This window comes from Dialister sp., assembly GCF_047832375.1.
Lineage (GTDB): Bacteria > Bacillota > Negativicutes > Veillonellales > Dialisteraceae > Dialister.
Genome location: NZ_CP181256.1, coordinates 173,015 through 230,685 on the forward strand (window position 1 = coordinate 173,015; position 57,671 = coordinate 230,685).

The 57,671-nt window shown below is 50.6% G+C and carries 45 protein-coding genes (1 of these 45 cut by a window edge); 43 read left to right on the forward strand and 2 right to left on the reverse strand.

All coding sequences use genetic code 11. The annotated features are described in order from the left end of the window. The first annotated feature begins 62 nt into the window (after positions 1-62). From ACFWUL_RS00695 to ACFWUL_RS00710, 4 genes are all read left to right on the forward strand, one after another. Positions 63-1,355: an S-layer homology domain-containing protein gene (locus tag ACFWUL_RS00695; protein ID WP_416177499.1), complete on the forward strand. Its 1,293-nt coding sequence runs from the start codon at positions 63-65 to the stop codon at positions 1,353-1,355. A gap of 750 nt (positions 1,356-2,105) precedes the next feature. Beyond that, a complete protein-coding gene (locus ACFWUL_RS00700; RefSeq protein ID WP_416177500.1) occupies positions 2,106-3,593 on the forward strand; it encodes an aldehyde dehydrogenase family protein in 1,488 nt (495 codons plus the stop codon). Between the two features lie 437 nt (positions 3,594-4,030). After that, on the forward strand, positions 4,031-4,483 hold the full coding sequence (locus tag ACFWUL_RS00705) for a Fur family transcriptional regulator (RefSeq protein ID WP_297019245.1): 453 nt from the start codon (positions 4,031-4,033) through the stop codon (positions 4,481-4,483). A gap of 1,893 nt (positions 4,484-6,376) precedes the next feature. After that, positions 6,377-7,783, forward strand: a complete 1,407-nt coding sequence (locus ACFWUL_RS00710) for an S-layer homology domain-containing protein (RefSeq protein ID WP_416177501.1) — start codon at positions 6,377-6,379, stop codon at positions 7,781-7,783. 544 nt (positions 7,784-8,327) lie between these two features. Here ACFWUL_RS00710 and ACFWUL_RS00715 read toward each other — a convergent pair. Then, entirely contained in the window at positions 8,328-8,609 is a 282-nt protein-coding gene (locus tag ACFWUL_RS00715) for a GIY-YIG nuclease family protein (RefSeq protein WP_416177502.1), read from the reverse strand. Between the two features lie 2,757 nt (positions 8,610-11,366). On the opposite strand from ACFWUL_RS00715, the gene ACFWUL_RS00720 reads away from it, so the two are divergent. The 4 genes from ACFWUL_RS00720 to udp all read left to right on the forward strand — a co-directional run bounded on the left by ACFWUL_RS00720 (position 11,367) and on the right by udp (position 15,886). After that, the gene (locus ACFWUL_RS00720; RefSeq protein WP_416177503.1) at positions 11,367-12,635 is read left to right on the forward strand and encodes a porin; all 1,269 of its coding nucleotides are present in this window, start codon (positions 11,367-11,369) and stop codon (positions 12,633-12,635) included. Positions 12,636-12,970: 335 nt separating this feature from the next. Continuing rightward, positions 12,971-14,314 carry a hemolysin family protein gene (locus ACFWUL_RS00725; RefSeq protein ID WP_416177504.1) on the forward strand — a complete coding sequence of 448 codons (1,344 nt, stop codon included), beginning with the start codon at positions 12,971-12,973 and terminating at the stop codon, positions 14,312-14,314. A gap of 2 nt (positions 14,315-14,316) precedes the next feature. Further along, positions 14,317-14,781, forward strand: a complete 465-nt coding sequence (locus ACFWUL_RS00730; protein ID WP_297023635.1) for a hypothetical protein — start codon at positions 14,317-14,319, stop codon at positions 14,779-14,781. A gap of 301 nt (positions 14,782-15,082) precedes the next feature. Then, positions 15,083-15,886 carry a uridine phosphorylase gene (udp, locus tag ACFWUL_RS00735; protein WP_416177505.1) on the forward strand — a complete coding sequence of 268 codons (804 nt, stop codon included), beginning with the start codon at positions 15,083-15,085 and terminating at the stop codon, positions 15,884-15,886. A 1,540-nt stretch (positions 15,887-17,426) separates the two neighbouring features. Here udp and ACFWUL_RS00740 read toward each other — a convergent pair. Then, positions 17,427-18,311, reverse strand: coding sequence for an AraC family transcriptional regulator (locus ACFWUL_RS00740; protein WP_416177506.1), 885 nt, complete (start codon positions 18,309-18,311; stop codon positions 17,427-17,429). 167 nt (positions 18,312-18,478) lie between these two features. Here ACFWUL_RS00740 and ACFWUL_RS00745 point away from each other — a divergent pair, with 167 nt between their 5' ends. The 35 genes from ACFWUL_RS00745 to ACFWUL_RS00915 form a co-directional block, all read left to right on the forward strand. Beyond that, positions 18,479-18,907 carry a Dps family protein gene (locus ACFWUL_RS00745; protein ID WP_416177507.1) on the forward strand — a complete coding sequence of 143 codons (429 nt, stop codon included), beginning with the start codon at positions 18,479-18,481 and terminating at the stop codon, positions 18,905-18,907. 1,096 nt (positions 18,908-20,003) lie between these two features. After that, positions 20,004-20,264: a hypothetical protein gene (locus tag ACFWUL_RS00750; protein WP_296096202.1), complete on the forward strand. Its 261-nt coding sequence runs from the start codon at positions 20,004-20,006 to the stop codon at positions 20,262-20,264. A gap of 88 nt (positions 20,265-20,352) precedes the next feature. Continuing rightward, positions 20,353-21,027, forward strand: a complete 675-nt coding sequence (locus tag ACFWUL_RS00755) for a Pr6Pr family membrane protein (protein ID WP_416177508.1) — start codon at positions 20,353-20,355, stop codon at positions 21,025-21,027. A gap of 85 nt (positions 21,028-21,112) precedes the next feature. Continuing rightward, complete coding sequence (locus tag ACFWUL_RS00760; protein WP_416177509.1) at positions 21,113-21,904, forward strand: hypothetical protein; 792 nt, start codon at positions 21,113-21,115, stop codon at positions 21,902-21,904. Positions 21,905-24,728: 2,824 nt separating this feature from the next. Further along, entirely contained in the window at positions 24,729-26,027 is a 1,299-nt protein-coding gene (locus ACFWUL_RS00765; RefSeq protein WP_416177510.1) for an SLC13 family permease, read from the forward strand. Positions 26,028-26,177: 150 nt separating this feature from the next. Beyond that, positions 26,178-26,312 carry an OadG family protein gene (locus tag ACFWUL_RS00770; RefSeq protein ID WP_416177511.1) on the forward strand — a complete coding sequence of 45 codons (135 nt, stop codon included), beginning with the start codon at positions 26,178-26,180 and terminating at the stop codon, positions 26,310-26,312. A gap of 28 nt (positions 26,313-26,340) precedes the next feature. After that, positions 26,341-27,465 (forward strand): sodium ion-translocating decarboxylase subunit beta, encoded by a 1,125-nt coding sequence (locus tag ACFWUL_RS00775; protein WP_416177512.1) that lies wholly within the window; start codon positions 26,341-26,343, stop codon positions 27,463-27,465. Between the two features lie 925 nt (positions 27,466-28,390). Next, positions 28,391-29,689: an SLC13 family permease gene (locus ACFWUL_RS00780; protein WP_416177513.1), complete on the forward strand. Its 1,299-nt coding sequence runs from the start codon at positions 28,391-28,393 to the stop codon at positions 29,687-29,689. A 188-nt stretch (positions 29,690-29,877) separates the two neighbouring features. Continuing rightward, positions 29,878-29,973 carry a hypothetical protein gene (locus tag ACFWUL_RS00785; protein WP_416178101.1) on the forward strand — a complete coding sequence of 32 codons (96 nt, stop codon included), beginning with the start codon at positions 29,878-29,880 and terminating at the stop codon, positions 29,971-29,973. Between the two features lie 29 nt (positions 29,974-30,002). After that, positions 30,003-31,127: a sodium ion-translocating decarboxylase subunit beta gene (locus ACFWUL_RS00790; RefSeq protein ID WP_416177514.1), complete on the forward strand. Its 1,125-nt coding sequence runs from the start codon at positions 30,003-30,005 to the stop codon at positions 31,125-31,127. 961 nt (positions 31,128-32,088) lie between these two features. Next, the gene (locus tag ACFWUL_RS00795) at positions 32,089-33,387 is read left to right on the forward strand and encodes an SLC13 family permease (protein WP_416177515.1); all 1,299 of its coding nucleotides are present in this window, start codon (positions 32,089-32,091) and stop codon (positions 33,385-33,387) included. A 186-nt stretch (positions 33,388-33,573) separates the two neighbouring features. Continuing rightward, entirely contained in the window at positions 33,574-33,669 is a 96-nt protein-coding gene (locus tag ACFWUL_RS00800) for an OadG family transporter subunit (RefSeq protein WP_296096191.1), read from the forward strand. Positions 33,670-33,703: 34 nt separating this feature from the next. Next, positions 33,704-34,828, forward strand: coding sequence for a sodium ion-translocating decarboxylase subunit beta (locus ACFWUL_RS00805; RefSeq protein WP_416177516.1), 1,125 nt, complete (start codon positions 33,704-33,706; stop codon positions 34,826-34,828). A gap of 1,077 nt (positions 34,829-35,905) precedes the next feature. Next, a complete protein-coding gene (locus tag ACFWUL_RS00810; RefSeq protein WP_416177517.1) occupies positions 35,906-37,204 on the forward strand; it encodes an SLC13 family permease in 1,299 nt (432 codons plus the stop codon). Positions 37,205-37,297: 93 nt separating this feature from the next. Beyond that, positions 37,298-37,426: an OadG family protein gene (locus ACFWUL_RS00815; RefSeq protein WP_297019490.1), complete on the forward strand. Its 129-nt coding sequence runs from the start codon at positions 37,298-37,300 to the stop codon at positions 37,424-37,426. 57 nt (positions 37,427-37,483) lie between these two features. Next, positions 37,484-38,608 carry a sodium ion-translocating decarboxylase subunit beta gene (locus ACFWUL_RS00820; RefSeq protein WP_416177518.1) on the forward strand — a complete coding sequence of 375 codons (1,125 nt, stop codon included), beginning with the start codon at positions 37,484-37,486 and terminating at the stop codon, positions 38,606-38,608. 1,099 nt (positions 38,609-39,707) lie between these two features. Then, entirely contained in the window at positions 39,708-41,006 is a 1,299-nt protein-coding gene (locus ACFWUL_RS00825; RefSeq protein WP_416177519.1) for an SLC13 family permease, read from the forward strand. A gap of 112 nt (positions 41,007-41,118) precedes the next feature. After that, positions 41,119-41,247, forward strand: a complete 129-nt coding sequence (locus tag ACFWUL_RS00830) for an OadG family protein (RefSeq protein WP_416177520.1) — start codon at positions 41,119-41,121, stop codon at positions 41,245-41,247. 31 nt (positions 41,248-41,278) lie between these two features. Continuing rightward, complete coding sequence (locus ACFWUL_RS00835; protein ID WP_416177521.1) at positions 41,279-42,403, forward strand: sodium ion-translocating decarboxylase subunit beta; 1,125 nt, start codon at positions 41,279-41,281, stop codon at positions 42,401-42,403. A 472-nt stretch (positions 42,404-42,875) separates the two neighbouring features. Continuing rightward, positions 42,876-43,043, forward strand: a complete 168-nt coding sequence (locus tag ACFWUL_RS00840) for a hypothetical protein (protein WP_273317580.1) — start codon at positions 42,876-42,878, stop codon at positions 43,041-43,043. Between the two features lie 1,057 nt (positions 43,044-44,100). Beyond that, positions 44,101-44,421: a phospho-N-acetylmuramoyl-pentapeptide-transferase gene (locus ACFWUL_RS00845; RefSeq protein WP_297041824.1), complete on the forward strand. Its 321-nt coding sequence runs from the start codon at positions 44,101-44,103 to the stop codon at positions 44,419-44,421. A 148-nt stretch (positions 44,422-44,569) separates the two neighbouring features. After that, entirely contained in the window at positions 44,570-45,721 is a 1,152-nt protein-coding gene (locus ACFWUL_RS00850; RefSeq protein ID WP_416177522.1) for a sodium ion-translocating decarboxylase subunit beta, read from the forward strand. Positions 45,722-45,733: 12 nt separating this feature from the next. Next, entirely contained in the window at positions 45,734-45,856 is a 123-nt protein-coding gene (locus tag ACFWUL_RS00855; RefSeq protein WP_416177523.1) for a hypothetical protein, read from the forward strand. Positions 45,857-45,930: 74 nt separating this feature from the next. After that, positions 45,931-47,304 (forward strand): aminopeptidase, encoded by a 1,374-nt coding sequence (locus ACFWUL_RS00860; RefSeq protein ID WP_416177524.1) that lies wholly within the window; start codon positions 45,931-45,933, stop codon positions 47,302-47,304. A 548-nt stretch (positions 47,305-47,852) separates the two neighbouring features. Continuing rightward, positions 47,853-48,296: a cupin domain-containing protein gene (locus ACFWUL_RS00865; protein ID WP_416177525.1), complete on the forward strand. Its 444-nt coding sequence runs from the start codon at positions 47,853-47,855 to the stop codon at positions 48,294-48,296. A gap of 342 nt (positions 48,297-48,638) precedes the next feature. Next, positions 48,639-49,712: an IS630 family transposase gene (locus ACFWUL_RS00870; RefSeq protein ID WP_416176725.1), complete on the forward strand. Its 1,074-nt coding sequence runs from the start codon at positions 48,639-48,641 to the stop codon at positions 49,710-49,712. A 123-nt stretch (positions 49,713-49,835) separates the two neighbouring features. Next, positions 49,836-50,834: a DUF362 domain-containing protein gene (locus ACFWUL_RS00875; protein WP_297023320.1), complete on the forward strand. Its 999-nt coding sequence runs from the start codon at positions 49,836-49,838 to the stop codon at positions 50,832-50,834. After that, positions 50,821-51,561, forward strand: coding sequence for an HAD family hydrolase (locus tag ACFWUL_RS00880; protein WP_416177526.1), 741 nt, complete (start codon positions 50,821-50,823; stop codon positions 51,559-51,561). The genes ACFWUL_RS00875 and ACFWUL_RS00880 overlap by 14 nt, the downstream gene beginning before the upstream one ends. Before the next feature lie 230 nt (positions 51,562-51,791). Continuing rightward, positions 51,792-52,358: a manganese efflux pump MntP family protein gene (locus tag ACFWUL_RS00885; RefSeq protein ID WP_416177527.1), complete on the forward strand. Its 567-nt coding sequence runs from the start codon at positions 51,792-51,794 to the stop codon at positions 52,356-52,358. 380 nt (positions 52,359-52,738) lie between these two features. Continuing rightward, positions 52,739-53,389, forward strand: a complete 651-nt coding sequence (locus tag ACFWUL_RS00890; RefSeq protein WP_416177528.1) for a histidine phosphatase family protein — start codon at positions 52,739-52,741, stop codon at positions 53,387-53,389. Between the two features lie 253 nt (positions 53,390-53,642). Next, positions 53,643-54,128 carry a YbaK/EbsC family protein gene (locus ACFWUL_RS00895; RefSeq protein ID WP_416177529.1) on the forward strand — a complete coding sequence of 162 codons (486 nt, stop codon included), beginning with the start codon at positions 53,643-53,645 and terminating at the stop codon, positions 54,126-54,128. 23 nt (positions 54,129-54,151) lie between these two features. Further along, complete coding sequence (locus ACFWUL_RS00900; RefSeq protein ID WP_416177530.1) at positions 54,152-55,306, forward strand: aminotransferase; 1,155 nt, start codon at positions 54,152-54,154, stop codon at positions 55,304-55,306. Positions 55,307-55,412: 106 nt separating this feature from the next. Then, the gene (locus ACFWUL_RS00905) at positions 55,413-55,847 is read left to right on the forward strand and encodes a hypothetical protein (RefSeq protein ID WP_297023304.1); all 435 of its coding nucleotides are present in this window, start codon (positions 55,413-55,415) and stop codon (positions 55,845-55,847) included. Between the two features lie 3 nt (positions 55,848-55,850). Then, positions 55,851-56,282, forward strand: coding sequence for an EamA family transporter (locus ACFWUL_RS00910; RefSeq protein ID WP_416177531.1), 432 nt, complete (start codon positions 55,851-55,853; stop codon positions 56,280-56,282). 330 nt (positions 56,283-56,612) lie between these two features. Further along, positions 56,613-57,671, forward strand: the beginning of a protein-coding gene (locus tag ACFWUL_RS00915; RefSeq protein WP_416177532.1) for an ATP-dependent helicase. Its footprint extends 1,092 nt past the window's final position; only the first 1,059 of its 2,151 coding nucleotides appear in the window; the start codon lies at positions 56,613-56,615; its stop codon lies beyond the right edge, outside the window.

Genomic DNA, 57,671 nt, shown 5'->3' on the forward strand with positions numbered 1-57,671 from the left:
GTTCACTCCTTCGAAAAATAGGGCAGGTTATCCAATATATTTTTCTAAAGGAGCGAAGAACTATGAAAAAAATTCTCGCACTGGCAGCTGCAGCTGCACTCACCGCTGGCGTATCCGCTTACGCAGCAAATCCATTCTCCGATGTTTCCACCGATGACTGGGCTTACCAGGCAGTATCCGACCTCTCCGACCAGGGCGTCGTAGAAGGCTATCCGGATGGTACCTTCAAAGGTGAACGGAACATGACCCGTTATGAACTGGCTCAGATCATTGCCCGCCTCATGGCTAAAGAAGACCAGCTGAATGCTGAACAGAAAGCCACCCTGGACAAACTGGCTGGCGAATACGCTGACGAACTGGCCAACCTGGGCGTTCGCGTTTCCAACCTGGAAAAGAAGGTAGGCAACATTGCCTGGTCCGGCAACGCTCGTATGCGTTTCGTACAGAGCTATGGTGATAACGGCAAATCCAAAGATAAATGGGATGGCCGTATGAAGATTACCGCCCACGCCACTGTCAATGACAGCACCTATGTAGAAGGCCGTTACCGCAGCGATTTCAACTTTAAGGATGATGGCTCTGCCAATACTTGGATGGAAGTACTGGAAGTTCACCACCAGTTCGGCGATAAAGTCGGCGTAACCCTGGGCCGCCAGGACCTGTTCCTTGGCCAGACGGGCACTGAATTCGATGACGAATTCGATGGCGCCATCGCTACCGCTGCTCTTGGCAAAGTCAATGTAGACCTCGGCTATGGCCGTCTCTATGGTGGCAGACTTGGCAAGACCGTTCTGGTTACCACTAAAGATAAGGAAACAGGTAAGGAAACCACAACAGCCTCCAACACAAAGAATGATAACGAACTGTTCTTGGGCCGTATCTATGGCGATGCAGGCCGCATTTCCTATGACGTGGAATATCTGGACGGCAAGGATTCCCTCGATGCCCGTCTCCTGGGCGCCGGCCTCACTGCCCGCCTTGGCGGTGACTTCAGCGTATTCGGTGACTACTACAAGAACACCGAACATGCAGGAGATCCTTACACCTGGACCGCAGGCCTCGGCTATGGCCACCTGGACTGGAAGAAACCGGGCACCTGGGATCTGAGCGCTCAGTACCTCCATGCTGAAAGAGGTTCCTTCATCGACGATGCTACCTACAACGTAACACCGGCAGGCCTCGTTGGCACAGATACCAACAGCGGCGTTAACACCGTTAAATACTGGCTCGCTCAGGGCGATGTCATTCTCCAGAAGAACGTTAAGCTCCACGCTGAATATGCATTCGACGTAAAGACTGACGACAAAGTTGACTACGATGACCTCTGGTCCGTATCCCTGAACTACATTTTCTAATCCCTTAGAAAATCAAAAAGAAGTCCCTTCGGGGGCTTCTTTTTTTTTGCCTGGCGATTAGATGGTCATTGGCAAGGGTTCGTTCAGAGTCACGAGCCTTGAGCAATAAGCGAATCAGCCTGCGGCGCGTCCAACAGAATCCCTCACCCCGGTGGGGAGCTCCCTTTGGAAAAGGGAGCCTCCTGCAGAGTCGTTTGCCCGTTTTACGAGCAGTGTCATCAGGATCCCAACTGCGGCGGAGCCGCTAATAGATAGCCTCCTTCCTCGGGAAGGAGGTGGCGCCGAAGGCGACGGAGGTTAGCTGTAGGAAGCGCCGCAGGCAAGCCATCCTTATGCCCCCGGCGCGAAGCGCCCACAACCCGGTGAACGAGCGAAGTGACGTTCACCCACCACCCTTAGCCCCATTCACCTGCATGTGGCTAAATCCGGTCAGAATAAGCCCTTGGGCAAAGCCCGTTCCCCCTCAGCCACTTCAGTCACTTCAGTCACCTCAGCCCCCTTTCCTTTTATAGCCCGCCATACTTTAAAGCTATATCGAGTCTATTGAATATCACGCTGTTCCATGGTATACTGTTGTCACAGCACTTATCCGAAAGAAAGTGACCATCGAACAGTATGAAAAGTTGTATTTCTTCCGGCCCGCTGTGAATCATCCCCGCTGAACCATCGGACAATCGTATAAATTTCAGTGGAAAATTATATAGGGGAGAGAAATCCTCATCCCATTCTTCGAAAGGAAGGTATTTTCCTATGGCAAAAGCAGACATTCAGAAAGAGTACGGCCTTTTCATTAATGGCGAATTTGTTCCCGCCGGTGACGGAGCCACCTTTGATGCCCACAACCCGGCAAATGGTGAACACCTGGCTTACTTCGCAGAAGCCACAAAAGAAGACGTGGACAAAGCAGTGAAAGCAGCCAGAGCAGCGCTGCCTGCCTGGTCCAAGACTTCTCCCATTGAAAGGCAGAATATCCTTTTAAAGATTGCAGACATCATTGATGCCAATGCAGACCACCTGGCACTGGTGGAAACACTGGACAACGGCAAGCCTATCCGTGAAACCAAGGCTGCCGACATTCCTCTTGGCAGCGACCATTTCCGCTACTTCGCAGGATGCCTGCGCGCATGGGAAGGCTCTGCCACCATGCTGGACGACAACACCCTGTCCCTCATCCTCCATGAACCGGTAGGTGTGGTTGGCCAGGTCATTCCCTGGAACTTCCCCTTCACCATGGCATGCTGGAAACTGGCTCCGGCCCTGGCAGCAGGAAATACGGTAGTCATTAAACCGTCTTCCCATACATCCCTGTCCCTTATGGAACTGGTCCGTCTCATCCAGGACGTACTTCCGAAGGGCGTACTGAACGTGATCACCGGCAAGGGCTCCAAGTCCGGCCAGTGGCTCCTGGACCATCCGGACCTGGATAAGCTCGCCTTCACCGGTTCCACCGAAGTAGGCCATGGCGTATACCAGGCTGCCTGCGATAAGCTGATTCCTGTCACCCTGGAACTGGGCGGCAAATCCGCCAACATCGTATTCGACGATGCGGACCTTGCCCAGGCCGTCGACGGTGCCTGCAAGGGCATCCTGTTCAACCAGGGTCAGGTATGCTGCGCCGGCTCCCGGCTCTTCGTACAGGAAGGCATTTTCGATGAATTCCTGAAACACCTGAAAGCCACCTTCGAAAGCGTGAAGATCGGTGATCCTACGGACCCATCCACCCAGCTGGGCGCCCAGATTTACAAAGCACAGCAGGATAAAGTCCTGAAATACGTACAGATCGGCATCCAGGAAGGGGCAAAACTCATCACCGGCGGCGAACGGTACACCGAAAACGGCTGTGATAAAGGGTTCTTCATGAAACCGACCATCCTTGTCACCGACAACCCGAATGACCGGGTATGCCAGGAAGAAATCTTCGGACCGGTGGTGGTTGTCCAGAAATTCAGGACCGCCGATGAAGTCATCGCCCTGGCCAACGACAGCGTCTATGGCTTAGGCGGCGCCGTATTCACAAAGAACATCAATACCGCCCTGAAAGTAGCCCGTGGCGTACGGACCGGCCGTATGTGGGTGAACACCTACAACGACCTCCCCGCAGGCGCTCCCTTTGGCGGCTACAAACAGTCCGGCATCGGCCGTGAAACCCATAAGGTCATCCTGGAACACTACAGCCAGCTGAAGAACATCTACATCAACCTGAAAGAAGGAGTCAGCGGCATGTACGATATTAAATAAGTAATGCCCTGATCAGGAAACCGTGGAAAGTGAGAAATCACTGACCACGGTTTTTTTAGTGGAGGTGTTAAGGTGGCTGGAGGGCAATGCCTTTGGCAAGGTGGCTCAGTGGAAACGGGCTTTGCCCGAGGGGAAGGAGGCGGTGCATCATATGAGAAAGCGCCGTAGAATATTGAATACCCTGACCGCCCCCTCTTTAGAGGCGGGGGACCGCGTAAGCGGTGGAGGGGTGGCTGCGAAGCGGCGGATGCCGGAGGCGGTGCACAAATTAAATAGTATATCGAAATACATATTTTCTTCCTCGAGTCCAGGCGCCAGGCCGCTGTCTTTCTCTTTACTTTCCCTTGACCAATTGGTCCAAAACCCATATAATGAAACTATATAGTATACTATGTAATTAATCCGCGGGGATGCGGAGGAAGAAACGGGTACATCATATGGGAAATTACGAAGAAATACTGGTCCGGAAGCATTTGAAAAGGACGAAAGCACGGATAATGATCATGAAAGTCCTGGACAAGAGCCTTCCCATGACGGCCGGTGAAGTGTATGAAGCAGTGCGGGGCAAGGACACCCGCCTCAGCCTGTCCACGGTATACAGGAACTGTGAAGCCCTGGCGGAAAAGGGACTGCTTCTCCGTTCTACCATGCTGGACGATGGCCTTACCCGGTACGAATACGCCCAGGGCACCACCGTGCACCATGCCATCTGCCTCTCCTGCCACAAAATCTTCCCGGTGGACGTGGAACTGGAAAAGGGATACGAACGGTACATGGACCGGGAATACGGCTTCGAAGCCGTGGAACCGAGAGTAGAAATCTACGGCTACTGCAAAGACTGCCGGGCCACAGGGAAAGACAAGGTCTATAAACAGAAAATGGGACTGTAAGTAACAGCAGCATGGGAAAGGAATCATCCTTGTCCATGCTGCTTTTTTTAAAAAGTGGCTGAGGAGACTGAAGTGGCTCAAGGGGAACGGCCTTCGGCCGAGGTGGTGGTGACTCTATCCATTGACTCTATCCCTCCTTCGTCATTTCGAGCGGTGGCAAGCGCCGTGGTGACTGTAACCGTAAGAATCGTATGTGAGAGAGTCGAGAAATCTCCCAGAGAAATGACTATGACGGTGTTACAACGCTGGAGGCGGTGTGAAAAGCGTGTACTCCTAAACACAAGAAAGATTTCTCGGCTCCTCGAAGCTGTAGCGGTTTTGGGCAGTAGAGTCATAGGACATGCTGCCACCGCTCGAAATGACGGGGAGCGGAAAACGGTATTTTTCAGGAACACCGTACTTGTGATGGCGACTCTATCCCGTCCTTCGTCATTTCGAGCGGTGGCAAGCGCCGTGGTGATTGTAACCGCAAGAATCGTATGTGCGAGAGAGTCGAGAAATCTCCCGGAGAAATGACTATGACGGTGTTACAACTCCTGAATTCGGGATGGAAACCCTGTATTTCCAAGCACAAGAGAGATTTCTCGGTTCGTCGAAGCTATAGCGGTTTTGATAGTAGAGTCATAAAGCATGCTGGCACCGCTCGAAATGACGGGGAGAGGGAAGGGTCATCTTTCCGGAACACCGTACTTGTGATGGCGACTCTATCCCGTCCTTCGTCATTTCGAGCGGTGGCAAGCGCCGTGTTGACTGTAACCGCAAGAATCGTATGTGAGAGAGAGTCGAGAAATCTCTCAGACAAATGACCGTGACGGTGTTACAACTCCTGAATTCGGAAGGGAAAAACTGTATTCCCGTACGCAAGAAAGATTTCTCGACTCCTCGAAGCTGTAGCGATTTTGGCGATAGAGCCATACAGCATGTTGCCACCGCTCGAAATGACGAGGGGCGGGAAGAGGAATTTTTCCGGAACACCGTAATCGTGACGGTGACTCCATCTCTTTCCGTCATCTCGAGCGGTGGTAAGCGCCGAAGTGAGGAGAGTCGTAAGAATCGTATGTGAGAGAGAGTCGAGAGATCTCCGAGAAAAATGCCTGTGACGGTGTTACAACGCTGACGCCGGTGTGAAAAGCGTGTATTCCCGAACACAAGAAAGATTTCGGGGCTCCTCGAAACTGTAGCGGTTTTGGCAGTAGAGTCATAAGACATGCTGGCACCGCTCGAAATGACGGGGAGTGGAGGGGGTCATTTTTTAGAAATACCGTTATCTTTATGATGACTATATCCGCTTTACGTCATTTCGAGCGGTGGTAAGCGCCGTGGTGACTGTAACCGCAAGAATCGTATGTGCGAGAGAGTCGAGAAATCTCCCGGAGAAATGACTATGACGGTGTTACAACTCCTGAATTCGGAAGGGAAACCCTGTATTCCCGAGCACAAGAGGGATTTCTCGGCTCCTCGAAGCTGTAGCGGTTTTGACAGTAGAGTCATAAAGCATGCTGTCACCGCTTGAGATAGTGGGGAGTGGAGCGTGTGTATCTGGAGGCAAAACCGCAGGATGGATTGATGGGACAAGGCGGCGCAGCCGCTGAATCTCAACTCTATCTTCTAATGATTTCAAAGAATTTATGTGATATTTTATAGTTGAAAAGAAGTCATTACTACACATAAACGTATATATTCTGTAATGAGTCGATGATAAACATTTGTTAAATTCTAATAATCATGGTATAATGATTAAGGTTCTGAAGCGGTCCCTGCTTTGGGACGGAAGTGAAGAGGAAGAAAGACGCAGAGGAAACACGGTCACTCGAGCATCACCTTTCTTCGGAATCGCTTCTAAAATAAAGGGACAGCCAATTTCTCTTATATTTTCTAGAAGGAGCGAAGAACATGAAAAAGATTCTCGCAATCGCTGCTGTAGCAGCACTCACCGCTGGCGTATCCGCATACGCTGCAAATCCTTTCTCTGATGTTACACCGGATGACTGGGCTTACCAGGCAGTATCCGACCTCTCCGACCAGGGCGTCGTAGAAGGCTATCCGGACGGCACCTTCAAAGGTGAACGTAACATGACCCGTTACGAACTGGCTCAGATCATCGCCCGCCTCATGGCTAAAGAAGACCAGCTGAACGCTGAACAGCGTGCAACCCTCGACAAACTGGCTGGCGAATACGCAGACGAACTGGCTAACCTGGGCGTTCGCGTTTCCAACCTGGAAAAGAAAGTTGGCAACATTTACTGGTCCGGCGATGCCCGCATGCAGTACCAGCACAACCTGAATGATGAAGGTAAAGCAAAGGACAACGATACATGGAATGGCCGTATGCGTATCAACGTGAAAGGCCAGGTCAATGACCAGGTCACCGTTAACGGCCGTTTCGTGACCAATATGTACTTCAAGAATGCAGATGAAGATGACGGCGACACCACCATGGACCGCATATATTCCCAGTGGACACCAAATGACAAGACCACCGTTAACATGGGCCGCTTCGGTGTAGCCCTCGACCAGACCGGCACCTTCTGGGATGAAGACGGTATTTTCGACGGCGTCAACGCAGCCTGGGACAACGGCAAAATCGGCGTAGAAGCAGGCTATGGCCGCTTCAAGAGTGGATATAAGACATTCACACTTTCGGATGAAGACGTTAAAGATACAGATGTTAAAGCAGGTGATTATGGTGTAGCATGGAAGGACCAGGCTTCCACCGAAGCATGGTATGCAAAACTCACCGGCCACATTGCCGACGGTGCTGACGTATCTGCATTCTACATGGAACCCACCCATAACTTCAATGCTGAATTATATGATGGACTGAAGAATCTTGATGTATATTCCGGAGATAAAAACGCTAAGGTTTGGGGCATTGGCACCACCGTTGACCTGGGCGGCAACTTCACTCTTGACGGCGACTATGTAAAGACCCTGTGGTCCGGCAAGATTGATCTTGGCAATTTTGGCTCCTACAAAGCTGACGACCCGGCTCTGTGGACTGCAGGCCTTACCTACGGCGCTGTGGACACCGACAAACCAGGCACCTGGCAGCTGGGCGTTCATTATGTAAAAGCCGATGCCGGCGCTATGCTCCTCGGCAACTCCGCCCTGGACCTCACCGACCAGCTGGACTACGGCTGGGATAACTGGTCCGATGTACACTTCTGGGTAGCTCGCGCAGGCGTAGCTCTCCAGAAGGGCGTTGAACTGGACGCTTACTACAACTTCGCTGCTAAAGCTTCCGGCAGCACCGAAGACCCCGATGACACTTGGGGCGTTGAACTGAACTACGCATTCTAATCGAATCCGGTTCAGACACATCAATAAAAAAGACTCCTTCGGGAGTCTTTTTTATTAGGAAAAACAGATGGACTCATCCGTATGGGAGAATGACGAGGCGAGTAGAGCGGGGTCTCAGGGAACCGGTTTCAGTAAAATGACATCTTCCCTATCCCGTCATCTCGAGCAGAGGTAAGCGCCGTAATGTCAATGATCATAAGAATAGAATGTGAGAGAGAGTCGAGAGATCTCCGAGAAAGATGACTGTGACGGTGTTACAATGCTGACATCGGTGCGCAAAGCCCCGTATTCCCGAACGCAAGAAAGATTTCTCGACTCGTCGAAGCTGTAGCGGTTTTGATAGTAGAGCCATAGAGCATGCTGCCACCGCTCGAAATGACGGAGAGTGGAGGGAGTCATTTTTCAGAAATACCGTTATCTTTCTGATGACTATATCCTCTTTACCGTCATTTCGAGCGGTGGCAAGCGCCGTGGTGACTGTAACCATAAGAATCGTATGTGAGAGAGAGTCGAGAAATCTCCCGGGAAAATGACTATAACGGTGTTACAGCCACTGACTGGCAAGGTTGATCCATTCCGGATTCATGCTGTCAATGAGATCGTTCTTTTTGACCCGGGACCAGGACTTCAATTGCTTTTCCCTGCGGATGGCGTCCCTGATGTCGTTGTACTGTTCAAAGTAGACAAGGGAATGAAGATGATATCTTTTGGTGAATCCGTCAATGGTACCGGATAGGTGCTCCATGTAACGTCGCTGGAGGTTGTTGGTGACACCAATATAAAGAGTCGTCTTTGATATATTGGTCAAGATGTAAACGTATCCCATCGCGAGTCCCCCTTTTGTTATTTCCCATTTCAATTATCATAGCAATGATTGAATTTTCGGTAAATGGTGAAAGTATTTAAAGCGTGTACTCCCGTACGCAAGAGAGATTTCTTGACTCGTCGTAGCTGTAGCGATTTTGGACAGTAGAGCCATAGGGGATGATCACACTGCTCGAAATGACGAGGGAGGGAAGGGGCATTTTCCGGAATACCGTAATCGCGACGATGACTCCATCCCTTTCCCGTCATCTCGAGCGGTGGTAAGCGTCGAGGTGAGGAGAGTCGTAAGAATCGTATGTGAGAGAGAGTCGAGAGATCTCCGAGAAAGATGACTATAACGGTGTTGCAATTCCTGATTCCGGAGAGAAAAACTGTACTCCCGAACACAAGAAAGATTTCTCGACTCATCGAAGCTGTAGCGGCTTTGACAATAGAGCCATCGAGCATGCTGGCACCGCTCGAAATGACGGGAAGCGGGAAGGGGCATCTTTCCAGGACACCGTACTTGCGATGGTGACGCTACCCCTTCTTCGTCATCTCGAGCGGAGGTAAGCGCCGGATTATCGAAGAATAAAAGAATCGTATGTGAGAGAGAGTCGAGAGATCTCCGAGAAAAATGCCTATGACGGTGTTACAACGCTGACGCTGGTGTGAAAAGCCAGGTATTCCCGAACACAAGAAAGATTTCTCGACTCGTCGAAGCTGTAGCGATTTTGGCGGTAGAGTCATAGAGCATGCTGCCACCGCTCGAAATGACGTGGGGGCGGGAAGGGGCATTTTCCGGAATACCGTAATCGTGACGGTGACTCCATCCCTTTCCCGTCATCTCGAGCGGTGGTAAGCGCCGGAATGAGGATGCTTTCAAAATAGTATGTGAGAGAGAGTCGAGAGATCTCCGAGAAAAATGCCTGTGATGGTGTTACAACGCTGACGCCGGTGCGCAAAGCCCTGTATTCCCGACCACAAGAAAGATTTCTCGACTCCTCGAAGCTGTAGCGATTCTTAACGGTAGAGCGATATAGCATGCTGCCACCGCTCGAAATGACGAGAAACGGAGGAAGTCATTTTTCAGAAATACCGTTATCTTTCTGATGACTATATCCCTTTTACGTCATTTCGAGCGGTGGCAAGCGCCGTGGTGACTGTAACCATAAGAATTGTATGTGAGAGAGAGTTGAGAAATCTCCCAGGGAAATGACTGTAACGGTGTTACAACTCCTAAATTCAGAGGGAAAACCTGTATTCCCGTACGAAAGAAAGATTTCTCGACTCCTCGAAGCTGTAGCGATTTTGGCGGAAGAGCCATAGAGCATGCTGCCACCGCTCGAAATGACGGGGAGGCGGGAAGGGGCATTTTCCGGAATACCGTAATCGCAACGGTGACTCCATCCCTTTCCCGTCATCTCGAGCGGTGGTAAGCGCCGAGGTGAGGAGAGTCGTAAGAATCGAATGTGGGAGAGAGTCGAGAGATCTCCGAGAAAGATGACTATAACGGTGTTATAACTCCTGATTTCGGAGAGAAAACCTGTATTCCCGAACACAAGAAAGATTTCGGGGCTCCTCGAAGCTGTAGCGATTTTGGGCAGTAGAGTCATAGAGCATGGTGCCACCGCTCGAAATGACGGGGGAGGGAAAAGCCATCTTTCCGGGGCACCATACTCGCAATGGTGACGCTACCCCTTCCTCGTCATTTCGAGCGGAGGTAAGCGCCGTGGTGACTGTAACCATAAGAATCGTATGTGAGAGAGTCGAGAAATCTCCCGGGGAAATGACTATAACGGTGTTACAACTCCTAATTTCGGAGAGAAAACTTGTATTCCCGTACACAAGAAAGATTTCTCGACTCATCGTAGCTGTAGCGATTTTGGGCAGTAGAGCCATAAAGTATGCTGCCACCGCTCGAAATGACGGGGGAGAGAAGGGTTATCTTTCCGGAACGCCCTACTTGCAATGGTGACTCCATCCCTTCCTCGTCATCTCGAGCGGTGGTAAGCGCCGAGGTGAGGAGAGTCGTAAGAATCGTATGTGGGAGAGAGTCGAGAGATCTCCGAGAAAGATGCCTGTGACGGTGTTACAACGCTGACGCCGGTGTGAAAAGCCCTGTATTCCCGTACGCAAGAAAGATTTCTCGACTCCTCGAAGCTGTAGCGATTTTGGACAGTAGAGCCATAGAGCATGCTGCCACCGCTCGAAATGACGGGGACCGGGGAGTGCGTATACAGCGGCTAGCCGTGGAACAGGCATACATACTTCGCGGCGCTATATGAATTGATGCGCCGCACCACCACTCTTCACTCCTAACTCCTAACTCCTAACTCCTAACTTCTCTATCCATTGTTATGGCCCTGCTCAGCTTCACAGGCTTATAGAAATTATCTATATCTTCCTCTTAATAAAATTGAATAGCAGTCAATTTATTAGAAAGAGTCCATGAACCAGACAAAGTAGAAAATCCGCTGGTATCGGAATATTTAACGAAATGGTAAAGAAAAAATTAAAAAGGGTATACTTATTGTGTACTTTGAAGTTAGGGGCATGACGAGGTACTTACATGGGGTAATCTTGATTTTACTCGATGTTTATGTTAATCTCTTACTAGACCAAGGTCCCACCCTCGGGACGGTAGTCAGGGTCAGTACGTGAAGAAGCATGCAGAGGAAACACGGTCACTCGAGCGGACGCCGATTCACCGAACTCCCGGTAGGAAAAATAGAGGGACACCAATTCTTTTTATTTTTTTCTAAAGGAGCGAAGAACTATGAAAAAGATTCTCGCAATCGCTGCTGTAGCAGCACTCACCGCTGGCGTATCCGCATACGCTGCAAATCCTTTCTCTGATGTTACACCGGATGACTGGGCTTACCAGGCAGTATCCGACCTCTCCGACCAGGGCGTCGTAGAAGGCTATCCGGACGGCACCTTCAAAGGTGAACGTAACATGACCCGTTACGAACTGGCTCAGATCATCGCTCGCCTCATGGCTAAAGAAGACCAGCTGAACGCTGAACAGCGTGCAACCCTTGACAAACTGGCTGGCGAATACGCTGACGAACTGGCTAACCTGGGCGTTCGCGTTTCCAACCTGGAAAAGAAAGTCGGCAACATTTACTGGTCCGGCGACGCTCGTATGCGTTATCAGGATAACAGTGTTAAGAATGCATCTGATACCTGGGATGGCCGTATGAGAATCAATGTAAAGGGTCAGGTAAACGACACCACCACCATCAATGGCCGCCTGACCTACAACATGAACTTCAAGGACGCTGACGGCAATAACTCGACTTCTGACACTAAAGACAACGGCGTTTACATGGATATCCTCAATGCTAAACATCAGTTCGGCGACTTCGCTGTAACCCTGGGCCGTTATGCTAACAACTTCGGCAATGAATATGGCTGGCGTTTTGGTGATTCCCACGACTTCGACGGCGCTGAACTGTCCTATGCAAAGAATGCTTTCAATGCAAAAGTAGGCTTTGGCCAGTTTGATACAAACTATAACAAGGATGCAAATACTGATAAGACCCTGATTGATGATAAAGATGCATTCTATGCAAAAGCAGGCTATGACTTCGGTTTTGCAAAACTGGGTGCTGATTACCTGAAATTCCAGAACAATGAAGTTCTCAGTGATGAACTCTATGGCATTGACCTGAACATTCCTGTTGGCGATTTCTATGTTCTCGGCGAATATGTAAAGAACACAACCACCAACTTCAAGAACGATGATGCTTGGAACGCAGGCATTGGCTACGGCGTAGCTAACTGGAAGAAACCAGGTACCTTCAACGTTAACCTGATGTACAATGACATCGGTGGAGCAACCTACTTCGGCGGCACCGGCCTTGGCACTGATATTCTCAAGAACCTTACTGCTGATAACGAACTGAAATTCTGGAACCTGGGCACTGATGTAACCCTGGCTAAGAACGTACAGCTCCATGGTGAATATGCATTTGCTGCTGACCTCGACAAAGGCGAAGATCCGGACGATGCATGGACCGTTTCCCTGAACTACAAATTCTAATTTCTAAGAAATCAGAATACAGTTCTATACAAGAAAGAAGCTCCCTATGGGGGCTTCTTTTTTCTTGTCATTCCGGCGATTGTGGGTATATGGAATTTCGGTATTAATGAGGAATGAGGGATGAGGAATGGTGGTGGCGGCGCGCAAGTTGGATATCGCCGACTTATGTGTCTTTATTGCGGCTCCGCCGCTGGACCTCAACTCTCAAATCTCAAATCTCAAATCTCAAATCTTCCATATGTCCAGCCGCCCTGATGCAAGCCACCGCCTGCTCTCCCTTATGATATAATAAAGCCAGTAACAGGCTCTGTTTTGATAAGGAGGAAGCAGCAGATATGGACGACGGCCACATATGGCTTGAACTTTGCATCATTGTTTTGCTGGTATTGGGGAATGGGGTATGTTCCCTGGCGGAAATCGCCATCGTAGGAGCAAGGAAGACGAAGCTCCAGGAGATGATTGACGAGGGGAATAAGAACGCCGCCTATGCCCTCATGCTGGCGGAGCGGAAGGAGGAGCTTTTCTCCACCATCCAGGTAGGTATCACCACCATCAGCATCATTACCGGTATGTTTTCCGGTGCTTCCCTGTCGGGCCCTTTGGGACGGGAACTGGCAAAGATTCCGCTGCTGGCTCCCTATGCCCAGGCGGTGAGCGTGGTGGTGGTGATGGTGCTGGTCACCTACTTCTCCCTCATCATCGGGGAGCTGGCGCCGAAGTGGATCGCCATCGCCATCCCGGAGAAGGCGGCCTGCTTTGTGGCGCGGCCCATGATCATCATGGCCACCGTCTGTAAGCCCCTGGTCCTTTTCTCCACATGGTCCACGAAAATGGTGGTGGGCCTCCTTGGTATCAAAATGGGCGGGGAACAGCCGGTTTCAGAAGAGGAAATCAAGGTGCTCCTCCAGCAGGGCGCAAGGCTTGGGACCTTCGACAAGGAGGAGCCGGAGATCATTGATAATGTATTCGAGCTGAACGACCGCACCGCGGCGGACTGCATGACCGCCCGGCCCCAGCTCACCTGGATCGACCTGGAGGACAGCGAGAAGAAAATCTGGTCCGACATGATGGAGTCTTCCCATTTCCGCCTTCCCGTGGGGAAGGGGTCCCTGGATGATTTCAAGGGCCTCGCAGACCTGTCGGAGGTGCTCATGGACCAGCATCTCCATCCGGGAAAGCCCTTGAAGCAGTCCCTCATGGAAAATGTCCATGCCCCGGTCTATATCCCGGAGACATTGACACTCACGAAGGTGCTGAAGCTTTTCAAGTCCCGTGGGGTCCACGAGGCCATCGTCATCGATGAATATGGCATCCTTTCCGGCCTCATCACCCTTCACGACGTGCTGGAGGAAATCGTGGGCGACATGCCGGGGGACAAGGAAGATATGTTGGAGGAACAGAACAAGTTCATCCGGCGGTCCGAAAACTCCTGGCTCGTGGAAGGGCTTTGTTCTATCGACGATTTTCGGGAATATTTCCACATGGAAGAAGAACTTCCGGGAGAAGCGGAAGGCTACTATAAGACACTGGGAGGATTCATTACGTACCTCCTTGGCTATATACCGAAGGAAACGGAGAAGGCAGTGTACGGCCCCTTTACCTTTGAGGTCGTGGACTGCGATAACCACCGGGTAGATAAGGTGCTTGTAACGAAGCGTAAGCAGAAGAAGGGAGAATAATCATGGATACGGAAGATAAGAAACTGACCCTGCCGGAGCGGCTGGCAAAACTGGAAGAGGAACTGAAGGAGAACCAGGGGTTCCTGCAGACCTACATGCTGTCCCCAAGTCCCGATTTCCGCCCTGCCGAGGAAGAACGGATCCGGGAGATTTCCCGGCTTGCCGATGAAATGATGGGCATGCTGGATGAGCTGCTCCACGTGGACGAAGAAATCCAGGAAGACGAAGGCATGGATGAAGATGTGAACCTGGAATACAAGACCCATACCCTGGGAGACCCGGACGGAGAAGACAATATCGAAGGGGACTGGAATATCGATGAAAAGGAAATGATCCCCATCAGCGAAGCCGAATCCCTGCCGGAGGCAGAAGAACTGCTCTCGAAAAAAGAAAAGAAGGGCAAAAAAGGCAAAAAGGGAAAGAAGTCGAAAAAAGGAAAGAAGAGCAAGAAAAGTAAGAAGGACTGAGAGCCTTTGGAAGGCGCCGGCAATCAATGATACCTGATAAGATGATCCCCTGATATGCAGCTCCATCTCCAAGGGGGCACTTGCTTATCGGTATTCTTAACAGGTGAGGATATCCATCAGCATGCAGGCTTGGAGAAGGGCCGCACCAAAGGCGCAGGATGGATTGACGGGTAAGGCGGCGCAGCCGCTGGACCTCAATTCTCTTCACTCAATTCTCAAATCTATTTTGCAGAATTCCACGCCTTAGATCCAGCAGGGGAATTCGATTAGTCCGGAATATACCATTCCAGGAGGTCCATTTATGGTCCATTATGCAGAAAAGACGGAAGTCATGTATCATACCGGCCTGTCCGGCGAAATGATCGACGGGGCCCGGTACGCCCTGGTGCCCGGGGACCCGGGACGGGTGGAAGGGCTGGCAAAGGCACTGGACGATGATGCTTCCTTTGTGGCAAGCCACCGGGATTTCACTACCTGGAAAGCAAAGGTCAACGGGGAGACGGTGCTTGTCATGTCCACCGGCATGGGAGGCCCCTGCGTCACCTTTGCCGTGGAGGAACTGGCCCGGCTGGGGGTGAAGACCTTCATCCGCGTGGGCACTACGGGATCCATACAGGAAGATTTGAACCTGGGGGACCTGGTCATCAATAAGGGCGCCGTCCGCCGGGACGGGGCGTCCAAAGCCTATGCGCCGGCAGAGTATCCGGCCATGGCGGACATGCGGGTGACCCTGGCCCTGGAAGAGGCGGCCCGGTCACTCCATGTGCCATTCAAGACAGGCATTTCCGTATCCACCGACAGCTTCTGGCCCGGGCAGGAGCGGTACGACAGTTTCTCCGGCTACGTGCGCCGGTCCCTCCAGGGGAGCCTGGAGGAGTACAGGCACCTGGGGTGTACGAATTTTGAAATGGAAAATGCCACCCTCTTCACCCTGTGCTCCGTCATGGGCCTTTCCGCAGGCTCCGTATGCGGCGTAGTGGCGAAGCGCCTGGACAGCGAAGCCGTGGCACCCCATGAGGTCTATGAAGAAGCAGAAAAGCGGTTCCGGCAGGTGGCGAAACGGGCCCTTACCATGCTTATAGGCCACTTCATGGTGACCCTGTGATAAAGAAAGGGCAATGGAAATGGAAAGCCATTTTCATTGCTCTTTTTTGCTGGGTCAATGTTTATTTTGCGTATACCTGTTCCCTGTCACTTCGAGCAGTGGCCGTATGCAGAGTGGCTATACAGATAAAAATCACTGCAGCTTCAAGGAGCCTCGAAATCTTTCCTGTATTCGGGAATACAGGTTTTCCCTTCCGAATTCAAGAGTGGTAACATCGTCATAGTCATTTCTCCGGGAGATTTCGGGGCTTTCTCTCACATACGATTTTTACGGTTACAGTCACCACGGCGCTTATCACCGCTCGAAATGACGAAGGAGGGATAGAGTCACCATTGCAAGTACAGTGTTCCGGAAAGACGCCTCTTCCCGCTCCCCGTCATTTCGAGCGGTGGCACCATGCTCTATGACTCTGCTGTCAAAACCGCTACAGCTGCGAGGAGCCGAGAAATCTTTCTTGTGTTTAGGAGTACACGCTTTTCACACCGCCTCCAGCGTTGTAACACCGTCATAGTCATTTCTCTGGGAGATTTCTCGACTCTCTCTCACATACGATTCTTGCGGTTACAGTCACTACGGCGCTTACCACCGCTCGAAATGACGAAGGAGGGATAGAGGCACCATCACAAGTACAGTGTTCCGGAAAGATGCGTCTTCCCGCTCCCTGTCATTTCGAGCGGTGACAGCATGCTGTATGACTCTACCGCCCAAAATCGCTACAGCTTCGATGAGCCCCGAAATCTTTCTTGTGTTCGGGAATACAGGTTTTCCCCTCCGAATTCAAGAGTGGTAACATCGTCATAGTCATTTTTCTGGGAGATTTCGGGGCTCTCTCTCACATACGATTTTACGGTTACAGTCACCACGGCGCTTACCACCGCTCGAAATGACGAAGGAGGGATAGAGGCACCATCACAAGTACAGTATTCCGGAAAGATGCGTCTTCCCGCTCCCCGTCATTTCGAGCGGTGACAGCATGCTGTATGACTCTACCGCCAAAAATCGCTACAGCTTCGATGAGTCGAGAAATCTTTCCTGTATTCGGGAATACAGGTTTTCCCTTCCGAATTCAAGAGTGGTAACATCGTCATAGTCATTTTTCTGGGAGATTTCTCGACTCTCTCTCACATACGATTTTACGGTTACAGTCACCACGGCGCTTACCACCGCTCGAAATGACGAAGGAGGGATAGAGGCACCATCACAAGTACAGTGTTCCGGAAAGATGCGTCTTCCCGCTCCCTGTCATTTCGAGCGGTGACAGCATGCTGTATGACTCTACCGCCAAAAATCGCTACAGCTTCGATGAGTCGAGAAATCTTTCTTGCGTTCGGGAATACAGGTTTTCCCTTCCGAATTCAGGAGTGGTAACACCGTCATAGTCATTTCTCTGGGAGATTTCTCGACTCTCTCTCACATACGATTTTACGGTTACAGTCACCACGGCGCTTACCACCGCTCGAAATGACGAAGGAGGGGTAGAGGCACCATCACAAGTACAGTGTCCCGGAAAGATGCGTCTTCCCGCTCCCCGTCATTCCATTCAAATCTTCCTGGCTGCTGCCCGGTATTCCCGGGGTGTCATGTGGAAGCTCTGGCGGAAAAGTTTCGTAAAGTAGCTCTGGCTGGTGAACCCGCAGGTATAAGCAATGTCGGATATGGCGGTATCCTCTTTCTCCAGGAGGCTCTTGCTCACGCCCAGACGGTATTCATTGACGTAATCAATGGGGGAGAGGCCGATGTAGGTCTTGAAGAGGCTGCTGCACTTGCTCTTCGATACCTGTCCGGCGGCGGCTATGGCGTCCAGTGTGATTTTCTCACCAAAGTTCTCGTTGATATAGTGAATCATGCGCTTCTGGGTCTCCCGGTCTTCCCTGGAGGGCAGGGGCTTTTTTGTTTCTTCCGGCGGAAAGGCCTGGCAGAGATGGTACAGCAGGAGATGGAGGGAAGCGGCGATCCGGAGACCCTTCAAAGGGTCAGCAGAGGCCTCTTCTTTTTCTATTTCCAGGACCAGGGCACGGACAGGGGCGGAAAGGGCATGGGAAGCGGGCAGGAGGAAACAGTCTTTTTCCATATTGTCAAAGAAGGGATGGATGAACCGTCGGCGGATGTCCGCTTCCCTGGTGAGAAGGGCGGGGTCCATGAGAATCCGGATGAGCCGGGTCCCTTCTTCGCGGATGAGGTCGTGGTGGAGAATTCCCGGGAGCACGATGAGCACGTCCCCTTCATGGAGGACCATCCGGGATTCATTGATCTGGAAAGAAAGATTGCCCTCCAGTACGTAGAGACATTCCGCCTCCTTGTGGTAATGACCAAGGGGGCTGCCGCCGGGGGCATGGGAAGCGGTTTCTTCAGATACGTAGAAATCCCTTGTAGGGCTGCCGGGAAGGGCAGGAATCCCAGGCAGGGAAATGGAGGTATTTTTCATGGCGAGAACTCCTTTATGTAAACGATATAATTATAAAAACAAGGAATATATTACTATTTATACCTATACTTGCACGATATAATTATATCAGAAATCGATAGAAATGAATATTGTTTCTAGAGAAAAAGATCAATAAAAAATCATTCTTATACAAGGAGGAAATAATCATGGAAAAATTACTGAACAAACTGCTGGCGGACCTGGTGGTGGAATACCACAAACTCCAGAGCTATCACTGGTACCTGAAGGGTTATCACTTCTTCGATGACCATCCGAAACTGGAAAGCTACTACGACATGGTGGCAGGCATGGTGGATGACGTGGCGGAAGACATGCTGAAGCTGTCCCTCTCCCCGGAATCCACACTGAAAGGATTCCTCGCCATCAGTGCCATCAAAGAAGCGGAAAATGAAGAAGTTACCTCCGCCGAAGCCTTCGCCTCCGTCCTGGCAGACTTCAAAGTGCTCCGGGATGACGTACTGGCCGTAAAGAAAGCGGCCGACGAAGAAGGAGACTACCTCACTTCTGCTCTTATGGACGACTACATCGAAAGGTTCTACAAAGAAATCTGGATGCTGGGACAGGTACTGAAGTAAAAGAGTTGAGAGTTGAGATTTGAGAGTTGAGTTTCCGCGGCTTCGCCGCTTCACATCAACCTGACTTTCTATCAATTTTCTGGTTCCATACCAATCAGAAAGAGCCCGATGCGATTGATAAAATCGTATCGGGCTCTTTCTAATGAACTATTCCCATCATGGGAAACGGACATCAAGTTATGTGTCACTTCCCACCCTCCGTCATTTCGAGCGGTGGTAGTATGCTGCATGAGATTACAGCCAAGAATAGCTACAGCTTTGATGAGTCGAGAAATCTCCCTTGCATACGGGAATACAGGGCTTTTTACACCGGTACTGGAGTTGAAAGCCCGCCACAGTCATTATTCTCGGAGATCTCTCGACTCTTTCTCACATACTATTTTTAACAGCATCCTCACCCCGGCGCATACCACCGCTCGAGATGACGGGTTGGGGATAGAGATATTCAGGAGAAAATGTTATTTCCGCTATCTACTCTACTCCCATCTCGTCATTTCGAGCGGTGTAAGTATGCGGTATGACTCTGCCGTTTAGAATCGCTACAGCTTCGATGAGTCGAGAAATCTCCCTTGCATCCGGGAATACAGGGCTTTTTACACCGATACTGGAGTTGAAAGCCCGCCAAAGCCATTATTCTCGGAGATCTCTCGACTCTTTCTCACATACTATTTTTAACAGCATCCTCACCCCGGCGCATACCGCCGCTCGAGATGACGGGTTGGGGATAGTGATATTCAGGAGAAAACGTTATTTCCGCTATCTACTCTACTCCCATCTCGTCATTTCGAGCGGTGGAAGCATGCACGGGGAGATTCTTCGATGATAAAATATAATCTGCGGCGCTCTATGAATTGTGCGCCGCACCACCACTCCTCACTCCTCACTCCTCACTCCTCACTCCTCACTCCTCACTCCTCACTCCTCACTCCTCACTTCTCACTCCTGACTGCCGGCCGAGCGCTTTCTCTATGGAATGGGGAAGTCATACGTACGTATAAATTCCCCCTATTGCCATTGACAGTGAAATCATTTAAAATAATAACGATATACTGTTCATGAAGTACCTGCAGAGCAGGGTAAAGGAGATTTTTCAAGTATGAGAGCACGTGGTCTTTTATTTGGCGTGGCTGTGGCCTTTTCCGTATGGAACCTTCTCACGAATGGCATCAATGTACGGACCGTGGCTATCTGCGTCATGATTCTGGTATGCCTGGCAATGAATATTTATAATTACCACCAGAAGCAGCTGCAGCGGCAGGCAGCGGAGGCGGAAGTACGGGAAAAAGAGGAAGTCCGCCAGATGAGGGCGGAAGCCAGGAGAAAGCAGAACCGGAGAAACCGGAAGCATAGAAAATAAGGGGAATGGGATTTTCCCTTTCTTTTGTACAGGCGGTTTTCATATAAGGGCCTTCGGGCCTTTTTCTGTTGTTTTTCGGGAGGTGCCTATGCCGGCTGCGCTGATTTATCGGTGGGCTGTCTTTATCCTGCTCATTCTGGGTCTGATTCTTCTCATGAAGCACAAGGTGCTGACGCCCTTTGTGTTCTGGTCCCGTATCCAGTATTATACATTCACCACATTCACCCTGTTCCTGGTGTGGCTGGGGGCGACGCTCTTCAATGCGCCTATCCCATTCCTGTATACCGCGGACTGCCGGTACATCGTGGCGGCGAGCCTGGAGACCCTGTCCCTCATGTACCATCTCATCGTCCGGCCCGGCGCCATCCGTACCCATAAGCTCAATGATATCAGCTATGAGCATTTCTCTTTTTACAATTATATTTTCCACTATTTCATCCCTATCCTCATGACGGTGGACTATATCTTCTTCGTGGATAAGACCGATATGCACTGGTACAGCATCTTCACCTGGATGATTTACCCCGCTTTCTATGTGGTCTTCGTTTATTTCCGGGCCTGGGTGACCATTGTGACCCATGGGAAATCCCATCTCTATCCCTACACATTTATGGATCCCAATTACCATGGTCCCCTGGAAATCACCCGGGGCGTCCTCATCGTGGGGGCCCAGTTCTTCGTCATCGGCGTCTTTGTGTATGCCGTGGGCATGGGCCTTTTCTACATTGGCATCCCGCCGCTGTCATGGACGTATAATGGATAAGAATTCTCACTGACATAGAAGAAAATAAATGGTATAATGGTACCATTGTTATAGTTCGATGCTTTTGCTTTAAGGAGTTTGATGTATGGCAAAGACAAATGAAACGAAGGATTTCGTGGACCATTCCTATCTGTATAAGCCCTACCTGATACTGGTAACCCTGGCTTTCATTCTCTGGGCAGCCTATGTGTGCTGGACCGGGTACTGGGGGATCGTCCACCATCATGTGCCGGTGATTGACCTGGGCATGCAGGCAGCCATCCTGTGGTGGCTTTTGGATACCACTCTCACGAAGACCGTGTACCGTCTGGAAAAGGACCGGCTCTACATGCTGAAAACCGGCGTGGGACACAAGAAGGAGCTGTCCATTCCCTATGATGAAATTTTTGGTGTCCACCATTTCAAGAACCAGCTCATGAAGCCGGTGACCTATCGGTATACATTCCATGAATATGCGAAACTGGACAACCGTCCCATCTGGTCCCTGCTCTATGATATCCACAGCGATAAGAAGGTAGGCCGGGTGCTCATGAAGGCATCGGAGGAATTCTGGAAGGAATTCGAACGGCGCATGCCGGGGCAGATCCGGATTCCCCAGGAAGAAGTCATCACTTTCACCTACAAGGCTATGGAAAAGAAACTCCGGGACCAGGGCTATTTCCAGGAACATCCGGAAATGTCCTTCGAAGAAGGGATCAAACAGCTCCGCCAGAAGGGCACCGAAATGGGTGGCCGTGAAGATGAACTGACGGGCGCTGACTTCCACGGGGAGCATGTGGAACTGGAAAACGGGACCAGCAAGGAAACGCTGGAAACCGCCCGCCGCAAAATGGAAGAGGCCAATAAGGAACGGGCGGACAAGACAGAAAAAGCCTGAATTTGAATGGCAGTAGAAGCTGTGGGATATGGGAAACCATGTCCCGCAGCTTTTTATATTGTGTAGAATGCATTTAAACGGTCCTCCTGCTGATGGGAGACAGGAATGGAAGGGGAATACCCTATCCTGCTCACTAAAGGCTGTACGGGCCTTTTGGGGCGTTTGCGGTAAGCATCGAATGTGAGACTGATTCTCACAAAATTCCGCCTCTTCGAGGCGGATCTATCCCCTGGCCTTCGGCCACCCCCTTCTCCAAGGGGGTACGCTTTTTACGGTGGAGTCAGTAGGAAGGATAACAGTCAGCATGAGTTCAATCCCCAGCATGCAGCCCCTTAGAAAAGGGGCGCGCCAAAGGCGGAGGATAGATCACCGTAGCGGTAAGTATCGAATGTGGGACTGATCCTCACCAGATTCCGCCCCTGCGGGGCATCCATCCCCTGGCCTTCGGCCACCCCCTTCTCTAAGGGGGTACGCTTTTTACGGTGGAGTCAGTAGGAAGGATAACGGTCAGCATGAGTTCAATCCCCAGCATGCAGCCCCTTAGAAAAGGGGCGCGCCAAAGGCGGAGGATAGATCACTGTAGCGGTAAGAATCGAATGTGGGACTGATCCTCACCAGATTCCGCCCCTTCGGGGCATCCATTCCCTGGCCTTCGGCCACCCCCCTTCTCCAAGGGGGTACGCTTTTTACGGTGGAGTCAGTAGGAAGGATAACAGTCAGCATGAGTTCAATCCCCAGCATGCAGCCCCTTAGAAAAGGGGCGCGCCAAAGGCGGAGGATAGATCACTGTAGCGGTAAGAATCGAATGTGGGACTGATCCTCACCAGATTCCGCCCCTGCGGGGCATCCATCCCCTGGCCTTCGGCCACCCCCTTCTCTAAGGGGGTACGCTTTTTACGGTGGAGTCAGTAGGAAGGATAACGGTCAGCATGAGTTCAATCCCCAGCATGCAGCCCCTTAGAAAAGGGGCGCGCCAAAGGCGGAGGATAGATCACCGTAGCGGTAAGTATCGAATGTGGGACTGATCCTCACCAGATTCCGCCCCTTCGGGGCATCCATCCCCTGCCCTTCGGGCACCCCCTTCTCCAAGGGGGTACGCTTTTTACGGTGGAGTCAGTAGGAAGGATAACAGTCAGCATGAGTTCAATCCCCAGCATGCAGCCCCTTAGAAAAGGGGCGCGCCAAAGGCGGAGGATAGATCACTGTAGCGGTAAGAATCGAATGTGGGACTGATCCTCACCAGATTCCGCCCCTGCGGGGCATCCATCCCCTGGCCTTCGGCCACCCCCTTCTCTAAGGGGGTACGCTTTTTACGGTGGAGTCAGTAGGAAGGATAACGGTCAGCATGAGTTCAATCCCCAGCATGCAGCCCCTTAGAAAAGGGGCGCGCCAAAGGCGGAGGATAGATCACCGTAGCGGTAAGTATCGAATGTGGGACTGATCCTCATCAGATTCCGCCCCTGCGGGGCATCCATCCCCTGCCCTTCGGGCACCCCCTTCTCCAAGGGGGTACGCTTTTTACGGTGGAGTCAGTAGGAAGGATAACAGTCAGCATGAGTTCAATCCCCAGCATGCAGCCCCTTAGAAAAGGGGCGCGCCAAAGGCGGAGGATAGATCACCGTAGCGGTAAGTATCGAATGTGGGACTGATCCTCACCAGATTCCGCCCCTGCGGGGCATCCATCCCCTGGCCTTCGGCCACCCCCTTCTCTAAGGGGGTACGCTTTTTACGGTGGAGTCAGTAGGAAGGATAACAGTCAGCATGAGTTCAATCCCCAGCATGCAGCCCCTTAGAAAAGGGGCGCGCCAAAGGCGGAGGATAGATCACCGTAGCGGTAAGTATCGAATGTGGGACTGATCCTCACCAGATTCCGCCCCTGCGGGGCATCCATCCCCTGGCCTTCGGCCACCCCCTTCTCCAAGGGGGTACGCTTTTTACGGTGGAGTCAGTAGGAAGGATAACAGTCAGCATGAGTTCAACTCCCAGCATGCAGGCCCTTGGAGAAGGGCCGCGGCAAAGCCGCTGGACCTCAACTCTCAACTCTCAACTCTCAAATCCATTCCCAATGCCCAGGCGAAGTCTCCACCCTGGCCGCGAGGCCACAGCCTTGCCTTCCTATTCCGCTGCTATACGATTTCGCCGCATCATACCTTCCCCTTCAGCCGACGGACGCTGCTTTTTCCATCTTGCTATAAATAAAATCTATTAGTAGATATAGAAATTATTATTTACATAGTTTTAGATATTACATAAATTACTCATACAAAATTACATAAAATTTACATAGATAACATACCTAAAATGCAAAAGAACAGATAAAATCAGAGGCCAACGTATTTACATAGTATGCTATATAGTTAGACAGTGTGCAATGTAAACGACAATGGTGGAGAGAGGAATCCCTATGCATTTAGCCGTCATTTTTATAGGGAATGCATACGAATTGCAGGAATATTATATGCAAATCGGACGCATTACATCGTATTTAATGCAAACAGGAAGCAAATGGCCTGAAATTGCCGTAAATCGGTCAAGATTGCGAAAAACGAGGGACGTGGATAAAATAAACATAGATGCCTATGTAATTTCCGAAACGTTACATAGATGGGAGCCCGACCCTGGGGCTGTGTGAAAAGGAGGATAGCAGGTTTGCCAAGGGATATTTCATTTTTCCGGATTCATTTTCGGATTCATCTATGGAATTCAGCAATTATTCTTTTATAACTTCATATGAGTCCAAAATCTTCCGGAGAAGGTTTCCTTAGAAGCCCGGCGTGCATCGAACCGGACTGAATGGGAAAAACTCAAAAGGAAGGTGAACCTTATGGATCCAGCCATTATCACACTGTGTGTATTGGCAGTAGCAGCATTCCTGTTTGTTACCGAACTGATCCCGCTGGCTGTCACCGCTATGGCAGCCTGCACAGCACTCGGTATCCTGGGCGTACTTCCGTCCAAACAGGTATATGCAGGTCTTTCTAACTCCACCGTCGTACTTTTCGGTGGTATGTTCGTCATCGGTGCCGCTATGTTCAAGACCGGCCTGGCTGAAACAATCGGCCTTGCGGTTGTACATAAAGCAGGTACCGGCGAAGTCAAACTGATGGGCGCCGTTATGCTGGTAACCATCTGCCTGTCTTCTGTATCTTCCAATACCGGTACCGTAGCATGCCTCATGCCGGTGGTTATCGGTATTGCTAATGCCGCTCATGTAGCACCGTCTAAGGAACTGATGCCTCTGGCTATCGCCGCTAACGTCGGTGGTACCATCACCATGATCGGTACTCCGCCAAACGTCATCGTTACCGGTGCACTGTCCGCTGCCGGACTCCCGTCCTTCGGATTCTTCGAATTCGCACTGATCGGTATTCCGCTGTCCATCATCGTTCTCGCTTACATGCTGACCATTGGCCGCAAGACCATTCCGATTCATGAAGTTGGCGAGATGGATGAAGAAGCCGTACAGGCAGCAAAGGAAGAAGCAGGTGCTTCTGATGATTCCGCTCCGAAGAGCAAGAGCAAGATGATCATTTCCGGTCTCATTATGTGCGGCGTAGTAGCTGCTATGGCCCTGAACCTCAAGACTGTTCCTCTTCAGACCGCTGCCGTTACCGGCGCAATCCTCTGCGTCATCACCGGCTGCCTGAAAGAAAAGGAAGCTTATGCAGGTATCGACTGGGTAACGATTTTCCTGTTCGCCGGCATGCTTTCCGTAGCTACCGCTATGGATAAGACAGGCGCAGGCAAACTGATTGCCGATACCGTAGTTAACATGATGGGCGATCATCCAAACCCCATCGTTCTCTGCGCTGTACTGTACCTGATTTCCAACGTACTGACCCAGTTCATGTCCAACACTGCAGCAGCTGCACTTCTTGCACCAATTGGTATTTCCATTGCCCAGTCCATCGGCGCTGACCCGAAACCGGTACTTATGGCTATCGGTATCGCAGCATCCATGGCATATGCAACACCAATGGCTACTCCGCCAAACACCCTGGTTCTCGGACCTGGCTCCTTCACATTCAATGATTATGTAAAGGTTGGCGTGCCGCTCTGCGTAATCTGCTTCATCGTAAGCGTAATCATTATCCCGATTTTCTGGCCATTCTTCCCGGGCTGATTGCCTCGGAATGGAATGATTGGAAGTCATCATTTCGTATTTTTCAGAAGGGGCTGCCTTCGGGCAGCTTTCTCCTGAATCCAACTGTGTGAGGCAGACTCCTCACGGGCACCTTATTCAAAGGCGCTTCAATAGAAAGGTGGATTTTACATGGAAACTCCGAGCCCACTTTCGATTTGTATCGTCAACATGGTCATCGTATTCGCTGTCCTTATCGTTCTTCAGTGGATCATCCAGCTGATTCACGTCGTGGATCCCACTAAGAACAAGAACAAGGAAAAATAATCGATAACCACGGATAGGAGGTACAAATATGGATGGCTTTTTGAGAGCTCTGGTATCTGTATGGACAGATTCCGGATTCGTAGCATTAACATGGCAGAACATGGTCATGATCCTTGTCGGTCTGGTTCTGCTGTATCTGGCAATTGCAAAAGATTATGAACCTCTTCTGCTGATGCCTATCGCATTTGGTGATATTATGGCCAACTTCCCGAATACCGGTTTTGAAACCGATATGGGCGTCATGATGGCTATTGGTTATGGTATTAAGTACGAAATTTTCCCGCCGCTGATTTTCATGGGCGTAGGTGCAATGACCGACTTTGGTCCGCTGATTGCAAACCCGAAGACCATGCTTCTGGGTGCGGCTGCCCAGATCGGCGTATTCGTAGCACTGGCCGGTGCTATGGCTCTTGGATTCAATGTCCAGGAAGCAGCATCCATCGGTATCATCGGTGGTGCAGATGGCCCAACCGCAATTTATCTGACATCTAAACTGGCTCCGCATCTTCTGGGTGCCATTGCAGTAGCAGCATATTCCTACATGTCCCTGGTTCCTCTGATCCAGCCGCCGATTATGAAGCTCTGCACCACCAAGAAACATCGCCAGATCAAGATGAAGACCCTTCGTCCGGTATCCCGTTTCGAAAAGATTGCATTCCCGATTGTCGTAGCTATTGTCGTATCCCTGCTCCTGCCGCCGGTAGCAGCCCTCATGGGTATGCTCTGCCTGGGCAACCTGTTCGAAGTATCCGGCGTAACTGATCGTCTTTCTGATACCGCCCAGAACTCCCTGTGCAACATCGTTACCATTTTCCTGGCAACCGGCACAGGCCTCACCATGACCGGTGATAAGTTCCTCCGCGTACAGACCCTGGAAATCATTTTCCTGGGCCTCGTAGCATTCGCAGCCGGCACCGCTGGCGGCGTACTCTTCGGCCAGGTGATGAGAATTGCATCCGGCAACAAAGTCAACCCGCTGATCGGTTCCGCAGGCGTATCTGCAGTTCCTATGGCAGCTCGTGTATCCCAGAACGTTGGCATTAAGGATAACCCGTCCAACTACCTGCTGATGCAGGCTATGGGCCCGAACGTAGCAGGCGTCATTGGTACCGCCGTAGCAGCAGGCACCATGCTGGCACAGTTCGGAGGCTGATTCCTTACGGAATAAGCTCACAAAAAAGCACTCCCTTGGGGAGTGCTTTTTTATTGGGAGAGTTGCCTGCTCATCCCGTTGAATAAGTATAAGGCTGTTAATGAGGAGTTAGGAATGAGGAATTAGGAGTGGTGGTGCGGCGCACAATTCATAGAGCGCCGCGTATTATTGATTCTGCGGCTCCGCCGCTGGAGCTCAATTCTCTTCACTCAATTCTCAAATCTATACTTCAAGAGATAGATTTGCAATAAAAAATGCTGATTTGTCGAGCGTATACATCACTATACATGATAAATGCAAATGGATATAGCAGGAACTTATAGGTGATTATAGAAAAAATCGCAAGCAGGATATTTAGGTAAAATACCATTTAATAATTTAGGCAATTGCAACTTATAGATTCCAAAATTTCCTTCTACTATTATTCAGATGATGCGAATGGTTTGCATGGGTAAAGTTCTTTGATTTTATCGAGCATTTGAACGTCATTTGCACTTACCGGTTTTTAGTATGCAAGTCTTAATAAATTAGCAAACATAAATTCTAATCAGCCTTACGAACCAGGAAATTTTTATTTTAATAATGTAGCTACCTGCAAATGCATAGCAATCTATCATATAGAGTACTATTGAATTTTTATAGGCCCATGGATAGAATAAACATAGATGCCTATGTAAGTGCATGGCAATTGCATTTACATAGATGGGAGCCCGACCCTGGGGCTGTGTGAAAAGGAGGATAGCAGGTTTGCCAAGGGACATTTCAATATTTTCCGGATTAGGTTTCGGATTCATATTTGGAATTCAGCAATTATTCTTTTATAACTTCATATGAGTCTAAAATCTTCCGGAGAAGGTTTCCCTTAGAAGTTTGATTTGCATCCAACCGAACTGAAGGGGGAAAAATCAAAAGGAAGGTGAACCTTATGGATCCAGCCATTATCACACTGTGTGTATTGGCAGTAGCAGCATTCCTGTTTGTTACCGAACTGATCCCGCTGGCTGTCACCGCTATGGCAGCCTGCACAGCACTCGGTATCCTGGGCGTACTTCCGTCCAAACAGGTATATGCAGGTCTTTCTAACTCCACCGTCGTACTTTTCGGTGGTATGTTCGTCATCGGCGCCGCTATGTTCAAGACCGGCCTGGCTGAAGCAATCGGCCTTTGGGTTGTACATAAAGCAGGCACCGGCGAAGTCAAACTGATGGGTGCCGTTATGCTGGTAACCATCATCCTGTCTTCCGTATCTTCCAATACCGGTACCGTGGCATGCCTCATGCCGGTTATCATCGGTATTGCTAATGCCGCTCATGTAGCTCCTTCCAAGGAACTGATGCCTCTGGCCATCGCCGCTAACGTCGGTGGTACCATCACCATGATTGGTACTCCGCCAAACGTCATCGTTACCGGTGCACTGTCCGCTGCAGGACTTCCGTCCTTCGGATTCTTCGAATTCGCACTGATCGGTGTTCCGCTGTCCATCGTAGTTCTTGCTTACATGCTGACCATTGGCCGCAAGACCATTCCGATTCATGAAGTTGGTTCCATGGATGAAGATGCTGTAAAAGCAGCTAAGGAAGAAGCAGGTGCTTCTGATGATTCCGCTCCGAAGAGCAAGAGCAAGATGATCATTTCCGGTCTCATTATGTGCGGCGTAGTAGCTGCTATGGCCCTGAACCTCAAGACCGTTCCTCTTCAGACCGCTGCCGTTACCGGCGCAATCCTCTGCGTCATCACCGGCTGCCTGAAAGAAAAGGAAGCTTATGCAGGTATCGACTGGGTAACGATTTTCCTGTTCGCCGGCATGCTTTCCGTAGCTACCGCTATGGATAAGACAGGCGCAGGCAAACTGATTGCCGACACCGTAGTAGGTATGATGGGTGAACATCCGAACCCCGTTGTTCTCTGCGCTGTACTGTACCTGATTTCCAACGTACTGACCCAGTTCATGTCCAACACCGCATCCGCTGCACTTCTTGCACCGATCGGCATTTCCATTGCTCAGTCCATCGGTGCTGACCCGAAACCGGTACTTATGGCTATCGGTATCGCAGCATCCATGGCATATGCAACACCAATGGCTACTCCGCCAAACACCCTGGTTCTCGGACCTGGCTCCTTCACATTCAATGATTATGTAAAGGTTGGCGTACCGCTGTGCGTAATCTGCTTCATCGTAAGCGTAATCATTATCCCGATTTTCTGGCCATTCTTCCCGGGCTGATTGCCCGGCATGGAATGATTGGAAGTCATCATTTCGTATTTTTCAGAAGGGGCTGCCTTCGGGCAGCTTTCTCCTGAATCCAACTGTGTGAGGCAGACTCCTCACGGGCACCTTATTCAAAGGCGCTTCAATAGAAAGGTGGATTTTACATGGAAACTCCGAGCCCACTTTCGATTTGTATCGTCAACATGGTCATCGTATTCGCCGTTCTGATTGTTCTTCAGTTCATCATTCAGCTGATTCACGTCGTAGATCCGACCAAGAACAAAGGCAAGAAGAAATAATCGATAACCACGGATAGGAGGTACAAACAATGGATGGCTTTATGAGAGCACTTGTTTCTGTATGGACAGACTCCGGCTTTGCCGCACTGACCTGGCAGAACATCGTCATGATTCTGGTAGGACTTGTCCTGCTGTATCTGGCAATTGCAAAAGAGTACGAACCTCTTCTGCTGATGCCGATTGCATTTGGTGATATTATGGCCAACTTCCCGAATACCGGTTTTGAAACCGATATGGGCGTCATGATGGCTATTGGTTTTGGTATTAAGTACGAAATTTTCCCGCCGCTGATTTTCATGGGCGTAGGTGCAATGACCGACTTTGGTCCGCTGATTGCAAACCCGAAGACCATGCTTCTGGGTGCGGCTGCCCAGATCGGCGTATTCGTAGCACTGGCCGGTGCTATGGCTCTTGGATTCAATGTCCAGGAAGCAGCATCCATCGGTATCATCGGTGGTGCAGATGGCCCAACCGCAATTTATCTGACATCTAAACTGGCTCCGCATCTTCTGGGTGCCATTGCAGTAGCAGCATACTCCTACATGTCCCTGGTTCCTCTGATCCAGCCACCGATTATGAAGCTCTGCACCACCAAGAAACATCGCCAGATCAAGATGAAGACCCTTCGTCCGGTATCCCGTTTCGAAAAGATTGCATTCCCGATTGTCGTAGCTATTGTCGTATCCCTGCTCCTGCCGCCGGTAGCAGCACTGATGGGCATGCTGTGCCTGGGCAACCTGTTCGAAGTATCCGGCGTAACCGCTCGTCTTTCTGATACTGCCCAGAACTCCCTGTGCAACATCGTTACCATTTTCCTGGCAACCGGCACAGGCCTCACCATGACCGGTGATAAGTTCATTCGTGTACAGACACTGGAAATCATTTTCCTGGGCCTCGTAGCATTCGCAGCCGGCACCGCTGGTGGCGTACTCTTTGGCCAGATCATGAGAATTGCATCGGGCAACAAAGTAAACCCGCTGATCGGTTCCGCAGGCGTATCTGCAGTACCGATGGCAGCCCGTGTATCCCAGGTTGTCGGCCTGAAGGATAACCCGTCCAACTACCTGCTGATGCAGGCTATGGGCCCGAACGTAGCAGGCGTCATTGGTACCGCCGTAGCAGCAGGCACCATGCTGGCACAGTTCGGAGGCTGATTCCTTACGGAATGAGCTCACAAAAAAGCACTCCCTTGTGGAGTGCTTTTTTATTGGGAAAGTTGGGGTCTTACTTTTCCGTGGAAGTTTATGGCTGTTAGTGAGGAGTTAGGAATGAGGAGGGAGGAGTGGTGGTGGCGGCGTACAATTTGGGAGGCGCCGCCATTTTTATATAAATCGTCCATTTGTCCTATTGCGGTTTGTCGAGCTGTTGGAGCGAACGGTTTGGCATGTGGTTGGACAGAGTCATTGGCACGGGGCAGCTGGAAGTCCCAGGCGAATGACTCTATATAACAGTATGCAATCCCGACTGATGGAAAGGTATAGGCTCACCGCTATAATAAAAATTTATAGTACCCTATATAAAAAAACTAAGACTGGGAAGATTAGGGATTGCAGAAAATATAGTAATAAATATTAATAAAAGTAACCATGTATACATATCTAATACATGGAACTGCGTATTATTTGCAATAAAATGATGCCTTGGAAATGGGAATACCATCGAGAAATGGGGAGATTTTCCATTTGCATTAACGCATATGATTCGCATCTGTTAACCCTTTATTTTGTGGATTTCATGGTGGAAATTATATGGAATTAATAACCATTATCACTGAAAATGACCACAGAAGCGTAGATACATAGATAGTTATGTAAATTTGCGAAAGGAAAGATAGATGGCTAGAATGAACATAGGTGCCTATGTAAGTGCATACAAATTGCATTTACATGGATGGAAGCCCTGTACCCGGGGCTTTGGAAAAAGGAGGGTAGAAGGTTTACCAGGGCAAACTCAATTGTCTTCCGGATTGTATTCGGGATTCATGTTTGGAATTCAGCAATTATTCTTTTATAACTTCATATGAGTCCTTATGACTTTCCGGAGATTTCCGTTCCCGACTCCTGTGATGCACCAGAGCAGGGAAAGGACAGAAAAATCAAAAGGAAGGTGAACTTTATGGATCCAGCCATTATCACACTGTGTGTATTGGCAGTAGCAGCATTCCTGTTTGTTACCGAACTGATCCCGCTGGCTGTCACCGCTATGGCAGCCTGCACAGCACTCGGTATCCTGGGCGTACTTCCGTCCAAACAGGTATATGCAGGTCTTTCTAACTCCACCGTCGTACTTTTCGGTGGTATGTTCGTCATCGGCGCCGCTATGTTCAAGACCGGCCTGGCTGAAGCAGTCGGCCTCTGGGTTGTACATAAAGCAGGCACCGGCGAAGTCAAACTGATGGGCGCCGTTATGCTGGTAACCATCGCATTGTCTTCTGTATCTTCCAATACCGGTACCGTAGCATGCTTAATGCCGGTTATCATCGGTATTGCCAAGGCTGCAAATATTCCGGCTTCTAAGGAACTGATGCCTCTGGCCATCGCTGCTAACGTCGGTGGTACCATCACCATGATCGGTACTCCGCCAAACGTCATCGTTACCGGCGCACTGTCCGCAGCAGGACTTCCGTCTTTCGGATTCTTCGAATTCGCACTGATCGGTGTTCCGCTGTCCATCATCGTTCTCGTTTACATGCTGACCATTGGCCGCAAGACCATTCCGATCAAGAATGCAGGCGCTATGGATGATGATGCTGTGAAAGCAGCTAAGGAAGAAGCAGGTGCTTCTGATGATGCAGCTCCGAAGAGCAAGAGCAAGATGGTTATTTCCGGTCTCATCCTGATCGGCGTTGTTGTCTGCATGGCACTGAAGCTCCCGACCATTCCTCTTCAGACCGCTGCCGTTACCGGCGCAATCCTCTGCGTCATCACCGGCTGCCTGAAAGAAAAGGAAGCTTATGCAGGTATCGACTGGGTAACGATTTTCCTGTTCGCCGGCATGCTTTCTGTAGCTACCGCTATGGATAAGACCGGCGCAGGCAAACTGATTGCCGACACCGTCGTAGGCATGATGGGCGATCATCCAAACCCGATCGTTCTCTGCGCTGTGCTGTACCTGATTTCCAACGTACTGACCCAGTTCATGTCCAACACTGCATCTGCAGCACTGCTGGCACCGATCGGCATTTCCATTGCCCAGTCCATCGGCGCTGACCCGAAACCGGTACTGATGTCCATCGGTATCGCAGCATCCATGGCTTTCGCAACACCAATGGCTACTCCGCCAAACACCCTGGTCCTCGGACCTGGCGGATTCTCTTTCAACGACTATGTCAAAGTCGGTGTACCGCTCTGCGTCATCGCATTCATTGCAAGCGTTATCATCATTCCGATTTTCTGGCCATTCTTCCCAGGCTGATTTACTCATCCGGGGATAGTCAAAAAATTGCAGTCAGGAGAGGGAACCATTTCCGAATGGTTCCCATTTCCTGATAAAACTGTGTGAGGCAGAATCCTCACGGGTATCTTTTTGAAAAGGTACTTACAAAGAAAGGTGGATTTACACATGGCAACTCCAAGCCCACTTTCGATTTGTATCACTAACATGGTTATCGTATTTGCCGTTCTGATCGTCCTGGCTTTCGTTATCCAGCTGATTCACGTAGTGGATCCGACCAAGAACAAAGGCAAGAAGAGATAATTTTCGATAACCCGATAAATTAGGAGGTACAAACATGGATGGCTTTATGAGAGCACTCGTTTCCGTGTGGACAGACTCCGGCTTTGCCGCTCTGACCTGGGAAAACGTAGTAATGATTCTGGTAGGACTTGTCCTGCTCTATCTGGCAATCGCAAAAGAGTACGAACCTCTTCTGCTGATGCCGATTGCATTTGGTGATATTATGGCCAACTTCCCCAATACCGGTTTTGAAACCGATATGGGCGTAATGATGGCTATTGGATTTGGTATTAAGTATGAAATTTTCCCGCCGCTGATTTTCATGGGCGTAGGTGCAATGACCGACTTTGGTCCGCTGATTGCAAACCCGAAGACCATGCTTCTGGGCGCAGCTGCCCAGATCGGCGTATTCGTAGCACTGGCCGGCGCTATGCTTCTGGGCTTCAATGTCCAGGAAGCAGCATCCATCGGTATCATCGGTGGTGCAGATGGCCCAACTTCCATTTATCTGACATCTAAACTGGCTCCGCATCTTCTGGGTGCTGTAGCAGTAGCAGCATATACTTACATGTCCCTGGTTCCTCTGATCCAGCCGCCGATTATGAAGCTCTGCACCACCAAGAAACAGCGCCAGATTAAGATGAAGACTCTTCGTCCGGTATCCCATTTTGAAAAGGTTGCATTCCCGATCGTCGTAGCAATCGTCGTATCCCTGCTCCTGCCGCCGGTAGCAGCACTGATGGGCATGCTCTGCCTGGGCAACCTGTTCGAAGTATCCGGTGTAACCGCTCGTCTTTCTGATACCGCTCAGAACGCACTGTGCAACATCGTTACCATTTTCCTGGCAACCGGCACAGGCCTCACCATGACCGGTGATAAATTCCTCCGTGTACAGACACTGGAAATCATCTGCCTGGGCCTCGTAGCATTCGCAGCAGGCACCGCAGGTGGCGTCCTCTTTGGTCAGATCATGAGAATTGCATCCGGCAACAAAGTGAACCCGCTGATTGGTTCCGCAGGCGTATCTGCAGTTCCTATGGCAGCCCGTGTATCCCAGGTCGTTGGTCTTCGCGATAACCCGTCCAACTACCTGCTGATGCAGGCTATGGGCCCGAACGTGGCAGGCGTAATTGGTACCGCAGTAGCTGCAGGCACCATGCTGGCACAGTTCGGAGGCTGATTCCTTACGGAATGAGCTCACAAAAAAGCACTCCCTCGGGGAGTGCTTTTTTTATTGGGAATAGCACATTCCCATTACGGTGCTTAAGTTGATGGCTGTTAGTTAGGAGTGAGGAGGGAGAAGTGAGGAGTGGTGGTGGCGGCGCATAAATTCATAGAGCGCCGCAGATTTTAAAATAGGCAGCTCGTCAAATTGCGGTTTGTCGAGCTGTTGGGGTTTGGCGGTTGGCATGCTTGCGGATAGAGTCACTCGCATGGAGCTCCTAGCTTCTAGCGACTAGCAGCTAGGAAGGATGATCCGCCTGCGGCGCTTCCAACCGGTATTCCCGTCAGTCATTCGTGCCGTAGGCTGGCCAGCTTTCCTAGAAGCTAGCAGCTAACAGCTAGAAGCTTCGCACGAATGACTCTATCCATCAGCGCCAAACCCATCAGCTCGACAAACTGAAATTGGCAGTGCATTTGTTGAAAGCCATTATAAATTATACTTATAGCATCTAATATAAAAAAACTATTACAGAATTGACGCTATGACATAATAGAACGTGGATTAATCTATTTGCAAAAGCAGGGGGGCGATGGGAGAGCGGCAAAAATAGAAAACAGGTAAAAAATGGAAATTTATGAAGAAAACAGGAGAATTCCAGTATTTACCTGTTTATTTGCATAGATTACTAGCTATTGCTTAAATGCAAATTGATATAGCCAAAGCTAATATATAGAAATTACATAGCATAATATATAGATATTTATGCAGATTTGATTATGAATTTAACTACCTTTACAATAATTACAGGTGTTAGGAAAGGGGCCTCAGGCAATCAGCAGTACCTTATGAGGACCTTTCCGCAGGGAAATGGATGTGCCATTTCCCATGATGGGAGCCTCGCCCCGGGGCTGTAGGAAAGGAGGATAGCGGTTGACTGGGGATATCCGGATTCTATATGGGAATTGATTTGTATCCAGCCATTATTTATCTATTAATGTCTATGAATTCATAGGATTTCCGGACCTTTCTGTTGTCTTTTATCCGGCACCGATAATTGGGGACAGAAGAAACTACATAGGAAGGTGAAAATTTATGGATCCAGCTATTACTACATTATGCGTACTGGCGGTAGCTGCATTCCTGTTTGTAACGGAACTGATTCCGCTGGCTGTCACCGCTATGGCAGCCTGCACGGCCCTCGGTATCCTGGGCGTTCTCCCATCCAAACAGGTCTATGCAGGTCTCTCCAATTCTACCGTTGTCCTCTTCGGCGGCATGTTCGTTATCGGCGCCGCTATGTTTAAGACCGGGCTGGCGGAAGCTATCGGTCTGGCAGTCGTTAAGAAGGCAGGAACCAATGAAGTGCCGCTCATGGCAGCTATCATGGTTGTTACCATTATCCTGTCTTCCGTATCGTCCAATACGGGCACCGTGGCATGCCTTATGCCGGTTATCATCGGTATTGCCAATGCAGCCAATATCCCGGCATCCAAGGAACTGATGCCTCTGGCTATCGCGGCTAACGTAGGCGGTACCATTACCATGATTGGTACTCCTCCAAACGTTATTGTTACCGGCGCTCTGTCCGCTGCCGGTCTTCCGTCCTTCGGATTCTTTGAATTTGCTCTGATCGGTGTGCCTCTTTCCATTATCGTTCTTCTCTATACCCTTACCATTGGCCGCAAGACCATTCCGGTGAAAAATGCAGGTGCCATGGACGCGGCAGCTGTGGAAGCAGCGAAAAAAGAAGCCGGTGCTTCTGACGATTCCGCTCCGAAGAGCAAGACAAAAATGTGGATTTCCGGCCTTATCCTTATCGGTGTTGTTGTCTGCATGGCACTGAATCTTAAGACCGTTCCGCTGCAGACCGCTGCTGTAACCGGCGCTATCCTCTGCGTTGTTACCGGCTGCCTGAAGGAAAAAGAAGCCTACGCAGGCATTGACTGGGTCACCATTTTCCTGTTTGCCGGCATGCTTTCTGTGGCAACTGCCATGGATAAGACCGGCGCAGGCAAGCTGATTGCGGATACCGTTGTCAGCATGATGGGTGCCAACCCGAACCCCATCGTTCTCTGCGCTGTGCTGTACCTGATTTCCAATGTCCTCACCCAGTTCATGTCCAACACTGCATCTGCAGCCCTTCTGGCTCCCATCGGTATTTCTATTGCCCAGTCCATCGGTGCTGACCCGAAACCGGTACTTATGTCCATCGGTATCGCAGCATCCATGGCTTTCGCAACTCCAATGGCTACTCCGCCAAACACTCTGGTTCTCGGACCCGGTGGATTCTCTTTCAATGACTATGTGAAAGTCGGCGTACCGCTCTGCCTGATTACATTCATTGCCAGCGTACTGATCATTCCGATTTTCTGGCCCTTCTTCCCCGGATAACGGGTGAGCTTCTGTATCATAAACAGAAGGGGGCCGGGACACTGATTTTCCGGCTCCCTTCCTGTTATTTCTTTTAAAGAAAGGTGGATAAACATGGCATCTCCAAGCCCGCTTTCTATTTGCCTGACCAATATGGTCATCGTATTTGCGGTTCTGATCGTGCTGGCCTGCGTCATCCAGCTGATTCACGTGGTGGATCCCACCAAAAATAAAAAGAAATAAGGAAGTAGAGATTTCTGCTGTATTTCCAGAATACGAAAACCACAGGAGGTATACAATATGGATGGCTTTATGAGAGCCCTTGTCTCTGTATGGACAGACTCCGGCTTTGCCGCTCTGACCATCGAAAACCTGATTATGATCCTGGTGGGCATTGTCCTGCTGTATCTGGCAATTGCAAAAGAGTATGAACCTCTTCTGCTGATGCCCATTGCCTTTGGCGATATTATGGCCAACTTCCCCAATACCGGTTTTGAAACCGATATGGGCGTAATGATGGCTATTGGATTTGGTATTAAGTACGAAATTTTCCCACCGCTGATTTTCATGGGCGTAGGTGCCATGACCGACTTTGGTCCCCTCATTGCAAACCCGAAGACCATGCTTCTGGGTGCAGCTGCCCAGATCGGCGTATTCGTAGCCCTCGCCGGCGCTATGCTCCTGGGATTCAATGTCCAGGAAGCAGCATCCATCGGTATCATCGGTGGTGCTGACGGCCCGACCTCCATTTACCTGACATCCAAACTGGCTCCCCATCTTCTGGGTGCTGTAGCCGTTGCTGCATACTCCTACATGTCCCTGGTTCCTCTGATCCAGCCGCCGATTATGAAGCTCTTCACCACGAAGAAACAGCGTCAGATCCGGATGACCAACCTTCGCCCGGTTACCCATTTCGAAAAAGTAGCATTCCCAATCGTCGTTTCCATCGTCGTATCCCTGCTTCTGCCGCCGGTAGCAGCACTGATGGGCATGCTCTGCCTGGGCAACCTGTTCGAAGTATCCGGCGTAACCGCCCGTCTTTCTGATACCGCCCAGAATGCCCTCTGCAACATCGTTACCATTTTCCTGGCAACCGGCACAGGCCTGACCATGACCGGTGATAAATTCATTCGTGTACAGACCCTTGAAATCATCTGCCTCGGCCTCGTAGCATTCGCAGCCGGCACCGCTGGCGGCGTACTCTTTGGCCAGATCATGAGAATTGCATCGGGCAACAAAGTGAACCCGCTGATCGGTTCTGCAGGCGTATCTGCCGTTCCGATGGCAGCCCGTGTATCCCAGGTTGTGGGCCTTCGCGATAACCCGTCCAACTACCTGCTGATGCAGGCTATGGGCCCGAACGTAGCAGGCGTAATTGGTACCGCTGTAGCAGCAGGCACCATGCTGGCACAGTTCGGAGGCTGATTCCTTACGGAATAGTCTGAACAAAAAAAGCACTCCCTTGGGGGGTGCTTTTTTATTGGCTCGATTACCTCTACATTCCGATGTATAAGTTGATAGCTGTTAGTGAGGAAGGAGGAGGGAGAAGTTAGGAGTGGTGGTGGCGGCGCACAAATTGGGAAGCGCCGCCATTTTTTATAAATCGTCTATTTTGTCCTATTGCGGTTTGTCGAACTGTTGGAGCGGCGCTGATGGATAGAGTCATTAGAGCAGGGGCTAGCCACTAGCTTTCTACAGCCTACGGCGCGAATGATTAATGGAAATACCTGGTTGGAAGCGCCGCAGGCGGGTCAGCTTTCCAGGCAGCTAGCAGCTAAAAGCTAGAAGCCCCGTGCCAGTGACTCTGTCCAACAGCATGCTAAAACGTTCACTATAACAGCTCGCTGAAATTGGCCAATCCGGATTTTGGCCATACAAAGAGGATGTTGTGATATATAGTATTCTTTTATATGAGCTATCGTAAAAATTAATAGCCATTAAAATTCGGACAATGGGAAGGCTATAAATACAGATGACCTAAAATGTAAAGTATATAAATACAAATGCAATTGAACTGCATGTATGCATAGCAGCCTATCTTTTATAAATTCAATGGCCACAGGGGTGGCCGCCAAGTTCTCTTTGGAGAAATGATATGCATTCTCACTGGTTCAAGAATGGGTAATAATGAATTTCCGAAGAAATTCAATTAAAAAAATTGGAGAATATGGAAGCAAAAGATTTTAAAATCTTCTGCCGGCTATAAAATACATAGCTTGCAATGTATATAAGGACAGGTTAAAATAGCCAAAGTGCCTATCTTTTACAGATGCCTTTGATTTGCATATGCTGTATCGGATAGATGTGAGCCTGTCCCAGGCTGTGACCGGAGGAGGATAGAAGGTTGACCCGGGAATCGATTACGGATAGTTTTGTAATTCATCATTCGGATTTTTAGCAATTATTCTTTAATAATTTCATAGGAATATGAGTTCTTACACTCTCCGACTCCCTGCCTGTGTGAACCGGATTTGCACTGATTAGGGGAAACCAGGCAGAAATAATTCTAGGAAGGTGAAAATTTATGGATCCAGCCATTATCACACTGTGTGTACTGGCCGTGGCCGCATTCCTGTTTGTTACCGAACTGATTCCGCTGGCTGTCACCGCTATGGCAGCCTGCACCGCACTCGGTATCCTGGGCGTTCTCCCGGCTAAACAGGTGTATGCAGGTCTTTCTAACTCCACCGTCGTACTTTTCGGCGGTATGTTCGTCATCGGCGCTGCCATGTTCAAGACAGGCCTCGCTGAAGCTGTAGGTCTTGCCGTTGTTAATAAGGCAGGCACCGGCGAAGTGAAGCTGATGGGCGCCGTTATGCTCGTTACCATTATCCTGTCTTCCGTGTCTTCCAATACCGGTACCGTAGCATGCCTCATGCCGGTTATCATCGGTATTGCCAAGGCTGCCAACATTCCGGCATCCAAGGAACTGATGCCTCTGGCAGTAGCTGCTAACGTAGGCGGCACCATCACCATGATCGGTACCCCGCCAAACGTCATCGTTACCGGTGCTCTTTCCGCTGCCGGTCTTCCGTCCTTCGGATTCTTCGAATTCGCTCTCATCGGCGTGCCGCTGTCCATCATCGTTCTCGCTTACATGCTCACCATTGGCCGCAAGACCATTCCGGCTAAAGATGCAGGCGCCATGGATGAAGACGCTGTGAAAGCAGCTAAGGAAGAAGCAGGTGCTTCTGACGATTCCGCTCCGAAGAGCAAGACAAAAATGTGGATTTCCGGTCTTATCCTCATCGGCGTTGTTGTATGCATGGCCCTGAACCTTAAGACCGTTCCTCTCCAGACCGCTGCCGTTACCGGCGCCATTCTCTGCGTCATCACCGGCTGCCTGAAGGAAAAGGAAGCTTATGCAGGTATCGACTGGGTAACGATTTTCCTGTTCGCCGGCATGCTTTCCGTGGCTACCGCTATGGATAAGACAGGCGCAGGCAAACTGATTGCGGACACCGTAGTTAACATGATGGGTGAACATCCGAACCCCATCGTTCTCTGCGCTGTGTTGTACCTGATTTCTAACGTCCTCACCCAGTTCATGTCCAACACCGCATCCGCTGCACTTCTTGCACCAATCGGCATTTCCATTGCCCAGTCCATCGGTGCTGACCCGAAACCGGTACTTATGGCTATCGGTATCGCAGCATCCATGGCTTTCGCAACACCAATGGCTACTCCGCCAAACACCCTGGTTCTCGGACCTGGCGGATTCTCTTTCAATGACTATGTCAAAGTCGGTGTACCGCTCTGCGTGATTACATTCATTGCAAGCGTTATCATTATCCCGATTTTCTGGCCATTCTTCCCCGGATAATTATCGCGGAAAGGGAAAACAGATTCATTGTTCCATGGTCTCTCCCAGGGGGCGGGACTGTGGAATCCTGATTCCTGCCTTGGCAGGATGAAAAAGAAAGGTGGATTTATACATGGAAACTCCGAGCCCTATTTCCATTTGTATCGTTAACATGGTTATCGTATTTGCCGTTCTCATTGTTCTTCAGTTCATCATCCAGCTGATTCACGTCGTGGATCCGACCAAGAATAAAAAGAAATAATCGATAACTTGTAAATAGGAGGTACAAAACAATGGATGGCTTTTTGAGAGCACTCGTTTCCGTGTGGACAGACTCCGGCTTTGCCGCTCTGACCTGGGAAAACGTAGTAATGATTCTGGTAGGACTTGTCCTGCTCTATCTGGCAATCGCAAAAGAGTACGAACCTCTTCTGCTGATGCCGATTGCATTTGGTGATATTATGGCCAACTTCCCGAATACCGGTTTTGAAACCGATATGGGCGTCATGATGGCTATTGGTTTTGGTATTAAGTACGAAATTTTCCCGCCGCTGATTTTCATGGGTGTAGGTGCCATGACCGACTTTGGTCCGCTGATTGCAAACCCGAAGACCATGCTTCTGGGCGCAGCTGCCCAGATCGGCGTATTCGTAGCACTGGCCGGTGCTATGGCTCTTGGATTCAATGTCCAGGAAGCAGCATCCATCGGTATCATCGGTGGTGCAGATGGCCCAACCGCAATTTATCTGACATCTAAACTGGCTCCGCATCTTCTGGGTGCCATTGCAGTAGCAGCATACTCCTACATGTCCCTGGTTCCTCTGATCCAGCCACCGATTATGAAGCTCTGCACCACCAAGAAACAGCGCCAGATTAAAATGCAGACCCTTCGTCCGGTATCCCATTTCGAAAAGGTTGCATTCCCAATCGTCGTAGCTATTGTCGTATCCCTGCTCCTGCCGCCGGTAGCAGCACTGATGGGCATGCTCTGCCTGGGCAACCTGTTCGAAGTATCCGGCGTAACCGCCCGTCTTTCTGATACTGCCCAGAACGCACTGTGCAACATTGTTACCATTTTCCTGGCAACCGGCACAGGCCTCACCATGACCGGTGATAAGTTCATTCGTGTACAGACACTGGAAATCATCTGCCTGGGCCTCGTAGCATTCGCAGCAGGCACCGCAGGTGGCGTCCTCTTTGGTCAGATCATGAGAATTGCATCCGGCAACAAAGTGAACCCGCTGATTGGTTCCGCAGGCGTATCTGCAGTTCCTATGGCAGCCCGCGTATCCCAGGTCGTTGGTCTTCGCGATAACCCGTCCAACTACCTGCTGATGCAGGCTATGGGCCCGAACGTGGCAGGCGTAATTGGTACCGCAGTAGCTGCAGGCACCATGCTGGCACAGTTCGGAGGCTGATTCCTTACGGAATGAGCTCACAAAAAAGCACTCCTTCGGGAGTGCTTTTTTAGTGGTGCGCCCAGCATGGGTGCACTCTTAAGGGTGAAAGTCCCTAGACTGCCCGACAGTGGGAAGGTCATAGCTGAACACCAAGGGTGTCCATCGTGAGGTGGAATCTGAAGGAAGGTGCAGGCAAATCTCCGGTCCGATGTACAAGAATCACATAAGGCTACGGCAGGATGGATAAGGTTGCCACACAAACTGAAGTCCCATAGCTGTACGGAATCCTGCAGAGTACATGTGGCGGATAGATGGAGAGAAAGAGTGCGTTCTTACCTGGGGAGGTCTCACGGACACAGCAGAATAAGGCTGTATTTACTGGGCTGTGCTGTGGTTGAAATAAGATTTATCGTGAGAAGTCAGCAGAGGCCATAGTACCAGATGGCTCATAGGCATCTGGGAAGGGCCGAACTTTAGGAGATGTTAGTCAATGAAAGTAACCAACCATGGGCTTAAAGGCAGACAACTTCAGAAAGAAGACTACTGGCAGAAAGCAGCTGCAGAACAGCAAGGATATGCCGGAGTGCCCATCCATGTGAGGATTGCTGAACACAACAACATCATCGCAGACTTGCATAAGCAGGAATGCGAAAACTAAAGAACCGCCGTATACCGAACGGTACGTACGGTGGTGTGAGAGGTCGGCGGGCCGAAGCCCGCCTCCTACTCGATGTTGAAATAGAGCCATTCTTGCGAGTGAGGATAGGGACGTTAATGAGGAATGAGGGATGAGGAATGGAGGAGGCGGCGCACAAATCATATAGCACCGCCAATTATAGAAACAGGCAGCTCGTCAAATTGCGGTTTGGCGAGCTGTTGTGTACGGCGCTGATGGGCAGAGTCATTCGAGCGGGGGCTTCTAGCTCCTAGCTGTTAGCAACTAGGAAAGCTGGTCCGCCTGCGGCGCTGGTGAGAGCTTGGTTAGAGTCACTCGCACGGGGCTGGTAGCTTCTAGCTTCTAGGAAAACTGGCCAGCCTGCGGCGCTTCCAACAGAATCCCTCACCCCGGTGGGGAGCTCCCTTTGGGAAAGGGAGCCTCGTGCAGTGTCATCTTCACGTTTTTGGGTCAGAGTCTTTAGGTTTCCAATAGCGGCAAAGCCGCCAAAGCACCGCAACCTCCCCTCTTTATAGCAGTTTGCAAAAATAATAAGAATAGCTGACCTCAGCCGTCATTTCGAGCGGTGGCAGCATGCTAAGTGACAACGCAGCTTAGAATAGCTACAGCTACGATGAGTCGAGAAATCTTTCTTGCGTTTGGGAATACAGGGTTTTGCAACCGTCGTCAGCGTTGTAAGACCGCCAGAGGCATTATTCTGAGAGATCTCTCGACTCTCTCTCACATTCTATTTTTATGTTTCACCTCATTGCGGTGCTTACCACCGCTCGAGATGACGGAATTGAATAGAGGCAACAATTTTGCAAACTGCTATAGAGGGGAGGGGGACCGCGTTAGCGGTGGAGGGGTGCTATTGGAAGCGCCGCAGGCGGACCAGCCTTCCTGGTTGCTAATAGCTAGGAGCTAGAAGCCCCCGTGCGAGTGGCTCAATCCATAGCATGCAAATCCGCCGCCTAACAAATTGCAAAAAACTCATTCTTACTATATAATAGGGAAGATGTAAAGGTAGATACTTTTTAAGGATGGTGCATCAGCATATATGGATAGTATGAAATTGATTGATTTGTCCGGGGTCCAGGATTTCCATGCGGGCCGTTTTCTCCTGTACTGGCTCGTAGCTTCCATTGTGGCCGTCATTGTGGCTTACAGCATTGGCCAGGAAAATAAGCTGAAATGGTTTAAGCAGAGAAAATCCAATGGCTTCATGGTCCGCCGCGGTGTCTTCGGAAACTTCAGCCTTTTGGGCGTACCGAATACAAAGCAGGGCATTGCCATTACTGCCGGTATTTTTATTGCTTCCGGTGTCATCTGGGCGCTTCTGGTATTTGTCATTCTTCCTGTTTTCGGTTATAATTTATAAGAAAGATAACTTCATATTTCATTTCCTGCGTATGGCACAGGGGCAGGAAAATCATATGATCCTTACAAAGGACCTGGCATTGAAAAATGTCAGGTCCTTTTTTTAAACCAATCTGTCTGTGCCCGGTTCATGGGAAAGGAGAAAACGAATGACCCCATGGGAAAGTATTGCAAGAGAACTGTTCAGCGGTGTCTTGGGAATGGGAGACCCCAGGGTATGGTTCATGTTTTTGATTGGAGGACTCCTCATCTGGTTGGGCGTGAAGAAGGACTATGAACCCCTCCTTCTTTTTCCCATGGGCGTGGGCTGTATCCTGGCCAATATCCCCGGCCACTTTGCGGTCATTCCCACAGGCGGCGGGGAGCCGGGGTTCCTTTCGGTGCTTTACAATGCAGGCATAGCCAATGAGCTGTTTCCTGTGCTCATTTTCATTGCTGTAGGGGCCATGTGCGAGTTCGACCCTCTCATCCGGGCGCCCTATGTCATGCTCTTTGCAGCGTCCGCGCACTTTGGCATCTTTGCAGCGGCCCTGCTGGCGGCAGCCTTCGGTTTTCCCTTTAATGAAGCTGCGGCCATCGGCATCATCGGGGCGGCAGACGGGCCTACCACCATATTCGTGGCCCAGAAATTTGCCCAGAACCTGCTGGCACCGCTGACGGTGACCGCCTTCTGTTACATGTCCCTGGTTCCCATTATCCAGCCGCCCATCGTGAAACTGCTGACTACTAAAGAAGAACGGCGGATCCGCATGCCCTTCCGGGCAGAGAAGCCGGTGTCCTGGACAGCCCGGTTCCTCTTTCCTCTCATGGTGGTGCTGGTGGCGGGGATTCTGGCCCCCATTTCTGTTCCCCTCATCGGTGCCCTCATGTTCGGGAACCTCATCAAGGTATCTGGCGTCACGGACTCCCTGTCCAATGCTGCCCAGAATGAACTGGCCAACCTGGTGACCCTCCTTCTTGGCATTACGGTGGGAGCCACCATGACTGCCGATAATATCCTGACTTTGGATGTACTGAAAATCCTCCTCCTGGGAGCGGCGGCCTTTGTATTTGACACGGTGGGCGGCGTTCTTTTTGCCAAGGTGGTGAACCTTTTCCTGAAGAAGAAAATCAATCCCATGATCGGAGCCTGCGGTATTTCCGCATTCCCCATGTCCGGCCGGGTGATTGCCCGCATGGCTTTGAAGGAAGATGGTTCGAACTACATCATCCAGCATGCCATGGGTGTCAATGTGGCAGGCCAGGTGGCTTCAGTGGTGGCGGGGGGCCTGGTGATGGCCCTCATTCCTGTTCTCATGTAAGGAGGAAATCAGATGACAAGTATAGAATCAGCACTGCTTCTCATGGGCATTGCCTATCCCCTTCTTTTTGTGGTGATGGCCCTTTTTGCCCTGCTCACGAAACTGCTGGGGACCCTGCCTTCTAAAGACGAATAATCCGGAGCGGTGGGAAAGTCTTTTCCCGTATAGTATAATGGATTTATGATAATCATTCTCTATAGGAGGTTACAATGAAAGAGACATACAGCAGGACAAAATCCGTATGGCAGCGGATGAATAAGAAAGAACGGAAGGCAGCCATGGATTATGGCGAAAAATATAAGACCTTCCTTGATACGGCCCGGACGGAACGGCTGGCGGCGAAAGAAATCATCCGCCAGGCGGAAGAAAAAGGCTTCAAGCCCCTCTACGACATGAAAAAACTGGAACCGGGGGATAAGGTATACTGGAACCAGAAGGGAAAATCCGTTATCCTGGCGGTCATCGGTAAAGAACCGGTCCACGAAGGAATCAAAATCGTGGGTTCCCATATCGATTCGCCCCGGCTGGACCTGAAAGCGAACCCGGTCCATGAACAGGAGGGGGTCGTTTATTTCCGCACCCATTACTATGGGGGCATCAAGAAATACCAGTGGACCACCATCCCCCTTGCCCTGATCGGCGTCATTTATACAAAAGACGGGAAAAAGGTGGAAATCAACATCGGCATGAAGGAGGATGATCCCATATTCTACGTATCGGACCTCCTCATCCATATGGCCCAGGACCAGATGAAGAAACCCCTGGCTGAAGGAGTGACCGGCGAACAGCTGCAGGCCATTGCCTGGACAAACGGAGAGGGAAAGATGAAGCCGAAGGAAGCATTCATGAATATGCTGAAAGAAACTTACGGCATCGAAGAGGAAGACTTCGCCGCAGCGGAACTGGAACTGGTACCGGCCACGAAGAGCAGGGACGTGGGATTTGACCGTTCCCTCATTGCTTCCTATGGCCAGGATGACCGGGTATGCTCCTATGCGAACCTGGAAGCCATCCTGGATGCCAAACCCGGAGAAAAGACCCAGGCTGCACTCCTGACGGATAAGGAAGAAATCGGTTCCTATGGCAATACGGGCATGGAATCCTCCTATTTCGTGAAGTTTGTCATGAAGCTTCTTTCTCTCCAGGGGCAGGGCGGGCTCCTTGATTTCTATGAAACCATGGAAAACAGTGAGATGCTTTCTGCCGACGTAAATGCCTGTCTGGACCCCATGTTCCCGGAAGTATCAGAAAGGGACAATGCGTCTTTCCTGGGGTATGGCATTAACCTCACCAAGTACGGCGGTGTACGGGGCAAAGCCGGCAGCAACGATGCCAGCGCTGAATTTCTCCAGAAGGTCCGCACCATTTTCAACGAAGCCGGTGTATGCTGGCAGATCGGCGAACTTGGGAAGGTAGACCAGGGCGGCGGCGGAACCATCGCCTTCATGATGGCCGACTGGGGCGCCGAAGTGGTGGATTGCGGCACAGCCATGCTGTCCATGCATTCCCCCTATGACCTCCTGTCCAAGGCTGATGCCTATGAGACTTACCTCGCCTACAAAGCGTTCTTTGAAAGTAAATAAGGGATAACAAAACCCGGCGCCATGCGCCGGGTTTTTGTAGTGAGGATATTTCAGCCGGTGGAGCTGTTGGTTTTTGGTGCTGTTGGGTATAGCCATTCGCATGGAGACTCCAGGGAAGCACTGATTAAATCGTTGTCAGATTTTATTCTTGGATTTTTATGCAATGCGAGGAATGATCCGACGCGAATAGCGAGCTATTTAAGGAGGATTATGACGAAGCAGTGCATAAAAATCCTTATGAAATCTGACTCTGCGAATTAATCAGCGCTTCCCTGGGAAGGCTGATCTGCCTGCGGCGCTCCATACCGATTATTTCCGACGGTCATTTATAACCCGGGCTGGTCCCCTGAAAGCCGGAAGCCCTATGGGAGTGACTCTATCCATCAGCATGCAAATCCGCCACGAAGCGGCCGTTTCTCTTGGGGCTATGGGTCTAGAACCAGGGACTCTATCACTCAGTATGCAAAATGATCTGGATTTTTAACAGGGACCGTTCCTTATGTTAAAATAAAAATATCAGTAATCTGAAGAAACAGGAGGATACAGTCATGATTCATCGTTTCCATAAAGGGAAAAACCGGTGGGATGGTATTGAGCCCCACATTTACAAAGAAAACCCCGGCGTATTCCGGGATGTGACGAAGCAGATCCTTTTTGATAATGAAGCGGACCTGCCGGTGCAGTTCCGGTATTTCCAGGTGGAAAAGGGAGGATTTTCTTCCTTTGAGCATCACCACCACATGCATGTGGTCATGATTTTCAAAGGGAAGGGCCATGTGCTTCTTGGAAATGAGGTATATGAAGTGCATGAGGGAGACTTCATGACTATTCCACCCTGGCAGTGGCACCAGTTCAAGGCGGACATGGGGGATATTCTTGGCTTCCTGTGCCTTGTGAACCATGATCGGGATATCCCGGTATATCCGACGGAAAAGGATATAGAGGAAATTCGGAAAAATCCGGAAGCCGCTGCATTTTTGGATGAAAAATAGCTTTGCCTTGAAGTAAGATTTAAGCTGTATAATGTGAGCGGAATCGGAATAGGCATGCGAATTTCAGTTTGTCGAGCTGATGGGTTTGGCGCTGATGGATAGAGTCAGACGCGTGAGAGCTCCTAGCTGTTAGCTGCTAGCTTCCAGGAAAGCTGGCCAGCCTACGGCACGAATGACTGACGGGAATACCGGGTGGAAGCGCCGCAGGCGGATCATCCTTCCTAGCTGCTAGCCGCTAGAAGCTAGTGTCTAATTTCATAAATAATAGATTGTATTGCCGGACACAGCAAATAATGGTATACTTATTCCAGATAAATGCAAATTGCAGGGGGGGATAACGTTATGCCAAAAGTTGCTAAGCAAATACGCTGCTCCGAAAGCGAACGCATAGAACTGCATAAAATCGTAAACTCTCAAAAAACAGAGCATCGCATTGTAAGACGTGCAAAAATGGTTCTTCTATGTCTTGATGGAATGCAAATCAAGGATATCGCGGCTAAGTTGGGGGAACGCCCCAATACCGTTAGCCTTTGGCGGAATCGTTTCGCTGAACAGGGCATCCCTGGACTACAGGATAAGAAAAGGCGGGGCCGTACTGCTCAATATGGACCGGAATTCCGCGAAATGGTGTTAAATAAGCTGAAGGAAGCGCCTCCAGACGGGCTAGCACACTGGGATGGTCCTACACTGGCAAGAGTTCTGAATGTCTCAAAGGCTGCCATTTGGCGACTTATGAGAAAGGAAGGAATACAGCTGGCAAGGCAGCGTTCCTGGTGTGTCAGTACTGATCCGGAGTTTACTAAAAAGTCTGCTGATATCGTGGGACTTTACTTGAACCCGCCAGAGAATGCTGTCGTAATCAGCGTTGATGAGAAACCATCGATACAGGCCTTAAGTAGAGCCCAAGGATATGTACTTACTCATAACAAGAAAATTGTGCGCGGGTTGAAAAGCACATATCGGAGGAATGGAACAATAAATTTATTCGGTGCACTGGAGGTAGCTACCGGACAAATTTATGGAAAGACAACAAAGAGAAAAACCAGAGAGGACTTTGAAGAATTTTTAGATGACTTATTGAAAAGTGAGCCGGGTGGAGACAAAGTGCAATATCATATTATTGTCGATAATTACTGCACGCACAAGCGCTTAAACGACTGGCTGGAAAAGCATCCTAATGTCCATTTTCATTACACACCAACGTCAGCAAGCTGGCTGAATGAAGTGGAAATATGGTTTAACATTATGTCGCGAAAAGTGCTCCGAGGGGCAAGTTTTGACTCTGTTTCGGATCTTGTGTCAGCGATTAAAAAGTTTATTGCTGCCTACAATGAGCATGCAGAACCGTTCCGCTGGAAAAAACGTGAGGTCAAGGGTTCGCAACTTAGGGATACAATCGGAAACTTACGAAATTAGACACTAGGAGCTCCATGCGAGTGACTCTATCCGCAAGCATGCCAACCGCCAAACCCCAACAGCTCGACAAACCGCAATAGTCCGATTGGCAACTATTCATTTTCATACATTCAGGAGGTAACCATGGCAGAAGAAAAGAAAGCCGGCATCGGCGGAGACCATTATGTGCCCTATGAAGAAAGAAGGGGCAATGAATCTATTGTATATTTCACCCGGGACCTGTCTGCAGAAGGACTGATCCGCATGTATGAACGGATTAAGGAAAATCTGACCGGCAAGGTAGCAGTGAAACTCCATACCGGGGAACAGCATGGACCGAATATCATCCCCCGGCCCTGGGTGAAGGAGCTTCTGGCAAAGGAAATCCCCGGCGCCCATATCGTGGAAACGAATACCTATTACGATGGTGACCGGTATACTACGGAAAAACACAGGAAAACGCTGGAAGTGAACGGCTGGACCTTTGCGCCGGTGGATATTATGGATGAAGAAGGGACCACCATGCTTCCGGTAAAAGGCGGGAAATGGTTTACCGAAATGTCCGTGGGCAGCCACCAGACCAGCTATGACTCTATGCTGGTGCTTACCCATTTCAAGGGCCACGTGCAGGGCGGCTTCGGCGGGTCCAACAAGAATATCGGCATCGGATGTGCCGATGGCCGTATCGGCAAGGCCATGATCCATACCTACCCGGGTCAGGGGCAGTGGTCCATTGCAAAGGAAGAATTCATGGAACGAATCACCGAATCCTCCAAGGCAACGGTAGATTATTTCGGAAAACATATCGCCTTCATCAATGTCATGCGGAACATGTCTGTGTCCTGTGACTGCGAAGGGGTAAACGCCATGCCTGTGGTGACGCCGAATGTGGGCATCCTGGCATCCCTGGATATCCTGGCCATTGACCAGGCATCGGTGGATATGGTGTACGCTATGAAGGAAGAAGATCACCATGACCTGGTGGAACGGATGGAGTCCCGCCACGGCCTTCGCCAGCTGACGTACATGAAGGAAATGGGCATGGGCAATGATCGGTATGTGCTCATCGACACGGACCACGGCGACGTGCGGATCGATGCGAAGGAAGCGGTAAAAGGGGTTAAACCTTTTGGTAAAGAGTAAGAGCTTTCTCCTGTCGTCGGACACTATTATCTTTGACCTGGATGGCACCCTCCTGGAGTCCATGGGGGTATGGAATGAAATCGACCGGATCCTGATTCACCGGTTGGGAGGTCCCTGGGAAGAGGAAATGATGGTGGGAAAGAGGCGGGATGCCCTGCTGGCCCGTTTCAGCGGGAAAGAAAATCCCTACGGAGAATACTGCGGTGCCCTGGGCCGGATTTATGGTTCTTCCCTGACCAAAGAGGAAATTCTGGATCTCCGCCATACCATTGATAAAGATTTCCTCAGAAACCAGGTGGATTACAAACCTGGGGCGCCGGAGCTCATCAAAAAGCTCCACAGCCTGGGAAAGACCCTGGTCATAGCGACCACCACCAAGAGGCCGAATATCCTCATTTACCGGACGGAGAACAGGAATATCATGGATAAGGCCGCTTTTGATGACTATTTCACGGCCATCTATACCCGGGAAGACGTGAAGGCCATCAAGCCGTCACCGGAAGTCCATGAGAAGATCCTCCATGATTTCCATAAGAAATGGGAGGACTGCTTCATACTTGAGGATTCCCTATCCGGCATCCGGGCGGCCCGGGCTGCAGGTATACCGGTGGGGGCAGTCTACGACCGCTATTCAGCGGATGACGGGGAGTCCATCAGGGCGCTTTCCGACTGCTGGTATGACTCCCTGGAAGATGCCTGCAGGGAATTGGAAGGGATTTCTAATTGAGAATATATATCATCTGTAATGGCTGTGGATTTTCTCGACTTTTCCTTTGACAACGGGAATGGAACGTGATATGATTCTCAATATGTGAGGGAGTAGCAGCCACCCTGTGGAGCAAGTCAACATACTGGTTCTTACCTGGCTTTCCTTGAAATTGCGAGACTCACGTGCATGTTTTTTCGTGCACGGAGCCTCTTTTTTGATGGCTTCCGGGCATAGGACAGGAGGTTATCATGAATTTTCTATTTCTCGTAAACAGTGTCCTTCTGGGCGTGGGCCTGGCGATGGATGCCTTTTCCGTGTCCCTGGCCAATGGCATTCATGAGCCTTCGATGAAATGGAAAAAGATGGGTATCATTGCAGGAACCTTTGGCTTTTTCCAGTTCATCATGCCCCTCATCGGCTGGGCCTGCGTGAACTGGATTATCGATATTTTCCAAAGCGTCCTTCCCTATATCCCCTGGATTTCCCTGATTCTTCTCCTGACACTCGGCATTCTCATGGTAAAAGATGGCCTGTTGGGGCAGGAAGAAGAGGTATGTCCGGAGACGAATTTCAAGTGCCTCCTCATCCAGGGGCTGGCTACGTCCATGGACGCCCTGTCCGTTGGATTCACCATTGCCTCCTATGATGGAGGAATGGCGGTGGCGGCATCCTTCATCATAGGGATCGTTACATTTTTTATCTGTCTTCTGGGGATTATTCTGGGGCGCCGCTTTGGTATGTGTCTGGCAGATAAGGCCACCATTGTGGGTGGCATCATCCTCATGGGGATAGGATTGGAAATTTTCCTGTCGTAACACAGGATTTGGGGCCTGCAGTAATGTATTTTTACTGCAGGCTTTTATTATGGGAATATAAAGGAATAGGAAACAGTTCAAATTGCGGTTTATCGAGCTGTTGGGTTTGGCGCTGATGGATAGAGTCATTCGTGCGGAGCTTCTAGCTGTTAGCCGCTAGCTTCTAGGAAAGCTGGCCAGCCTACGGCACGAATGATTGACGGGAATACCGGGTGGAAGCGCCGCAGGCGGATCATCCTTCCTAGCTGCTAGTCGCTAGAAGCTAGGAGCTCCATGCGAGTGACTCTATCTGCAAGCATGCCAACCGCCAAACCCAACAGCTCGACGAACTGAAATATTCCGTTTCCCTTCATGGTACAATAAAGGAAAAGGAGGGTACTATGACTACAATCTATATGGTACGGCACGGGGAAACGGAGTGGAATGCAGCCCACCGCATGCAGGGGTGGAGCGATATTCCTCTGAATGAAAAAGGACGGGAACAGGCTTCCTTTGCAGCCAAAAAGTTTGAACATACACCGCTGGATGCTATCTATACAAGTCCGCTCAAAAGAGCGGCGGATACAGCGGCAATCATCCGGGGCGGGAGGAACATACCCCTGACTTTGGAAAGGGGACTCATTGAAATCAACCTGGGCCGCTGGGACGGCCACACGCCGGAGGAAATGGATACCCTGTACCCTGGACAGTACGACCTGTGGAGAACGAAGCCGGGAGAAGTCCATATCGATGGAGGAGAGACCTTTGCAGACGTACAGGACCGGGCCTATGCTGCTTTCCGGCGGATTGTGCAAAAGGAAAAAGGGAAGACCGTGCTCCTGGTCTCCCACATGGGCTGCCTCAGTACCATTCTCTTCCGGATCGCCGGATATCCATTGAATGATCTCTGGAAACATCCCATCGGCAACTGTGCCCTCTGCGAGGTGGATGTGGATGATGGAGGAGCCATGAAAATTACAAAATGGGCGGAAGATGACTACATCCCGGAACGGCTGAAGATGAAGGTGCCTTTTGGGCGGGTGAAAAAATAAAACAGGCAGCGGCCTTCAGCCGGGGCTCTGCCTGACGGCAGGCCTATGGCTGGCGCCAAGGCTGAGGCTGCTATCTGGGCTCAAGGAAGAAAAATTAGAAAGCCCATTGCCTTGGTGAAATTACCGCCTCGCTGAAAGCAGAGTCTGTTCGCCAGCCCACTAACTCACTAACTCACCCATTTTCTATTTCTTGCACCCCTCTCCCTATCCGTGGTATAATAAATTATTATTACGGAAAAAGGAGGGGATTTCTTTGTCCTTTGAAAAAGTAAAAGCCTATTTTGATTCTTTTGGCCTCGGTGACCGCTGTATTGATCTTACAGAGTCCAGTGCCACCGTGGCTCTGGCGGCCCAGGCCCTGGGAACGGAGGAGGCACGGATTGCGAAAACCATGTCCTTTCTCATCGACGATAAGCCTTTGATTGTGGTGGTAGCCGGTGATGCCCGGATCGATAACCACAAGTTCAAGGAAACATTTCACAAAAAGGCAAAGATGATTCCCGGCGCAGAATGTGAGCGTTATATTGGCCATCGGCCTGGCGGGATGTGCCCTTTCTGCCTGCCGGAAGGGGTGCCGGTGTACCTGGATGTGTCCCTGAAGCGGTTTGACATCGTCTATCCGGCGGCGGGCACAGACCACAGCGCAGTGAAGCTCCATGTGGATGAACTGGAAAGGTATGCCCGGTCCCAGGGATGGGTGGATGTTTGCAAAAACTGGCAGGATAACGAAAATCAGTAATTGATGATTTATGGGAGTGTGCAATGATTGTTGAACAGTTTGGTGTAGAAGACTGGATGGACCGGTACGAGGAAGGAGCCCGGTATAATATTACCGATACCTGTGCTAAACCGCTGACCCTGGACGAGCTTTTTTCCATGACAGGAGAAGACAGGAATGCATTTATGGAGGCTTTTTTCCAAAGGGAGCAGACCTATGGGCCCATCTGGGGAAGCCCGGCGCTGAAAGAGGAGATTTCCTCTCTCTATGACCATATAGACCCCGATGAAATCCTGACGGAACATGGTGCCACCGGCGGAAACCAGCATATTTTCTTTTCCCTTATCCGCCCCGGGGACCGGGTCATCGCCTTTACGCCAAGCTACCAGCAGTTCTATTCAGCACCCCGATCCCTGGGAGCCCAGGTGACGGTGCTTCATCTTCGGCGAGAAAATGGCTACCTGCCGGATCTGGAGGAGCTTCGGAAGGCTGCCGCCAGGGGCGTGCGTATGATCTGCCTCAACAACCCCAATAACCCCACGGGGTCCCTGATTCCAAGGAACATGATGGAGGAAATCGTGGATATTGCCCGCCGTGCGGGGGCTTACCTTTTCTGTGACGAGGTTTATGCCGGGGTGTCCCAGGAGGACGGTGATGAATGCCCGTCGGTGGCGGACCTGTATGAGAAGGGTATTGCCACCGGTTCCATGTCCAAAGCCTTTTCCCTGGCGGGACTCCGGCTGGGCTGGCTGGCCACCAGGGATAAAGAAGCCCTGGCCCAGTTCCGGCGGGTCCGGGACTATGACCTCGTGAGCTGCAGCCTCTTTGATGAAGCCCTGGCGGCACTGGCCCTTGCCCATAAAGAGAAAATCCTGGACCGGAATCGGCAGATTGTGCGCCACAATCTGCCTATCCTGGAAAAATGGGTGGAAGGGGAGGAGGCCGTTTCCTTTGTGAAACCGAAGGCAGGGACCATGGCCCTTGTTTATTATGATGCAGATATTTCTTCCCGCCTTTTCTGCCACCGCATGTACTATGAAACCGGTGCTTTCAATGTGCCCGGAGACTGCTTCGATGAACCCCATTCCTTCCGGGTGGGTTATGCCCATGATCCGGACCTTCTGGCGGAGGGTCTGGCCCATGTCAGCGATTTCCTTCGGATTCTTGAAAAGGAAGGCCTCCGTTCTCTCCACAGCTAAACCCTGCGCCGGTATAGGCCTGGGCGTTATTATTCGTTATTCTTCAGGTATTTCTCCCTTGCCCTGTGGCAATGGAAGGAATACCTCTTTTTTAGAGGGAGGTCCCGTGAAAGAACTGTTTACTCTATGGTGGCCTGTATTTCTGGTGGTGGGAGCAGACGTGGCGTACCAGATTTGTGCCAAAACCCTGTCGTCCCATAAAAGTCCTCTGGCCGCTTTAGGAATTACCTATGTGGTGAGTGCTTTTCTCTGTGCCCTCCTTTTTGAAGTCCTGGTGCCGGAGGGCCATATTCTTGCAGAAATCCTTTCCGCCCATCCCGCAGCTTTTCTGGTGGGGATTTCCATTACAGGCCTGGAAGTGGGATCGATTTATATGTATCGAGTAGGATGGGCCATGAATATTGGTTTCATTGTCTATACAGCCCTGGCGTCGGCAGCTCTCCTGCTGGCGGGCTGTTTCTTCTATGGAGAATCCCTTTCGGCGCTCCAGCTCCTCGGCCTGATCCTTGCCAGTGTTGGCATGTTCTGTATCGTGAGGTGACCTATGAAATTCTGGTGGCCTGTATTTCTTATCGTAGCCTGCAGCGTGGCCTACCAGCTGGGGATTAAAGAAATTTCCGGCGGCATGCATCCTCTTTCGGCCTTGGCGGTGACCTATCTTTCTGCATCCTTCACCGCCTTTGTCCTTTATTTCCTGCTGGCGCCGAAAGGGGAGGACAGGAAGAAGGAAATTTTTTCCTGGAATCCATCGGCCCTGGGGCTGGGAGCGGCCATCGTGGGCATAGAGATGGGCTCGGTCTACATGTACCGGGTGGGATGGTCGGTCCATTCGTCCTTCATTGTCAGTAACAGTCTCATCGTGGTGGCCCTTCTCGTGGTGGGTGCCCTCGTGTATGGGGAAAAACTGAAGCTGCGCCAGCTTCTGGGCATGGTGATGGCCCTCTCCGGCATAGCCTGTATCGTCTGGGGAGGGTGAGGAATATTTCAGTATTGCGAGCTGTTAGAGTGAGCGGTTTGGCATGCTGTTGGACAGAGTCACTGGCACGGGGCTGCTAGCTTTTAGCTTCTAGCTGCTAGGAAAGCTGGCCAGCCTGCGGCGCTTCCCATCCGGTATTTCCGCCAGTCATTCGTGCCGTAGGCTGTAGAGCTTTCCTAGTTGCTAGCCGCTAGTAGCTAGGAGCCCCCGCGCGAATGACTCTATCCATCAGCCCCCTCAACAGCTCGACAAACCGCAATTGGCCACTCCCATGACAAAGATTCCAGCCTGATGTATAATGAAATGAGAATATCAGTTCGGAGGTGCAGCATGGACAGCTGGGAGCGATTGAATGAGAAACAGAAAGAAGCGGTCTCCACGACGGAGGGGTTCGTACGGGTCATTGCGGGGGCGGGATCCGGGAAGACCAGGGCCCTGGCCTACCGGTTTGCGTACCTGGTGAATGAACTGGGCATCCTGCCGGGGCATATCCTCTGCGTTACATTCACGAACAAGTCCGCCCGGGAAATGGCGCGGCGCATCCACAGTCTCACGGGGGACAATGATACGGGCTATATCAATACATTCCATGGATTCTGCGTATCCGTGCTCCAGGAAGACAGCCATGCCGTTTCCTATCCGAAAAATTTCCTTGTCATCGATAATGCTGATATCGACGATATGCTGCAGATGATTTATGAGGAAATGGGGCTCACCCTCCGGGACATGCCCTTCAACAAGGCCCGGGACATGATTGAAATGAAAAAGTGCGTCTGGCAGCCGGAGTATTACAAGGATATGATTGCCATGCCCCTGTCCCTGCTTTATGAGAAGTACCACAAGGCCCTTACGGTGGAAGATATCATTTTCTACGGGTACCTGTACCAGGAGAAGAAATGCTTTGCCCTGGACTATAATGACCTCATTAAATTTACCCTCTATATCTTCGAAAACAACGAGGACATCCGGCTGAAATGGCAGAAACGGCTGGAATATATCATGATCGATGAATTTCAGGATATCGATCCGCTCCAGTACAGCCTCATGAAGGTCCTCTGCGGCTACCACAAAAATCTTTTTGTCGTGGGGGACCCGGACCAGACCATTTACACCTGGCGGGGTGCCGATATCCGGTACCTCCTCCACTTTGACCGGGAATTTCCGAATGTAAAAACCATCATCATGGATGATAACTACCGGTCCACCCCGGAGATCCTGGACGCTGCCAATTCTCTCATCGACAAGAATGAAAATCGGATCCGGAAGAACCTCATTTCCCATAAGGACCACGGGCCAAAGGTGACCTGTATTCCTTCCGCCAACGGGGAGGAAGAGGCGAAGGCCGTGGTGAAGGAAATCCAGAAACTCCACGAAGGGGGCAGGAAATAT

Coding starts and splice junctions, on each gene's coding strand:
- ACFWUL_RS00695 (WP_416177499.1), top strand. CDS start 63: ATGAAAAAAATTCTCGCACTGGCAGCTGCAGCTGCACTCACCGCTGGC.
- ACFWUL_RS00700 (WP_416177500.1), top strand. CDS start 2,106: ATGGCAAAAGCAGACATTCAGAAAGAGTACGGCCTTTTCATTAATGGC.
- ACFWUL_RS00705 (WP_297019245.1), top strand. CDS start 4,031: ATGGGAAATTACGAAGAAATACTGGTCCGGAAGCATTTGAAAAGGACG.
- ACFWUL_RS00710 (WP_416177501.1), top strand. CDS start 6,377: ATGAAAAAGATTCTCGCAATCGCTGCTGTAGCAGCACTCACCGCTGGC.
- ACFWUL_RS00715 (WP_416177502.1), bottom strand. CDS start 8,609: ATGGGATACGTTTACATCTTGACCAATATATCAAAGACGACTCTTTAT.
- ACFWUL_RS00720 (WP_416177503.1), top strand. CDS start 11,367: ATGAAAAAGATTCTCGCAATCGCTGCTGTAGCAGCACTCACCGCTGGC.
- ACFWUL_RS00725 (WP_416177504.1), top strand. CDS start 12,971: ATGGACGACGGCCACATATGGCTTGAACTTTGCATCATTGTTTTGCTG.
- ACFWUL_RS00730 (WP_297023635.1), top strand. CDS start 14,317: ATGGATACGGAAGATAAGAAACTGACCCTGCCGGAGCGGCTGGCAAAA.
- udp (WP_416177505.1), top strand. CDS start 15,083: ATGGTCCATTATGCAGAAAAGACGGAAGTCATGTATCATACCGGCCTG.
- ACFWUL_RS00740 (WP_416177506.1), bottom strand. CDS start 18,311: ATGAAAAATACCTCCATTTCCCTGCCTGGGATTCCTGCCCTTCCCGGC.
- ACFWUL_RS00745 (WP_416177507.1), top strand. CDS start 18,479: ATGGAAAAATTACTGAACAAACTGCTGGCGGACCTGGTGGTGGAATAC.
- ACFWUL_RS00750 (WP_296096202.1), top strand. CDS start 20,004: ATGAGAGCACGTGGTCTTTTATTTGGCGTGGCTGTGGCCTTTTCCGTA.
- ACFWUL_RS00755 (WP_416177508.1), top strand. CDS start 20,353: ATGCCGGCTGCGCTGATTTATCGGTGGGCTGTCTTTATCCTGCTCATT.
- ACFWUL_RS00760 (WP_416177509.1), top strand. CDS start 21,113: ATGGCAAAGACAAATGAAACGAAGGATTTCGTGGACCATTCCTATCTG.
- ACFWUL_RS00765 (WP_416177510.1), top strand. CDS start 24,729: ATGGATCCAGCCATTATCACACTGTGTGTATTGGCAGTAGCAGCATTC.
- ACFWUL_RS00770 (WP_416177511.1), top strand. CDS start 26,178: ATGGAAACTCCGAGCCCACTTTCGATTTGTATCGTCAACATGGTCATC.
- ACFWUL_RS00775 (WP_416177512.1), top strand. CDS start 26,341: ATGGATGGCTTTTTGAGAGCTCTGGTATCTGTATGGACAGATTCCGGA.
- ACFWUL_RS00780 (WP_416177513.1), top strand. CDS start 28,391: ATGGATCCAGCCATTATCACACTGTGTGTATTGGCAGTAGCAGCATTC.
- ACFWUL_RS00785 (WP_416178101.1), top strand. CDS start 29,878: ATGGTCATCGTATTCGCCGTTCTGATTGTTCTTCAGTTCATCATTCAG.
- ACFWUL_RS00790 (WP_416177514.1), top strand. CDS start 30,003: ATGGATGGCTTTATGAGAGCACTTGTTTCTGTATGGACAGACTCCGGC.
- ACFWUL_RS00795 (WP_416177515.1), top strand. CDS start 32,089: ATGGATCCAGCCATTATCACACTGTGTGTATTGGCAGTAGCAGCATTC.
- ACFWUL_RS00800 (WP_296096191.1), top strand. CDS start 33,574: ATGGTTATCGTATTTGCCGTTCTGATCGTCCTGGCTTTCGTTATCCAG.
- ACFWUL_RS00805 (WP_416177516.1), top strand. CDS start 33,704: ATGGATGGCTTTATGAGAGCACTCGTTTCCGTGTGGACAGACTCCGGC.
- ACFWUL_RS00810 (WP_416177517.1), top strand. CDS start 35,906: ATGGATCCAGCTATTACTACATTATGCGTACTGGCGGTAGCTGCATTC.
- ACFWUL_RS00815 (WP_297019490.1), top strand. CDS start 37,298: ATGGCATCTCCAAGCCCGCTTTCTATTTGCCTGACCAATATGGTCATC.
- ACFWUL_RS00820 (WP_416177518.1), top strand. CDS start 37,484: ATGGATGGCTTTATGAGAGCCCTTGTCTCTGTATGGACAGACTCCGGC.
- ACFWUL_RS00825 (WP_416177519.1), top strand. CDS start 39,708: ATGGATCCAGCCATTATCACACTGTGTGTACTGGCCGTGGCCGCATTC.
- ACFWUL_RS00830 (WP_416177520.1), top strand. CDS start 41,119: ATGGAAACTCCGAGCCCTATTTCCATTTGTATCGTTAACATGGTTATC.
- ACFWUL_RS00835 (WP_416177521.1), top strand. CDS start 41,279: ATGGATGGCTTTTTGAGAGCACTCGTTTCCGTGTGGACAGACTCCGGC.
- ACFWUL_RS00840 (WP_273317580.1), top strand. CDS start 42,876: ATGAAAGTAACCAACCATGGGCTTAAAGGCAGACAACTTCAGAAAGAA.
- ACFWUL_RS00845 (WP_297041824.1), top strand. CDS start 44,101: ATGGATAGTATGAAATTGATTGATTTGTCCGGGGTCCAGGATTTCCAT.
- ACFWUL_RS00850 (WP_416177522.1), top strand. CDS start 44,570: ATGACCCCATGGGAAAGTATTGCAAGAGAACTGTTCAGCGGTGTCTTG.
- ACFWUL_RS00855 (WP_416177523.1), top strand. CDS start 45,734: ATGACAAGTATAGAATCAGCACTGCTTCTCATGGGCATTGCCTATCCC.
- ACFWUL_RS00860 (WP_416177524.1), top strand. CDS start 45,931: ATGAAAGAGACATACAGCAGGACAAAATCCGTATGGCAGCGGATGAAT.
- ACFWUL_RS00865 (WP_416177525.1), top strand. CDS start 47,853: ATGATTCATCGTTTCCATAAAGGGAAAAACCGGTGGGATGGTATTGAG.
- ACFWUL_RS00870 (WP_416176725.1), top strand. CDS start 48,639: ATGCCAAAAGTTGCTAAGCAAATACGCTGCTCCGAAAGCGAACGCATA.
- ACFWUL_RS00875 (WP_297023320.1), top strand. CDS start 49,836: ATGGCAGAAGAAAAGAAAGCCGGCATCGGCGGAGACCATTATGTGCCC.
- ACFWUL_RS00885 (WP_416177527.1), top strand. CDS start 51,792: ATGAATTTTCTATTTCTCGTAAACAGTGTCCTTCTGGGCGTGGGCCTG.
- ACFWUL_RS00890 (WP_416177528.1), top strand. CDS start 52,739: ATGACTACAATCTATATGGTACGGCACGGGGAAACGGAGTGGAATGCA.
- ACFWUL_RS00900 (WP_416177530.1), top strand. CDS start 54,152: ATGATTGTTGAACAGTTTGGTGTAGAAGACTGGATGGACCGGTACGAG.
- ACFWUL_RS00910 (WP_416177531.1), top strand. CDS start 55,851: ATGAAATTCTGGTGGCCTGTATTTCTTATCGTAGCCTGCAGCGTGGCC.